Origin of the sequence: Halomonas sp. HMF6819, from assembly GCF_044335525.1 — a bacterium.
Lineage (GTDB): Bacteria > Pseudomonadota > Gammaproteobacteria > Pseudomonadales > Halomonadaceae > Vreelandella.
The window spans coordinates 1-57551 of sequence record NZ_JBIQVY010000001.1; the positions used below are offsets into that span (position 1 = coordinate 1).

The following is a 57551-nucleotide window of genomic DNA, read 5'->3' on the forward strand; positions in this document are numbered from 1 at the left end:
ACAGCCGCCCGGGGTTGGATCTGCCACCGTGCCTGCCATTTAAACCGGCGGAGCGTTGCGCCAAGTCTCTGGCTAATGCCAGCTCCTACAACAACCCATCCCGGCTGTGCTGGCACTCGCCGTTCGCCCAGGTTTCGAAAATGGCGCGGTCGTCTGCCAGCATCATCAGTGCGAAAAGGCGCTCGCCTAACGTACTACAGCGATGAATGCGGCGGCTCAATAGTTCGGTAGCGTTTGGGTCAACCACAACGAAGTCTGCCTCGAGACCGGGCTTTAGCTGGCCAATCGCATGATCAAGCGAAAGCGTTTTGGCGTTTCCGTGGGTCAGGCCATAAAAGCCCTGCCACGCGGTGAGTGGCTGGTTGTTGAGTTGGCCTACCTGATAAGCGCTTTTAAGCGTAGCAAAGCCGGTCAAGTCGGTGCCGGCACCAATATCGCTTGCGTAAGTGAACGCCATACCCGCGCGCTCTGCTGCGTCACGATTAAAAAGGCCGCTGCCTAAAAACAGATTCGAGCTTGGGCAAAACGCAATGCTGGCCCCTTGGGCAGCCAAGCGCTCACGCATACTGTCATCGAGATGAACGCCGTGGGCAAACGTGCTTTTGGGCCCAACCAGCCCGGCTTGCTCGTATACGGCGAGATAATCCTGACTGTCGGGAAAGAGCTCGGCCACCCAGGCAAGCTCACCGCGATTTTCCGCCAGATGCGTTTGAAGCCAAAGGGTCGGGTCGCTGCGTAAAATCGCCCCGGCGGCGTCCAGCTGCGCTTTGGTGGACGTCGGCGCAAAGCGGGGCGTAACGCTATAGCCCAGCCGGTCCTTGCCGTGCCAGTCGGCGATCAGCCGTTCAGTATCCCGAATGCCGGTTTCGCCATCGAGAAGCGCCTCGGCGGCGTTACGATCCATCATCACCTTGCCGCCGAGCATGCGTAAGCCACGCGTCTGACAGGCATTAAAGAAAGCGTTCATGGAGACCGGGTGGCTCGAGCCGAACACCTGGGCAGTCGTTGTACCCGCACGCAGCATTTCGTTTATAAATGCCTGTGAAAGCGCCTCGGCGTGTTCGGCGTTTTGAAATCGGCACTCTTCGGGAAAGGTGTACTCGTTGAGCCAGTCGAGCAGCTGCCGCCCGTAGGAGGCCATGATATCGAGCTGGACGTAGTGAACGTGGCTATCGATAAAGCCTGGCATGATCAGCTTGTCGCTGTAGTCGAGGATATCGGCACCCGTGGGAAGCTCATGGACGAGCGAGCCGTAATGGCCCACCTTGTGTATCAGGCCATCCTTGAGCCATAAAAGGCCGTCTGCGAAATGCTCGACACTGTCCGCAGCGGGGCGGTCCTGGGCGCCCGGGGGCTTGGCGAAACTCAAAAGCTCGGCGCGGATAAACGTATTCTGGGTCACGGTCAGGTCACTTAAAGGGATTGATGATCGTTAAAAAGCGCGCGCAGTGGGGCGCTGTCGAGCCCACGGGTGGCGCTATCGTGGGAAGTGTCGGTAAGCCATAAAAGCTCGGTAACCGCGGCCAGCGCGATGGCGTAGGGTGACTTGTTCTTCAGCTTGGCACCGTTGAACGTACCGATCGGGCTGCGCACGCGCTCGATAGACGCAGGTGGGTACCCCGCTCGCAGGAGCCTCCCCTTGAAGCTTGACCACTTACTTTCGGAGCCGATCAGGCCGATCGAGGCGATGTCATCGCGCTCGATGAGTGCCTCGATCAAAGCGTAGTCCTCATCGTGGCTGTGGGTCATCACCAGCACGTGACAGTCCGACGGTAGCGCGTTAACGCGTTGGCCTACGTTCTCGATGGGCAACAGTGACAGGCGAGGTGACTCAGGCGTCAAAGGTAGCGTCGCGGGGCGGCTATCGCACCAGTAGCGCTGCCAGTCGAGCGGGTGAGTAAGTTCTATAACGTGTCGCCCGATATGGCCTGCGCCAAACACCGCCAAGTGGGTTTGCGCACCCGGAAACACCTCCAGCAGAACGTTGACGAAGCCTCCGCAGCACTGGCCGCTTCGCCCGCCTAGTGAAAACGCCTCGAGATGAAAGCCTGCTTTGTCCTGTTTTAAATAGCGCCGCGCGGCCTGAATGGTCTGCCACTCGAAGGTGCCGCCGCCCAGTGTGTCAAAGACATGATCGGACGTGATCACCATTCGCGCGCCAGGTTCACGAGGGGTAGAACCCTGAGCCGTGACTTGGGTGGCCAGCACGTGGGGTGCGCCATTTTGCTGGCAGTCGTGCAGCGCCGCGTGCCAGGAGCGAATCGCGGCGCCGTTCATAGCGCCTTTGACCTGATGTTCTGAGCGGCCAGCATGACCCGCTCCGGAGTCGCAGGGGTGTCCAGCGCTGGCGAGTGCTGATAGTTCGTCAGACTCGACAGCGCGTCGCGCAGCGCCGACCAGACGCTGATGCCGAGCATGAAGGGCGGCTCGCCCACCGCTTTGGAGCGGTACAGACTCGCCATCGAGTTGGGGTGGCCTTCCATGAGCGAGACGTTGAAAATTGGCGGCAAATCGCCAAAGGTGGGAATCTTGTAGGTTGCCGCGCTGTTGCTTAAAAGCGCGCCCTTGTCGCTCCACTTGAGCTCTTCACTGGTCAGCCAGCCCATGGCCTGAATGAAGCCACCCTCGACCTGTCCGATATCGATAGCCGGGTTGAGCGCGTCCCCAACATCGTGGAGCACGTCGACGCGTTCGACCCGATACTCTCCACTTAGCGTGTCCACACTCACTTCAGACACCGCCGCGCCAAACGCGAAATAGTAAAAGGGGCGGCCCTGACCGGTCGCGCGGTCGTAATGAATCAGCGGCGTGGCGTAAAAGCCTTTTTCTGAAAGCGATACCCGGTTGAGGTAGGCGGTTTGAACTAGCTCGCCCCAAGGGAGTCGGTATTCACTTTCGCCAAACCCGGCGATCAATTCACCGTCTTGCAGGCGCATACCTTCGCGGTCCAGCCCGCCTTCGAAATGGGCGGCGGCGAAATCAAACAGGCGCTCGCGCAGGCGGCTTGCCGCGTTGCGTGCCGCCATGCCGTTTAAATCCGCGCCGCTTGACGCCGCTGTAGGGGAGGTATTGGGGACTTTGTCGGTACGCGTGGCGCTGATGCGCACATCGTCGAGATCGAGCCCCAGCTCGCGGGCGACGACCTGACAGATCTTGGTGTGAAGCCCTTGGCCCATTTCGGTGCCGCCGTGATTGATCATCACGCTGCCGTCGGTGTAAACGTGCAAAAGGGCGCCGGCCTGGTTCAGGTGCTGCGCGGTGAATGAGATACCGAACTTCACCGGGGTTAGTGCCAATCCCTTTTTGACGACCGGGCTTGACGCGTTGAACGCGGTCAAGGCATCACGACGGGCCCAGTAATCGCTATCCTTTTCGAGCTTTTCGACCAGCGTATGCAGCAGGGCGATTTGGTCGACACTTTGCCCGTAGTGGGTCGTCTCAAAGCCCTCGCGGTAGAAGTTGCGTTTGCGAACGGTCAACGGGTCTTCGCCAATTCGGCGGGCGATATCGTCCATCGCCGCCTCGATCGCCATCATTCCCTGGGGCCCGCCAAAGCCGCGAAAAGCGGTATTGGACGCCGTATGGGTTTTCGCCCGGTGCCCGGTCACTCGGGCGTTACCCAGCGAATAGGCGTTATCGGCGTGAAACATGGCCCGATCGACGATGGCATCCGACAGATCCGGCGAGTAGCCGCAGTCGCCGATCACGGTGATATCGCCGCCCTGAATGACGCCGCGTTCGTCGATGGCAAGTTTATAACGGTTGTGAAAAGGGTGGCGCTTGCCGGTTGCCTGCATATCGGCGGTGCGCGGCAGCCGAAGGCGGGTGGCGCGACCCGTGCGCCGCGCGATGATGGCCGCAATGCATGCCCAAGGCGAGGCTTGAGTCTCCTTACCGCCAAAACCGCCCCCCATACGGCGTACCTCGACGGTGACTGCGTGAAAGGGAATGCCCAGCACCTCGGCGACCAGCTTCTGCGTTTCGCTGGGATGCTGGTTGGAGGTGTGGACCAGAACGCCTTCGTCCTCGGTGGGCAGCACTACGCAGGCCTGTCCTTCGAGATAAAGATGCTCCTGGCCGCCGACGAAGAGCGTGCCTTCAACGAGCATTTGCGCGCGCTCGAGTGTTGCCTGCCAATCGCCGCGCTCCTGTACGTGGGTCGGGCGTACCAGTTCACCTTGTTCAACGGCGGCCACCGGATCGAGGTGGGCTGGTCGTTCATCGATGTCGATAGTGGCGAGTGTCACCGCGCGCCGCGCTGCCTGAAAGGAGGTCGCCGCGACGGCAAACAGGCACTGGCCGGCGTAGCTCACCTCGCGGTCGACGAAAATCGGATCCCCCGGAAAGACCGGACCGATATCCGTGTGGCCCGGCACGTCGGCAAAGGTGATCACGTCCACCACGCCTTCGGCTTGGCGCACCGCGTCGAGCTCGAGTGTCGTCAGTGTGCCAAACGCCGCCGGTGAAAGCCCGAGCGCTACGTGCAGCGCATCTGAGGGTGTCTTGAGATCATCGATGTAGCTCGCCTTGCCGGTCACGTGCTTGCGAGCGCTTTCGTGGTGGCTCGACGAGCCGGCCTGGCGTCGCCCGTCGCTGTCCACGGTGTGGCGCGCCAACGGCCCGGAGCCTTTTATGTGATGGTCGAGTTCGCGCCGAGCGTGACGGCTATCGCCATCGAGCTTAGTGAGCGTACGCATGAATCATGACCTCCTGAGTAGGCGCGGTAAGCGTCAGGTAAAGCCGCTCCAGCAGGTTGGATGCCGCCTGTTGGCGGTAGTGGCTGCTACCCCGTACGTCTGACATGGGCGCGAAATCCTCGGTCAGCGCCCGCTGTGCGGCCTGGAAACCCGCCTGAGTCACCGGCTGGCCTTCGAGCGCGGCTTCAGCATGTAACGCACGCTTTGGGACCGCGTCCATGCCGCCAAAGCCAAGGCGTACCTGGCTGAGAAAGCCACCGTCTATGACATAGTGAAAGGCACCAAGAACGGCGGAAATATCGTCTTCACGGCGTTTGGAGAGCTTCCAGACGCGCAGCGCCGCGTGCTCGGTCAGCGAAGGGATGAAAATACGGCTGATCACTTCGTCGCTCTGCAGGTCTGTTTTTTTATAGTCGACAAAAAAGCTTTCGAGCGGCAGCCTGCGCGCGCCGTTCGGCCCCACGATCTCGAGCCACGCCCCCAGGGCCAATAGCACCGGCGGCGTATCGCCGATAGGGGAGGCGTTGGCAACGTTACCGCCCAAAGTGCCGCGGTTTCGAATCTGGCGAGAGCCCAGCCGGGAGAGCAGGTGGGCAAACGCAGGAAAATGGCGCTCAAAAAGCGTTTCAAGCTCGGTATACGTCACCGCCGCGCCGATCCACCAGCCTGGTATGGACTGGTACTCTGCTGCTTCGATGCGGCGTAGCTCGTCGACCCGGGTCACATCGATCAACTGATCCAGCGACCTGAGTTGCTGGGTGCTCTCAAGCCACAGATCAGTGGCGCCGGCTACGAGCCGCGCGCTTTTATGATGCGCGCGCAGGTCCAGCAGCGCCTCGAGCGAAGCGGGGCTTTTAAAAAAGGATGCTTCTTCTTCGCACTCGCTGGGGGGCGTCGAGTGTTCGATAGGATTTATGGCACTGAGCCAGACCGGCGGCTGCCAGCGCATGGTTTGCATCTGAAGTGCCGCGTCGCGAATCGGGCGGTAGCCGGTGCAGCGGCAGAGATTCCCCCCCAATGCTTCTTCCAGTACCTGATGGCTAAACGGCGCTTTGAACGCATTTCCCTGATAGAGGGTAAAAAGCGACATGACGATGCCTGGCGTGCAAAAGCCGCACTGGCTGGCATGGCACTCGATCATGGTCTCCTGAGCGGGATGTAATCCTTCAGGCGTCTCGAGTCCTTCGACGGTCACTAAAAGTTTGTTTTGCAGCTGATGCGCCGGCGTAATGCAGGCGTTCACGCTGGTAAAGGCCGCATCCGGGGCGCTTGCGTCGCGCAGAGCAACAGTACAGGCGCCGCAGTCGCCGGAGGCGCAGCCTTCTTTGGTGCCGGTGTACCCAAGCGTATCGCGCAGCAGGTTGAGAGCGCTGGTATCCGGCGCTACATCACAGCGTTTCAACACCCCGTTGAGTAAAAACTCGACGCTTGCCATGATCATCCCTCTTTTTTGTTCTGACCAATCGGTCAATACGCTAGAGCTTGGGTTAAAATAAATCGATGTGCAAGACTTTGTTGGGCGCCCTCAAACGGTGCTTGAGTGCGCATTTTTAGTGCGCTCGAGCGGTTTTTTAAGGCGGCGCCACTGCTGTTCAACGCTCAAGGAAACCTATGAAAAGCCCCCGGCAACCCCTGAAGGAGAGAAGCGGCCGTGAGGCCCAGGAAAAGACCATTCTGGACGCGGCCGAGTGCGTTTTCGCACTGCACGGTTACCGGGGCGCGAGCCTGCAGGCCATTGCCGACCGCGCCGGCCTTCCCAAGGCCAACGTTCTTTATTACATGGGAAACAAGCAGGCGCTCTATCTCAAGCTATTGAGCAGGATGATGACCCGCTGGAACGCGGTGCTCGACGATATCACCCCGCAATCCGACCCGCGCGAAGTGTTGGGCCGCTTTATTCGCACCAAAATTGAGCTCGGTCAGCGCTACCCGGAGGGCTCGCGCCTGTTCGCGGCGGAAATTTTGGCCGGGGCGCCGTTTCTCCAGCATTACCTGGAAGGTGAGCTCAGAGCCTGGGTCGAAAGCCGCGCCGCCGTGATGAAAGCCTGGTCGGCAATGGGAAAAATGGACAATATCGACCCGCGCTATCTGATATTTCTGATCTGGTCGTCGACTCAGCACTACGCCGAATATGGCGCTCAGGTGAATGCCATTCTTGGATGTGAGTGCTTGAGTAACACTGAGATTGCCGATATCAGCGCTTTTCTGGAGCGGGTCATTTTGAAAGGGTGCGGTGTTGAGTGAGCGTCACTCGTTTTATAAGTGCAGGTCAGGTTTGCAGCGCAACGCGCGTACCAAAAGCCAGACGCTCTTCTGGTGAAACGGTTTGGGTTGGAGCGCCGATCATTTCATCGAAGACATCGGAGTGTGTTAAAACGGCGTCGGTGAAGCCAAGCGGCCTTAGTGCCCGGCTTATCCATTGCGGGCCGGTATAGCGCACCGCACGTTGGTTCTCATCCACTAGCATTAGCACGCCTTCTCGACTGTGAAGGCGAACCATGTACCAGCTGCTATCCAATGCATGAATCTCGATACGATAAGTGGCTGCCGGCGCCGTCTCGTTTGCAAGCGCTTCTAGCGTCATGGTGTCGAGTGACATGAAAGAGTTCCTACTGCGGGGGCTCGGAGGCGACACCCGGGACGCGATAACGTGCTCCTTCGGCTCGCTGTTCCTCGAAGCGCTGATTTTCGTCTTCCGGTACGACACCGATCACGGTTTCCTTTGAGCCGTCAGGCCAAGTGTAGGTCGTACAGCCGGAAAGGCCGGTCAGCACGGCGGCTATTAATGAGGCGGACAAGAGGGTGCAGCGTTGAAACATTAAATAACTCCTCAGGAATTTTTTGATTGGATACAAACCATCTTGCCTACGGCGCGATAGTGCTACCCTGACTCGCCAAACTATAGCGGATAGTGGCGCCCATCGTCGCGCAATTTAGCCAACGGGCGATATCGCCTGTACGTAACGCTCCAGAGGTAAGGTCGGCAGTGGGTAAATGAGCGAGCGTCGCGAAGGTCGCGCCGCCACGCGTAAAGGCAAAAGCGCGTCTTTTACACTGCGATGAGGCAATACCGATAATGAGCTCTTGGCCAACTAGGCAGTTCTATTTCAAACGTTCTATTGCAAGGCGCGCGTATCTTGAAGAGCCGGGCCGACGGTAAGGAAACAGTATGCAGTACGCCATGGAGAAACGGTTGAAATGGCTTGGTTATCTCACGCTAGCAGGGGTGCTTCTAACAGCCTGCGTGATTCTTCTTGGCGCCTGGACTCGGCTGGTCGATGCTGGCCTTGGATGCCCGGACTGGCCCGGCTGCTATGGGCGCCTGCTGGTGCCGGATAGTGAACACGCCGTACTCAAGCATCCCGATTCGCCGCTGGAGCCTGCCAAGGCGTGGATGGAAATGATTCATCGCTATATGGCCACGCTTTTGGGAGCGATGGTCGTGACGATCGTATTGCTGGGCCACGCGCTTCGTCACCTTGAAGACTATCCCTGGTACTTGAGCATCGTGCTGCTGGGTGTCGTTGCGCTTCAAGGCGCCTTCGGCGCGTTCACCGTCACGCTCAAACTATGGCCGCAGGTGGTGACGCTTCACCTTTTAGGCGGTATCAGCGTGCTTATGCTGTTCCTATGGCTTTATCTACGCGTTCGTCGAAGTCAACTGCAAACGCCTTTAGGTCGTCGAGCAGGCAACCCGCTTTGGGCACTCGCCGCGTTGCTTTTGGTGCTGCAACTTGCACTCGGCGGCTGGGTCACCAGCAACTATGCCGGGCTCGCCTGCCAGGGCGTCCCTGCCTGCAATGCTCAGTGGTGGCCGCCGATGGATTTCAGCGAAGCGCTACATTTAACGCAAACGGTGGGGCCGAACTATCTGCACGGTCAGCTACACGCAGACGCGCGCACCGCCATTCAGTTCATCCACCGATTCGGTGCGCTGCTTTTAGGGCTTGCTCTGGTGACACTTTTTTGCCGGTACAGGCAATTCGCTTCGCTTCGCGGCGTGCTTGGACTGACCGTTGGCGCCTACCTTGTTCAGGCGGCGCTGGGCGCTGCGAACGTATTGATGTGGCTGCCACTTTGGCTGGCGCTACTGCATACCGCTGGGGCCGTGCTGCTCTCGGCAAGTTTCTGTATGGCCTGGTGGCACTGGCGTCAGCTAAAAGAGGTAGACGGGGGAAGCCGCTGCGTTGAACTAATTTCTCGATAACATTGGGCAAATCAGCTATATAGAGTGTACAATTTCCGCATAAATATTGATTCGATAAAGGCAAAGGCATGTATAAACTATCGAGCGATGAGCGCATACGGCCTGACAGGACTGGCGCATGAACTCTCTTTGGGCGTTAATACTGCTACTCGTGGGCGTAGGCGTTGTGATTGGCTTGGGTGTTTACGCCATATCACTGCGTAAAGAGGTCAAACGGCGTGAGGCCTTTCGTGTTGAAGAGGATCTGCGCGCCCAACAAAACAGCCTCGAAAATCTCGACTACGTTGCAAGCGCCTTGGTGCAGGAGCAGGTCGATATCACCGAAGGCAGCTGGCGCTGTAAAGTGCTGCTCGAAATAGTCGATCCAAGCCTTACTGAACGTAAAGAATTTCAGGCGTTTGCCGATGTATATAACCGAACGCGCCATCTTAAGACGCATTCGGCCAGAAAGCAGCTCATGCCGCGTGAACGCATGCAAGAAGATAAAGAACGGCTCGAGGTGGAAGCCGAAATGCGCCCGGACGTATTGAAAGCGGCGCAAGCGGTACTTGATTGGCGCGCCAAGGGTCGCTCTGCACTGCACTAATTGAGCAAAACGCCTCTATAGACGCGCCTTGGAAGTTAGCGTACTTTTCTTGGCGTCGGTTACAAGAGTTTTGCTATGCTAGATATGCCGATATTGGCAAGAAGTTGATATCAAGGCATTGATGCCATCCAGCTTGCCTTAAGGGTAGGGGACGATTGGCGAATCGATCGGGTAAGTGAGCCTTGGCTTGTGACACACCGATCAAACGAAAAAACGGATGCTCTCGTTATATAAGAAGCATTGGACCAACGTGGTTAATTGACCTCGTTAGCATTGGATCAAGAAGGAGTCTTGCATGAAAAAATCAACGACAGGCTTGCTCATCGGGTCGGCTTTGGTAGTAGGCCTTTCCGGGTGTGCCAGCTCTGCTTCCCAATCCTCAGGTCAAGCCAGCGCCAGCAGCGATCGTAGCTGGTACCAGCATCCGGCCGTTTGTGGTCTGGCTGGTGGCTTGATCGGTGGCGGTATCGGCTACGGCGTTAGCGGCCGTTCTGACGAAGAAAGCGGCGCTGCTACTGGCGCTGCCGCCGGTGCGGCCATCGGCGCTCTGCTGTGTGCCGACCGTACGCCCGAGCCGGTCGCTCCGCAGTGCCCGACTTACGGCGAAGTGCCGGCTGGCGTTGCCACTGACGCGCAAGGCTGCCCGCTGGATTCCGATAACGACGGTGTTCCGGACTACCGCGACCAGTGCCCGGGTACTCCGGCCGGCGTACAGGTTGACGCTGTAGGCTGCCCGCTGGACTCCGATAACGACGGCGTTCCGGACTACCGTGACCAGTGCCCGAACACTCCGGCCGGTGTAGAAGTCAACGCATTGGGCTGTGAAGAGAGCGTTGTACTGCAAAACGTTAACTTTGAGTTCGATTCCGCACGTCTGACGCCTGGAGCCGAGCAGGTTCTGAACGGCGTTGCCGAGCGTCTGGTTAGCAATCAAGGCGTTCGCGTCAGCATCGCCGGTCACACCGACTCTGTTGGTTCTAATCAGTACAACATGCAGCTGTCTCAGGAGCGTGCCGAGTCCGTCGCTCGTTACCTGAACCAGCGTGGCGTTCCGGCCAGCGACATGCGCGCTGTGGGTTACGGTGAAGAGCGTCCGATCGCGACCAATGACACCGACGCAGGTCGTGCTCAGAACCGTCGTGTAGAACTGGACGAGTGGAACTAAGCCACTCGTAACGTAACGGATATTTCGGTATCCGTTGCCGATCCGAATCGCGTTTGCGGTCAGGGTCCATATAAAGCGTCGGCTTCGGCCGGCGCTTTGCTTTTTTGCTTTTGTGACAAAGCTTTCGCTGTATTCTCGCCTGATACCATTTCTTTACGTTGCCCCGCGCTTGATCGAGTCATTTCAACGCTGTTGAAAGCTTTGCTCCCGATATTGACTTTACAATTTGCCGACGTCTGCAATGCCTTATCGCGGCTGAATGTTAATGATAAATATTGTCATTTATTTTATTAGTGTTACGCTATGCAACCGGTAGATAGACGTAAATCGTTATTATCTTTAACGAACACATGGCGTGGCAGCCTAGGCTGTCGTTTAACCGCAACGGAGATGGATCGTGCTGAAAAGGCTCTTTTTTAGCTCGCTGGGAGGTTGGAGCGCCTGCGTATTGGTAAGTGCTCACGCGATCGCAGGCGATGAAACGCTTGACCAGGCCGCTCAAGGCGTTGAGGCCCAGCAACAGCAGTCGGCTCTTCAGCAACAAATCGACGCCGCTGACGAGCAGACGCGCACTGCCCTGGAAGAGCTTAGAGAGCTGGAGCGTGAAACCCGCTCGCTCGAAGCGTCCAATGCTGCTCTCGCCGCACGCTTGGCAGAAGAAGCCGAGCGTCAACAGACGCTTGGCAGCGCGCTGGATACCGTTAGCGAAACGCGCGCGGCGCTTCCCGTGATCGAGCAGGACATGACCGAGCAGCTCACGGCGTTCATCGAAAACGATCTTCCATTTCTTCTCGACGAACGCCTTGCGCGTTTAGAGAATCTTCAGGGGGCCAGTAGCGCCGAGCGCATCGAACAGCTGCTGGAAACCTGGCGGGTAGAGCTCGAGTACGGCCGCGCGATCGATCACTGGCGCGGACGGCTGTCGCTTGAAGAAGGGAGCGCTCGCGAGGTCGACTATTTGCGGGTCGGGCGTATTGGCTACTACTACCTGACGCCGGATGGGCGTGAGGGGGCGCTTTGGGACGCCGAGAGCGCCCAGTGGCAGCCGCTTGACGAGCACGGCCGTCGCGAAGTGCGCAACGCCTTACGCATTGCCGACGATCAGCGCACCCCGGAGCTTCTCTACCTACCGCTATCGATCACCGCCGAGCAGGAAAACCCGTCATGAACGTATCAACACCAAAACGCCGGCGTGCGTTGGGCGCCTTCGTTCTGGGCTGCCTACTGGTGACACCGGCGCTTGCGCAAACGAGCCTCTCATCGTTAAGCGAAGCACGCGAAGCCGCCGAAGCGCGGGACCAGGCTCGGTTGGAAGGCTTTTTAAACGATCAGGAGGCGCTTGAGCAAGCGCTTGAGGATGCCCGCGTTGCTAACGCCGAAGCACAGGCACGCCAGGATGCGCTGACCGAGCAGCGAGAGGCGCAAACCGAGCGTGGCAACGAGCTCGCCAGCCGCCAGGGAGAGCAGGGCGAAGAACTCTCCTCGCTGCTCTCGACGCTTTCCCGCCAAAGCGATGAAGTACGCAACGAGTTGGGCGCGCAAAGCCTTTTGACGCTGGGCACCGCTGAGCTACCCCCGCGACTGGACAGTGTCGACGTATTGGAGCGCGTCCAGCTCGAGCGCGTGGTCGATAGTCTCGCCGAGCTCAGCGTTGCCTCGGGTCGGGCCGAGCGCGTTCGCCTGCCGGTCGCCGATGCCAATGGCAACATCGAAGAGCGCGATGTCGTGCGGCTCGGGGATTTTGCCGCTTTCACCGACACGGCGCTTTTGCGCGTCAGCGACGAGGACGGTTCGGTGTCGGCACTGCCGCGCACGCCCGACGAAATCGAGCGCGTACTGGGCGAGTATTATCGCGGCGAAAGCCGAGAGTTTGCCATCGACCCATCCCAGGGCAGCGTGCTTACGGCGCTGACGCAGCAGCCAACGCTTTGGGAGCGCTTTCAGCAGGGCGGCTATGTGGGCTACGTGATTGTCGTGCTCGGGGTGATCGGGCTTTTGGTCGCGCTGGCGCAGTATCTCTACCTGTGGGTCGTCAGCGCTCGCGTAAGCCGCCAGCGCCGCTCGCTGGATACCCTCAAGGACAATAACCCCCTGGGTCGCGTGCTGTATCGCTTCAAGAACATGGACAAGCACCAAACGCCGGAAGCGCTGGAAGCGCGTCTGGACGAAGCGGTGCTGGCAGAGCTTCCGCGGATCGAACGCGGCCAGCCAATGGTCAAGCTGCTCGCCGCGATTGCGCCGCTACTCGGGCTTTTGGGTACCGTGTCCGGCATGATCGTTACCTTCCAGGCTATCACCGTATTCGGCACCGGCGACCCGCAGCTGATGGCCGGCGGTATCAGCCAGGCGCTGGTGACCACGGTGCTGGGGCTGGTGACGGCGGTGCCGCTTTTGTTCGCACAAACCGCGCTATCGAGTCGTAGCCGCTACCTGACCCAGGTTATCGAAGGCGAAGCAAGCGCGACGCTTGCCGATCATCTGGAAGCGCAGTCCGCCCGTCACGGCCAAGTGGTGAGCTAAATGCCGACGCTTCCTCTTTGGCTCGAGCCCGTCGAGCGGCTGGTCGAAGCGGGCGGGGTAGTGCTGGTGGTGCTTGCCGTCGTCGCGATTGCGGTGTTCGCCATGGCGATCGAGCGCTGGTGGTACTACCGCGTCACTTGGCGGCGGGCTCGGCGGCAGCTGATCAAGCGCTGGACCGCGCGCGAGGATCACCGTAGTTGGAGCGCGCGCACGCTGCGCCAGGTCTGGTCCGATGCGCTGGTTCGCCGGCTACGCCGGCCCCTGCCCTGGCTCAAGCTGCTCGTCGCCCTCTGCCCGTTGCTTGGGCTTTTGGGCACCGTCACCGGCATGATCTCGGTATTCGATAGCCTGACCTATAGCGACACCCAGCAGGCCCGCGCGATGGCCGACGGCGTGGCGCGGGCAACGCTTCCCACCCTCACGGGGATGGCCATTGCCGTTGTAGGCCTTTTATTCATTAGTCGCTTGGAACACGTGATCCGTCGCGAGGATCAGCGGCTTCACGATCGATTGGCGCGTGCCCTGGAGAATAACGATGCGTAGACGTCATTCAGCCGATAACGCTTCGGATAGCGCCGACGTCAACCTGACGCCGATGCTGGATGTAGTGTTCATCATGCTGATTTTCTTTATCGTCACCACCAGTTTCATCAATGAAAGCGGTATCGAGATCGAGCGCCCCGAGTCGAGCTCGGCGAGCCCGCGTCCGGATGCCCAGGTGCTGGTCGCGGTCACGCCGGAAGGGGCCGTGTGGGTCGACGGACGCCCGGTGGACGTTCACAGCGTCGGCCAAGAAGTGTCGGGGCTTTTGAGCGCCGACGGCTCCGTTGTGATTCAGGCCGATCGTGACGCCACCACCGGGCTTTTGATCGAAGTCATGGATCGGCTGCAGCAGGCGGGAGTGGAGCAGGTGGCCGTCGCCGCGAGTCGGGGCGCGCAATGATTCGTCGCCTGCTATCGCTTTTGGCGGGCACGGCGCTGGCGGTCGGGCTTTTCTGGTGTCTGGCCATTCTGGTCACACCACCGGACCAGCCCCTGGACGAGCCGGAGATAACCATGAGCATGAACATGGTCGAAGCCCCCGAGGTCGCGCCGGAGCCGGAAGCGCCGGCGCCGGCGGATGCACCGCCGCCAACCGCTTTCCAGCCGCCGCCGATGCCCACGCCGGAGCCGCTGGCGAGCGCGGATAGCGCCATTACGCTTCCGGAAGTGGAGCTTCCCGACGAGCCGGTCGAACCCGTCGAGCTCGACAGTGACTTGCCGGAACTGACCGAGGTGACGCCGGAGCCGGTGCCTGAGCCGACCCCCGAGCCGGAGCCAACGCCAGAACCCGCGCCGCAGCCGGCACCGACGCCGTCACCCCAGCCGGCGCCTTCACCTTCTCCGTCACCGGCTCCGGCCCAGGCTGCGCCAGCACCCGCGCCGCAAGCGCCGGTTTCCAATGAGCCGGTGAGCGTAGGGCAAATCGCGGCAACCAGTAAAACGGATCCGGTCTACCCGAACCGTGCACTGCGCCGCAATATGGAAGGGTTTGTTGAAGTGAGTTTCGTCATTCGTCGCGATGGCAGTGTGGATGCCGGCTCCATTCAGGTGATTAACGCGCAGCCGCGGCGCGTGTTCGAAGACTCCGCGCGAGATGCCATTGCCAGCTGGCAATTTCCGCCCAGCCAGCAGCTACGCCGCGCCACCCAGCGCATCGACTTCCAGCTGAGGTAGCCAAGCCATGAAACGTTTAGCGCTTTTACTCTTTAGCGGCTGGGTCGCAGCGGCCCAAGCCGACGCGCCGCTCTCCGGCGATATCATTCGCGACCTCAACGCGCTGCAGGGCTCGCTTGCCGGCGCCGAGAGCGAGCAGGCGCTCGAAAGCGTCGCCGAGCGCGCGCTTCGCCAAGCCGAGCGACTCGAAAGTGGAAACCGCTCGGATCAGTGGGCGAGCGCGCTCTACTATCAGCTGGCAGCCGGCGCGCTATCGCGCCAGGGTGATGCCGGCGCTGCCGCCGACCGGCTGGCCAGCGCCCGGGCGCGCTTGAGCGTTGGCGCCGAGCAGGCCAGCCGTTGGCTTCGCGAAGAGGCGCAGCTGCGCCGCGCCGCCGGGCAGCGCGCTCAAGCCATTGCGCTCTACGAGCAGTGGCTAGCCAATGGCAGTGACGACGACATGAGTTGGCAGCTGGTGCGGCTGCTGGCCGACGACGATCAGTGGGACGCCGCCGCCGAGCACCTGACGCCGCTTCTGGAGCAGAGCGAGCCCGAAACCGAAGCGCGGCAGGCGCTGGCGCTGAACGTGATGCGTCGGGCAGGCCAAGGCGAGCAGGCGCTTGGCTGGCTGCTCGAGGGTCTGAATGAGCAGAGTAGTAGCGACGAATGGCGCCAGGCCGCGGGTCTCGCCCAGCAGGCGGGGCAGGCGGGCGTGGCCGCCGGGCTTTGGGAAACCGCTTGGCAGCTGGGGAAATTCGAAAGCGACGAGGATTTCGAGACGCTGATCCAGCTGCATCTGGCCGGCGGAACGCCTGCGCGAGCCGCCGAGCATCTCCAGGCAGCGCTTGACGGCGAGCGCCTGGCGCGCAGTGAAGCCACGCTTCGCCGCGTGGCTTCGGCCTGGAGTCAGGCGAAGGATCGTGAACGGGCGCTCGATGCGTGGCAAGCGCTTGCCGAGCAAAGCGATAAAAGCGAACACTGGCGCCGCTATGGCCAGCTCGCCTACGCCTGGGACGACGAGGCGCGGGCCGAGCGTGCCTGGCAGCGGGCCCAAGCACTTGGCGACGACGAGGTCGACGCCTGGCTTGCAAGCCTGCACTAAGCGCGCCAGCGCAGCGTCAGGGGGCGAGGGTCAGCGCGAAATCGCTCCAGGTCGGGGCGTGATCGGAAGGCCGCTCCATGGCGCGCAGGTCGTAATCGATACCGGCGCCTCTCGCTTTGTCAGCCAGGGCGTTCGTGGTCAGGATGTAGTCGATACGCAGCCCGCGTTTGGGCTCGCGGTCAAAGCCTTTCGAGCGGTAGTCGAACCAGCTAAAGCGCTCGTCGTCATTTGGATGGCAAACCCGGTAGCTGTCCGCCAATCCCCACGCCTTGATGCCTTCCAGCCACTCGCGCTCCACCGGCTGAAAGCTGGTTTTGCCCTCGCGCAGCCAGCGCTTGCGGGCCGGCTCGCCGATACCGATGTCCTGATCTTCAGGGGAAATATTGAAGTCGCCCATGATGGCCAGGCGCTCGCTCGGCTGGTGGCACGTGTCGAGCAGGCGTGAAAGCTGCTGGTAGAAGCGCTCCTTATGGGGAAACTTCGTCGGGTGAGAGACGTTTTCGCCTTGGGGAAAATAGCCGTTATACACCGTGATCGGCTCACCGTCTTCGCAGGCGAGCGTGACCCCAATCATGCGCCGCTGAGCGTCTTCCTCATCATCGGGAAAGCCATAGACCACGGACTGCGGCTTTTGGCGAGTCAGCAGGGCCACGCCGTAATGGCCTTTTTGACCGTAATAAAAAACGTGATAGCCCATCGCTTCGACATCTTTGATCGGAAACTCGCTGTCCTGCACCTTGGTTTCCTGCAGGCCGATGACGTCGGGCTCTTGAGTGTCGATCAGCGCTTGGAGCTGGTGCAGGCGGGCGCGAATGCCGTTGATGTTGAACGAGACCAGGCGCATCAGGCGTTGTCTCCCGGCGTGGGGTCGTCCTTTCGCTCGGGATGAATCTCGATGGGCTGGCCGCTTTGCTCGCGAGCGAGCTTGCGTACCGCCTGGAGCTTGCGCTGCTGCTGCTTTTTAGCCACGAAACGCCGCGAGGGTGCGACCTGATCCGGGTTCTCCTTGCGCCACTTTTTATAGTCCTTGCGCCGGCCGGTACGAATGGTGACCTTATCCGCCAGCGAGCGGGTTTTTTTCTTACGCGTCATGTCGCGCTCCTTGATCGATTTGGTCGCCATTCTAACAGGCAAGCGTTTCGGGCACACCGTGCACCGCTCTAATTGGCGCGCCCTGTGATACACTACGCGCGTCGTGATGCCAACATCCACCGTAATGGACAGATAGAAAGCCTATGAGCGAGTCGGAACAGACCACAGCATCGGCCCAGAACCGCAAGCCCAAACGTCGTCGCCGCAAGCCGCGCCGCCGTCAATCCGGCTGGGATTTACGCCAGTTTCAGGTGCCCGCCGTGGCCGGCAAGTGGCGCTTTCATGACTTCGATTTGCCGCTGCCGTTGATGCGCGCCATCCACGCCCAGGGATTCGAGTACTGCACCCCCATTCAGGCCGAGGCCCTGCGCCAGACGCTATTGGGTGGCGACATCGTCGGCAAGGCGCAAACCGGTACCGGCAAGACCGCCGCGTTTTTGATGTCGGTGCTCGCCTACTTTCTGGAAGAGCCGGCCCCGAACGGGCAAAAGCCCGGAGCGCCGCGCGCGCTGATCATCGCGCCTACCCGCGAGCTTGCGCTGCAGATCGAAAAAGACGCCAAGGCGCTTTCGCGCTTCACCGACCTTGGCGTTGCCAGCGTCGTGGGCGGCATGGAGTATCAGGCCCAGCGCGAGGCGTTGACCAAAAACGTCGACATTCTCGTGGCCACGCCCGGTCGGCTTTTGGACTTTCATCAAAAGCGTGATGTTGATCTCTCCGAGGTCGAAGTATTGGTGCTCGACGAGGCCGATCGCATGCTCTCGATGGGCTTCATTCCCGACGTCAAACGCATCATCCGCTACACGCCGAAGAAGGAGGAGCGCCAGACGTTTTTGTTCTCGGCCACCTTCACCGACGACATTCTGAACCTTGCCAGCCAGTGGACGCAGACGCCGGCCCACGTCGAGATCGAAGTCACCGTCGAGAACCAGGCGGACATCGATCAGCGGGTCTACCTTGTGTCCGACGATGACAAGCAGCGCCTGCTGGTCAAACTGCTCGAGCAGGAGAGCTTCGAGCGCGTCATGGTGTTCGGCAACCGCCGCGACCTGGTGCGCAAGCTCGATTCCGCGCTGAGAAAAGCGGGTGTGAGCGTGGCGATGCTTTCAGGCGACGTGCCCCAGGGTCAGCGAATCCAGACGCTGGAAGAGTTTCGCGAAGGCTCGATCCAGGTGCTGGTCGCCACTGACGTTGCTGGGCGCGGTATCCACATCGAAGACGTCAGCCACGTGATCAACTACACGCTACCGGAAGACCCGGAGGACTACGTTCACCGGATCGGGCGTACCGGTCGCGCCGGCGCCAAGGGCGTGTCGATCAGCTTCGTCGGTGAAGAGGATGCGTTCTCACTGCCGGAAATCGAGCGCTACATCAACGATAAGCTGCCCTGCGAGCACCCGCCGGAAGGCATGCTGTAAGCGAGATGCTGGATAACGAGCTCAAGGCGAGTATCCAAACGGCCTACCGTCAGGTGGTTGAGGAGCTGTCGCTGACGCCGCGCTACGGCCAGCGGTTGATGATCGCCGAAATCGCCCGTACTCTGGGCGATATCGAGGTCGATGACGAGGGCAAGCGCGTCAGCGACCAGCACGTGTGCGTGCTGGAAGCGGGCACCGGTACTGGCAAGACGCTGGCCTATCTGATTTCGGCGCTGCCGGTTGCCAAGGCGCGCGGCAAGCGCCTGATCGTCTCGACCGCTACGGTCGCCCTTCAGGAGCAGGTGCTCAACCAGGACCTGCCGGCGCTCTCTCGTCACAGCGGGCTGTCGTTCAAGTACGCTTTGGCCAAGGGGCGGGGGCGCTACGTCTGCGTGGCGCGCCTGGACCAGGCGCTGGAAGGCGTCGAACCCAACCCGACCCATTCGTTGTTCGAGCAGTCGCTGGCCGAGCAGGGCAGCGAGTTTACCGTGCTGGCCACCGATATGGCGGAATCCTACGGCAGCGGCACTTGGGAGGGCGACCGCGACAACTGGCCGGCGTCGATCGACGACAGCCACTGGCGGCGCTTGACCGTCGATCATCGCCAGTGCACCGGCCGGCGCTGCGGCCACTTTGGCGCCTGCGCCTTTTTTCGTTCGCGTCGCGAGCTCGAAAACGCTGATATCATCGTCGCCAATCACGACCTGGTACTGGCGGATTTGGCACTCGGCGGCGGGGCGATTCTGCCGGACCCGGCAGAGTGCATCTTCGTGTTCGACGAGGGCCACCACCTGCCGGACAAGGCGCTTTCCCACTTTGCCCACCGCTTTGCGGTCAACGCTTGCCTACGCTGGCTGGGCACGCTGAAGTCGAGCCTTGGCGAGTTGAATACGGGGCTGGGCGGTCAGCCCACCATTGCGCGGCTTCTGGCAGGGCTTCCCGAACTCTTACGCGGGCTCGAACCGGCACTGGGCGACGTGTTCAGCCTGGGCCACCAGCTCGCCGGGCGGGATCGCGGGCTCAAGGACGATGAGTCTCTGCACCAGTTTCGCTTCGAGAAGGGGCAACTGCCCGAGGCGCTCAGAGAGCAGGCGAGTCAGCTGGTCACCCAGTTCGCGACCCTCTCGCGGGCGCTCGAGAGCATCAGCGACATTCTGCGCGAAACCCTGGACCCGGATAAGCAAACGGGCCTCGAGCGTGAGCAGGCGGAAAGCTGGCTGCCGCTGGTGGCGCTGCTACACGGGCGAAGCCTGGACGCCCATGCGCTGTGGCAAAGCATGAGCGAGCAGGACCCGCCCGGAGCCGTGCCAAGCGCGCGCTGGGTCACCCTGAGCCGCGCTGGCAGCGAGCCGGAGATCGAGTTTTCCGCAAGTCCAGTATCCGCGGCGCATACGCTGGCCAAACACCTGTGGGGGCGCTGCCACGGCGCGGTAGTGACCTCGGCCACGCTGACCGCGCTTGGGCGCTTCGAGCGCCTTCAGGAGCGCGCGGGGCTGGCCAATCGCTACCGCTACCAGGCGCTGCCAAGCCCCTTCGACTACGCCAACGCGGTGCTGAGAGTGCCGCCGGAGGCGGTGGATCCGGGCGACCGTGATGCCCACGAGCGCGCCATCGTTACCTTCGTCGAGTCGCTCGGCGAGCGCGAGGCGGCCCTGGTACTGTTCTCCTCGCGCGCCCAGCTCAGAGCGGTCGAAAAGGCGCTGACGGAAAAGACCCGCGAGCGCGTGCTGGCCCAGGACGCGCTGCCCAAGCCCGAGCTGATCGAACGCCACCGCGCAGCGGTGGACCGGCGCGAGGGCAGCATCATCTTTGGCCTGGCAAGCTTTGCCGAGGGCATCGATCTACCCGGCCAGTATTTGACGCACGTGGTCATTACCAGGCTGCCCTTCGCGGTACCGGACGACCCGGTGGGAGCGACACTTGCCGAGTGGATCGAAAGCCAGGGCGGCAATCCGTTCATGCGCATCAGCGTGCCGGACGCCTCGATCAAGCTGGTCCAGGCCTGCGGCCGGCTGATTCGCAAGGAGAGCGACCAGGGCGTGATCACGCTTTTGGACCGGCGAGTGATCACCCGCCGCTACGGCCAGGCGCTGCTGGACGCGCTGCCGCCGTTTCGCCGCGAGATCAGCGCTTGACGCCACGAGGGTTGGCATAAGGTTTGTCGATAAAAGCCGTACAAAAAACGCCCTGCGATTGCTCGCAGGGCGTTTTTTCGTGGCATCACGTTAGCGGCGCGCTATTTGCGCTTGGCAAGCACCGGGACGAGCTTGTCGTTCATCTTTTTGAACGCTTCCACCGTGGTATCCCAGTCGATGCAGGCGTCGGTGATCGACACGCCGTAGGTGAGCTGGCTGGTATCCGCCGTGAGCTTTTGGTTACCCCAGCCCAGGTTGGATTCGACCATCAGGCCCATGATCGAGGTGTTGCCTTCGAGGATCTGGTGGGTGACGTTTTCCAGTACCAGCGGCTGCAGCGCGGCATCCTTGTTGGAGTTGGCGTGAGAGCAGTCGATCATGATATTGGCTGAGAGCTTGGCCTTGGCCAGTTCCTTCTCGGCAAGGGCGACGCTGACGCTATCGTAGTTGGGTTTGCCGTTACCGCCGCGCAGCACCACGTGGCCGTAGGCGTTGCCGCGGGTGCGAATGATCGCGACTTGGCCTGCTTGGTTGATACCGAGGAAGTTGTGCGGGTTGGCCACCGACTCGAGCGCGTTCATGGCGACATCCAGGCTTCCGTCGGTGCCGTTTTTGAAGCCGACCGGGCAGGAGAGGCCGGAGGCCATTTCGCGATGCGTCTGTGACTCGGTGGTGCGCGCGCCGATCGCCGACCAGCTGATGCAGTCCTGCAGATACTGCGGTGAAATCGGATCCAGCGCCTCGGTGGCCAGCGGCAGGCCGAGTTCCGCAAGCTCCACCAGCAGTTTGCGGGCGATGTGAAGCCCTTCGTCGATCTCGAAGGAGTCGTTCAGGTGAGGGTCGTTGATCAAGCCCTTCCAGCCGACCGTGGTACGCGGCTTCTCGAAGTAAACGCGCATGACGATGTAGAGCGAATCGCTGACCTCGTCGGCGAGGGCGCGAAGCTTTTTGGCGTAATCGAGGGCGGCGTCCACGTCGTGAATGGAGCAGGGGCCTACCACCATGAGAAGGCGCGGGTCCTTGCCATCCAGAATGTTCTGGATGACCTGGCGGCCCTCGATGACGGTTTTTTCGGCTTTCTCGGTCAACGGGACGGCGGTTTTCAACGCGTCCGGCGTCGTCAAGACATCCTGAGCCAGAACGTTTAAGTTACTCACTTGCTGATCGGACATGGTGCTTCCTGTACGTATTCGCCTGGGTAAAATTGGGCACTACTATGGCGCGTTGAGAGCGTAAAAATCAATTGTTACGGAACCCGGCGTTAACCGGCGGTGTCTGCTCATGGATTTGTCGCGCGTGGCAATATGCTTGATGCACGGCAGATAACGCGTAACACTACGTGCTTAGTGCACCTGCACAGAGCAGTAACGCCTCGACCTCCAGTAGGATAGGTGGTCAAGAGAAAAAACCGACGATAGGGTCGGTAAGGTCAGGCCGCAATTGATACGGGCAACTCTGTTCGAGTCGTTCGGCGGGCCGTATTATAAACCGCTCGGTACGAGTGACGTCCTTGGCCAGTCAGTTTGTTTACGGTCAAAGATTTATTTAATTTGCCCAAGGGACGCTATGTTGCATGCTGTTAAAGCCCGCCTCGGAGGGCGAAAGGTATCAAGGGTCGACGTTAAGCGTTCGAGCCGGGGGAGAGTGTGAATGGGCACTCGTGAAACGGACCAGCAGCTGGTTGAACGTGCCCAAAAAGGTGATTTACGCGCTTTTGATCTGCTGGTGAAAAAATACCAGCACAAGATTATCGGGCTGATCGGTCGCTACGTTCACGACCACGCCGAGGTACAGGATGTCGCTCAGGAGGCATTCATCAAAGCGTATAGGGCGCTTGGCAAGTTTCGCTCGGAAAGCGCTTTTTATACGTGGATGTATCGTATCGCGATCAACACGGCGAAAAACCATCTCGTTTCCCGCGGCCGCCGTCCGCCTGGCAGCGATCTGGATATCGTCGACGCCGAAATGCTCGATCAGAGCGGCCGGCTGGCGGACAGTGAGTCGCCCGAAGCTTCGATCGCACGGGATCAGCTCGAAGCAGCTGTATTCGAGGCGATCGAGCGTCTGCCGGACGATCTTCGCACCGCCATTACGCTTCGCGAGCTCGATGGGCTTGCCTACGAAGATATTGCCCAGGTCATGCAGTGCCCGGTGGGCACGGTGCGTTCGCGCATTTTTCGCGCGCGTGAGGCGGTGGATGAACATATTCGTCCCCTGGTCAGCACCTCGCGTAATAGCCGCGACGACTAAACGTCAGCTGGCGCAGGCTGAGAGAAAATCCCGTAAGCAATTTCACTTTTTTGTGAACTGTCAGCGGTCAACGGCGTCATAGTGCGTGACCAGATTAGCCAGCAGTAACTAGCAAGTATGGCGCGCCGTCAGGTTGATCGAGCGATCGATAAAGCCTTGGCTGGGCGCACAAAACTCAAATGTTGGCCTGTGAATACGCTCGCGGCCATACCAATAACTGTGGCTCGAGACGTTTTTAAACACAGCGTGAGGGTGTAAGTATGAGTTTGAATACACGGGAATCACTGTCGGCATTGATGGATGGCGAAAGCGAAGAGCTGGAGCTTCGCCGCGTGCTCAAGTCACTGCCCGAAGAAGCGGGCGCTGCCGAATCCTGGCGCCGCTACCATTTGGCCCGCAGTATGATGCAGCGCGAGCGCTCGGTTGACGTGAGCCTTGACCTCTCCGCCGGCATAATGGCACAGCTTGAGCGCGAGCCGGCGCCGCATCTCGACGCGCAGCATGAGAAGTCTAGCGTTGGAACTCTTGCAAAGCCCGCCCGCGTTTCGTTTGCTCGTGGCGCAAGCGTGGCCGCTGCGGTGTCATTGATGGTCGTTACCGGCGTGCAGTTTTTGAATAGCGATGGCGGTGTGTCGACCGGCACTCAGGGAGCCAGCGATTTGGCCGCGGCGTCTTCAAACGCTGCTGCTCAGGTGCAGCCGGCAAGCTTGGGTGGTGCCAACGCGGTGGCGTCTTCTGACGTTCCCATGTTCGAGCCAACCGCGTTTCGTGTGAACGGTCAGTCCGGTCGCAGTGGTTTTATGAACGTGAGCGAATCCGGCTTTGGCGCTTCGACGCCAGCGGTGTCCAACGCGGCTCAAACGTTCTCTGCCCCTACCAGTGCTATTGACGCCGATCAAATCAACCTGCTCCAGTCCTACCTCGAGCAGCACGCCCAAGGCGCCGCCGCGGGTAGCGGTGACAGCTGGATGCCGCTCATGCGCTCATCGTCCATCGTAGAGCCGCTCGGTCAGCGCTGAGCGATTAGCATGACCAGCTGTTTATAAAGCATCAATATCGATAGCGAGTTGAGGGTGGGGAATGATCGTGAGGTGTGATGCAACGCCGTGGTTTAAAAAAGGGGCGCTATGCGCAGTGACGGTAGCAGTGCTTTCGCTTTCATCGACCGCTCAGGCAAGTAGCGACATCGATCGATCGCCCACTCCGCCCCCATCAGAAGAGAATCGCCAGACCTGCTCCACCCCGATTTTAACCCGGACGCCGAATTCCATCGACGAGTGGCTTATCCGCACGATGCTGGCAAGCCACTGCTATGAATATCAGGCCCGCGCGGTTTCCATCAACAGTATCGGTGTACGAACGCTGGCGCTTTCGCATCGCGTTCAGGACGGGGTGCGCCAGCAGGTCGTGCAACATCTGGATGGCCCTTCCATTAGCGTCGAGCGCCGCTCTCAGGCCGGCAAGCTGGCTTGGGCACTTCCCGGCGAAAGCGATTTCGATATCTCGATCACACCCCGTGCTTGGGCCGAACACGTCGAAACTTACTACGATGTATCGCTCGAAAACGAAGAACGGGTTGCGGGACGTGTGGCTTCCAGGCTGCGTTTCGAGCCACACGATGACAATCGCTACGCCCACACCTGGTGGGTCGACGAGGAGACCGGCCTGTTGCTCAAGCACGAGCTGAGCGATACGCAGTCCCGCGTGGTCGAAACCTTTCAGATGACCCAGCTTCAATCGCCGTCGCTTTATGAAGGCCCCCTCATGACCGAGCAAGGCGGCTCACTGACGGACCCGGACTGGGACGTCAACTGGCTTCCCGAAGGCTTTGTGGCGCAACCGGCGCAAATCACCAGCAGCAATCCCATGGCGCAGCGCTTCTACAGCGACGGTCTTTCGTCGGTGAGCGTATTTGCCGCGCCGGCGGGTGACCAGGCCCTCGAAGCGGGCGCGTATACGTTAGGGGTGTCAGGCATCGCGATTGAGTTGGTCGATATCGAAGGCAAGCGCTGGCAGCTCGTAGCGATCGGTGAGCTGCCGGCAGGGCAGGTGCGCCGCATCGTGCAGTCTATCGAGTTCGGCGCATCTACCCCTGCCCACGGCTAAACGTACGCCTGCGCCCGACATTTATGTATCGCCCAGCCTATTTCGAGACGCGGTAAAGCGGTTAGCATGCAAATGGAACGTTTTTTACGGCGGTGAGTCTTTAATCTGCTTGATGGCTCGATGAGCCGAATCCCTTCCCAAGTGTGATTGCTGTTTGAACGAGGAGCTTTATCCCATGAGGCGTTCGGTTGTTTCCTACTCGCTTTGGCTATGCATGACGGCGCTACTGATAATGGGCCAATCGGCCTACGCGCAGAACCTCCCCGATTTTACCGCGCTGGTCGAAGACGCTGCCCCGGGCGTGGTCAACATTTCAACCAGTCGAACGGTCCAGCGAAGCGGCGCCGAGATGCGCGGCTTTGGCGGTCAGGACATTCCCGAGATTTTCCGCCACTTCTTCGGCGACAGCTTCCCGACACCGCCTGGAGAGCAGGGGCGCGGTCGCAGCGAAGAGCGCCAGTCTCTGGGCTCCGGTTTCGTGATTAGCGCCGATGGTTACGTGCTGACCAACGCTCATGTGGTGCAGGATGCGGACGAAATTCTCGTGCGTTTGAACGACCGACGTGAGCTTTCCGCCGAGCTGATCGGCAGCGACCAGCAAACCGATGTGGCGCTTTTGAAAATCGACGCCAACAACCTGCCGGTACTCAATCTGGGCGACTCCGACGAGCTTCAGGTTGGCGAGTGGGTAGCGGCCATCGGATCGCCTTTTGGGTTCGACCACTCGGTGACCGCGGGTATCGTCAGCGCGATCAATCGTACGCTGCCGCGCGATGCCTACGTGCCTTTCATTCAAACCGATGTCGCGATCAACCCGGGCAACTCTGGCGGGCCACTTTTCAATCTCGAAGGCGAGGTCATCGGCATCAACTCCCAAATTTTCACCCGCAGCGGTGGCTTCATGGGCCTCTCCTTCGCTATTCCGATCAACGTGGCGATGGACGTGGCCGACCAGTTGCGTGAGGAAGGCCACGTCAACCGAGGCTGGCTGGGCGTCATGATTCAGCCCGTCTCCCGCGATCTGGCCGAATCCTTTGGCATGGACGATGCTATCGGCGCGCTCGTCGCGGATCTGGACCCGGAAGGCCCGGCGGCGGAAGGCGGCCTTCAGGCCGGAGACGTAATCGTTGGCGTCAACGGTGAAGAGGTGGATCGGTCCAGCGCTTTACCGCGTCTGATCGGCCGCGTTTCTCCGGGAAACGACGTGTCGCTGGCGGTCATCCGCGACGGTGAAGAGATCGAACAGACCGTTCAACTGGGGAGCTGGCCGGAGTCCGAGCAGGCAAGCGCCGCGAATGGCAGCAACGATCAAACCCGTTTGGGCGTGAGCGTGGGCGAAGTAAGCGAAGAGCTGCAGGAGCGTTTGAACATTAGCGGCGGCGTGGAAGTGCGCCAGATCGAGGCGGGCAGCGTTGCCGCTGACGCCGGCATTCAGTCAGGCGATGTCCTTGTCAGTGTCGATCACAAGAGCGTCGGGTCTGCCGAGGAGCTTGCAGACATCGTCGAGTCGCTGCCCAACGACCGCGCCATTCCGGTGCGCCTCTACCGCGATGGCCGCTCGCTGTTCATCGCGCTGCGCTTGCAGGAGTAAGCGGCTTTACTCGGAACACGCCGAGTAGATGCCATTTGCTCGTCAACGCCCCGGCCCGCCGGGGCGTTTTGCCACCTGCGGTTTGACCGCCTGGCGCGTTCAGCGTGTTAGCCGGGCGAGCGCGGCGCAATGAACATGGCACCCGCGTCTTGCTAACGGTACAATGCTGCCAATTATTCATTGCACGTTGCCGTGTAATTTTTTTGTACTGTACAGGGCTTCGTACATACCCCGGATTGCAAAGCGTAATGTCATCAGAAAATACTAGTAAAATTAAGCATATACGAAATTTCTCGATCATTGCTCACATCGATCACGGCAAGTCTACGCTGTCGGATCGTTTGATTCAGACCTGCGGGGGCTTGACCGACCGCGAGCTCAAGGAGCAGGTGCTCGATTCCATGGATATCGAGCGCGAGCGGGGTATCACCATCAAGGCGCAGTCGGTGACGCTTGACTACACCGCCGCCGACGGCAGCGTCTACCAGCTCAACTTCATCGACACCCCCGGTCACGTCGATTTCTCCTACGAAGTCTCCCGCTCGCTCTATGCCTGCGAAGGCGCTCTGCTGGTCGTCGATGCTGCCCAGGGCGTCGAGGCGCAGTCGGTAGCCAACTGCTACACCGCCATCGAGCAGGGCCTCGAGGTGCTGCCGGTGCTCAACAAGATCGACCTGCCCCAAGCAGACCCGGACCGCGTCGGCCACGAAATCGAAGAGATCATTGGGCTCGACGCCACTGATGCCTGCCAGGTCTCGGCGAAAAGTGGCATCGGCATCGACGAGCTTTTGGAGCGGCTGGTGCGTGACATTCCGCCGCCCAAGGGCGATCCGGACGCGCCGCTTCAGGCGCTGATCATTGACTCCTGGTTCGATAACTACCTGGGCGTCGTATCGCTGGTGCGTCTTTTCGACGGCACACTCAAAAAGGGCGACAAGATTCGTATCAAGTCGACCGGGCGCGACTGGAACACCTCGGAAGTCGGTATCTTCACGCCGCTGCGAAAGGAGACCGGCATGCTGCGCGCCGGCGAAGTCGGCTTCATCGTTGCCGGTATCAAGGAAATTCACGGCGCGCCGGTCGGTGATACCATCACCCATACCAAATCGCCGGACGTGGCAAGGCTGCCCGGTTTTCAAAAGGTCAAGCCCCAGGTCTATGCGGGCATGTTTCCGGTCAGCGCCGACGACTACGAGGATTTTCGCGACGCGCTGGAAAAACTCGCGCTCAACGACGCCTCGCTCGATTACGAGCCGGAAAACTCCGACGCGCTGGGCTTTGGTTTTCGCGTCGGCTTTCTGGGCACGCTCCACATGGAGATCGTTCAGGAGCGCCTCGAGCGCGAGTACGACCTCGATTTGCTGACCACCGCGCCCACGGTGGTGTACGAGCTCGCGATGAAAAACGGCGACGTCAACTACGTCTCCAACCCCTCGAAACTGCCCGACATGGCGGATGTCGACGAGATGCGTGAGCCGGTGGTGCGGGCGAGTATTCTCGTGCCCCAGGACTACGTCGGCAACGTGATCACCGAGTGCGAGCAGCGCCGCGGCACGCAGCGCGACATGCAGTTTCTGGGTAGCCAAATCCAGCTCACTTATGAGCTTCCGATGTCGGAAGTGGTGATGGACTTTTTCGACCGGCTCAAGTCGATCTCCAAGGGCTATGCCTCGCTCGAGTACAACTTCGAGCGCTTCGAGGCGGCGAAGCTCGTGCGGCTGGACGTCCTGATCAACGGTGACAAGGTCGACGCGCTGGCGGTGATCATTCACCGCGATCACGCCCACTCCCGCGGGCGCCTGCTGGTCGAGAAGATGCGCGAGTTAATTCCGCGCCAGATGTTTGACGTGGCGATCCAGGCGGCTATCGGCGGCCAGGTCGTGGCGCGCTCCACCGTCAAGGCGCTGCGTAAGAACGTCACCGCCAAGTGCTACGGCGGCGATGTCAGCCGTAAGAAAAAGCTGTTGGAGAAGCAAAAGGCGGGTAAGAAACGGATGAAGCAGGTCGGGCGTGTGGAAATCCCTCAGGATGCCTTCCTTGCTGTGCTCAAGGTCAACGACTAGGAAGACGACACCCTCATGGATTTTTCACTACTACTGGTACTGGCCGTCGCAATCACCGGGGTCATCTACCTGCTCGACGCCCTGTGGTTTCGCCCGCGTCGCCGCCGCCGCCTGAATAATGCCGAACAGGCCGCCCAGGGCGAGCTCGATGCCACCACCCGCGCCAAGCTCGAAAAAGAGTCCTGGCCGGTCGATTACTCGCGCTCGCTGTTTCCGGTGCTGCTGGTCGTGCTGGTAGTCAGAAGCTTCATCGTCGAGCCGTTCCAGATTCCTTCCGGCTCCATGCGGCCAACCCTCGAAGTGGGCGATTTCATTCTGGTCAACAAGTTCGCCTACGGGTTGCGCCTGCCGGTGATCAACGAGCGCTTCGTCGAAGTAGGCGACCCCGAGCGTGGCGATGTCATGGTGTTTCGATTCCCCGACGAGCCGTCAGTAAACTTCATCAAGCGCGTAGTGGGCCTGCCCGGCGATCGCGTTCGCTACGAGGGCAAGCAGCTCTACATCAACGGCGAGCCGGTCGCTAAAACGCTGATCGAGGAGGGGCCCGCCGCCTCGCCGCAGCAGCTATTATTGAATGAGCGGCTGGGGCCGATCAGCCACGCAATTTACAACAATCCTCGCGACCCGGGCCCGCAGATGGGCGAAGTCATCGTGCCCGAGGGCGAGTATTTCATGATGGGTGATAACCGCGACCAGTCCAACGACAGCCGCTACTGGGGGTTCGTGCCGGAGGAGAACATCGTCGGGCGCGCCTTTGCCGTCTGGATGCACTGGGACGGCGGACTGCCCAGTTTTTCGAGCGTAAGGCGAATCGAATGAGTCGCACCGCCCAGGTCAACGTCGAAGACGTAGGAGCATCGTGAGTAATTCCCTGAACGCTTTTTGCCGACGAATCGGCTACACCTTTGGCGACGAGTCGCTTCTGGAACTGGCGATGACCCACCGCAGTTTCGGTGGGCGCAACAACGAGCGCCTGGAGTTTCTGGGTGACTCGATCGTCAATTTCGTCATCGCCGAGGCGCTTTTCGAGCGCTTCCCCCAGGCCCGTGAGGGCCAGCTTTCTCGCCTGCGCGCGCGCCTGGTCAAGGGCCAAACTCTGGCAGAGCTTGCCCGTGAAATGGCCTTTGGCGAGTGTTTACGGCTGGGCTCCGGCGAGATGAAAAGCGGCGGGCATCGGCGCGAGTCGATTCTGGCCGACGCGGTCGAGGCGGTGATTGGCGCAATCTACCTCGACGCCGGTATGGACGCGGTGCGCGAGCGCGTACTTGCCTGGTATCGGGAGCGCCTCGAGAGCACCTCGCTTCAGGATACCCAAAAGGACCCGAAGACCCGTCTGCAGGAGTTTCTACAGTCGCGTCAGGCGGCGCTTCCACGCTATGAAGTCGTCTCCGTGAAAGGCGAGGCCCACGCTCAGACCTTTACCGTCGAGTGCTATATCGATCTTTTGAGCGAGCATACGACCGGTAAGGGCCCCAGCCGTCGTCACGCCGAGCAGCAAGCCGCCGAACAGGCGCTCACCCATCTTGAAAAAACTCCCGGAGATCCCGCGTCATGAGTCAAACCTGCGGCTTTGTGGCCATCGTTGGGCGGCCTAACGTAGGCAAATCGACCCTCATGAATCGTATTCTGGGCCAGAAGGTGTCCATCACCTCCCGGCGCCCGCAAACCACGCGCCATCAGGTCATGGGCATCAAGACGATCGACGAGACCCAGTTCATCTATGTCGATACCCCGGGCATGCACATCATGTCCAAGGATCGTAACAAGGCGATCAACCGCTTCATGAACCAAGCAGCTACCCAGGCGCTGCGCGACGTCGACTGCGTGGTGTTCATCATAGACCGCACGCGCTGGACCGAGGAAGACCAGGCGGTGCTGGCGCGCTTGGAGCACGTAAAGGCGCCGGTGGTGCTTGCGGTCAACAAGGTAGACCGTCTGCAGGACAAGGCCTCGCTACTGCCCTGGCTTGAGGAGGTCGGCGCGCGTCGCGAGTTTGCCGCGGTGATTCCGATTTCCGCCAAGCACGGCACCCAGGTCGAGGCCCTGGAAGAGGAGGTCGCCAAACACCTGCCGGAGAGTATTCACTTCTTCCCGGACGATCAGATCACCGATCGCAGCCTTCGCTTTATGGCCGCCGAGCTTGTGCGCGAAAAAGTCATGCGCCAGCTCGGCGATGAGCTGCCGTATCAGATGACCGTCGAGATCGAAGAGTTCCGCGAGACCGAGCGCGTCACTCACATCAGCGCCCTGATCCTGGTCGAGCGCCAAGGCCAAAAAGTCATTTTGATCGGCGAAAACGGCGAACGCATCAAGAGCATTGGCCGTGAGGCGCGCCTGGACATGGAGCGCACCCTGGGGACCAAGGTGATGCTGAACCTGTGGGTGAAGGTCAAGCGCGGCTGGTCCGACGACGACCGGGCGCTTAAAAGCCTGGGCTACGATCTCGATTGAGCAAGCCCGCCATGGCCGAGCCCGCGTTTTTGCTCCACCGGCGGCCTTACCGCGAAACCAGCGCGCTGGTGGATCTGCTGACGCTGAACCACGGGCGCATTCGGGCGGTGGCCCACGGCGGCCAGCGCCCGGGCTCTAAATCTCGCCAGCGTCTGCAGCCGTTCACGCCGCTGTTCGTGGCCTGGCGTGGTGATCACGAGTTAAAGCGTCTGACCCTGATGGAGTCGCGCGGGCAAACGGCGCTGCTGGTGGGGGAAGGGCTTCTTTGCGGGCTTTACGCCAACGAAATCGCCACGCGTCTGCTGCCTTTGGAGCTCGCCGCCGAGGAGGTATTCGCCTTCTATAGCGCGCTGCTCGACGCGCTGCCCCAGCCGGCCGGGCGGGCACTGGCGCTTCGCCGCTTCGAGTGGGCGTTGCTTGATGCGCTCGGGGCGACGCCGCGCTTCACCACCCCGGAAGGCGACGCTCTCGACCCTCAGGGGCGCTACCGCTTCGAGTCGCAAAGTCGCGCTTTCGTAGCCTTTGACCGGGGCATTGAAGGCCGGGCGCTGCGCCTTCTCGACCAGGGCGACTGGACCCCGGACGGGCTTTCTGGGGCGCTCAAGGCGGTCATGCGCGCCGCACTCGCGCCGCACTTAGGGTCAAAGCCTTTGCGCTCGCGCGAGCTGATGGTAGATCTGGCCCGGCGCCGCGTGAAGCAGGGCGAGTCCTGAACACTCCCCGGTATTTAGCGCTTTAAGTTCTGGTTTTTACAACGTCAATTTTTAACCGACGCATTCACTTTCGGATCACGCACTGGAGAGCGCCATGCACCCCCCGCGGATTTTACTCGGTGTCAATATCGATCACATCGCCACGCTCAGACAGGCCCGCGGTACGCGCTACCCGGACCCGGTGCAGGCCGCACTGCTGGCAGAAGAAGCCGGCGCTGACGGTATCACGGTTCACCTTCGCGAAGATCGCCGCCATATCCAGCCGCGGGACGTACGCCTTTTGGCCGAGGTGCTCAATACGCGCATGAACCTGGAAATGGCGGTGACCGAGGAGATGCTCACGCTTGCCGAAGAGCTCAAACCGGCCCACGTTTGCCTGGTGCCGGAAAAGCGTGAGGAGCTGACGACCGAAGGTGGGCTGGACGTGGTGGGCGGCTTCGATCAAATTCAAATCGCCTGCGAGCGTTTGGCCCGCGCCGGCTGCGACGTATCGCTGTTCATCGACCCGGAGGTTGAGCAGATCGATGCCGCGCACCGCGCCGGGGCGCCGACCATCGAGCTGCACACCGGCGCCTTTGCCGAAGCGGTCATGGGCTCGCAAGCCGCCAACGACGAATATGCCCGGCTCAACGCTGCGGCGATCCACGCGGTGTCGCTGGGGCTGGTGGTCAACGCGGGCCACGGCCTTCACTATCATAACGCCGAAGCGATCGCCGCGCTTCCCGGTGTCAACGAACTGAACATCGGCCACGCCATCATTGCCCGAGCGCTGTTCGTCGGGCTCAAGGAGGCGGTGGCGGAAATGAAGCGTTTGATCATCGCCGGTCAGGAAGCGGGGCTGATGGCCGCGCTCGATGAGCACGATCATGACCATGACCACGCGAACGGCTGCTGCGGGCACTGAGCATGATCGTTGGTATCGGGTCGGACATTGCGCGGATCGCACGCTTTGACACTGCCGTGGCGCGTCACGGTGAACGCTTCGCCGCCCGCATTCTGGGCCCTTTGGAGCACGAGAACTGGGTGAGCCGACACCGCTCGCCGGCGTATCTGGCAAAGCGCTTCGCGGCCAAGGAGGCCTTCGTCAAGGCGCTGGGGCTTGGCCTTCGCGCCGGGATGCAGTGGCGCGAAATCCAGGTACTCAACGACTCGCTCGGCAAACCCGTTCTCGAGCTTGCCGGCGAAGCCAGGCGGCTTTTCGAGCAAAGCGGTGCCCAAAGCGCCCACGTGTCGATCAGCGACGAGGCGGAGTACGCGCTCGCCTTCGTCGTGCTCGAGTGCTGACTGGGCGATCAAACGAGCATGAAGCGCTGGGCGCTCAGCGCCCGGATTTCGTCGAGCAGGGCCATCGCCTGCGCCTCGAGCGCTTTTGAGATATGGGTCGATTCATCGAAATCATGGCGGTGAAGCGCTTGTTCGAGCTCGGAGGCTGCCTCACCGAGTGCCGGGGCGCCGCAGTAACGACAGGCGCCGTTGAGCGCGTGAACCGCTTCGAGCAGCGCTTCATGATCGTTCTCCTCGAGGGCCTGCTCGATCTGCGCCTTGCTTTGCGTGAGACTATCGATCAAAAGCAGTAGCTGGCGCTTGGCGAAAGCCTCGTTTCCACCGGCCCGGGCAGCGCCTAGCGCCAAATCGAGCGCGGGCAGTGCGCTACTCGTTTTGAACTTGCCGGCCTCAATCACCTCATCGACCGGCGGCGCTAGCCTCATGCCCAAAAAGCGTTGGGTCAGTTTCTCCAGCGCGGCTTCGTCCACGGGTTTTAGCAGCACATCGTCGAGGCCTTGGGCGAGCCAGCGCTGGCGCTGGTGATCCGGTACGTGAGCGGTGACCGCAACGATCGGGCAGCGTGCCCAGGTACCATCGATCTGGCGAAGCGCCCGACTGGTCTCAATCCCGTCGAGCCCCGGCATGCGAATATCCATCAACACCAGATCGAAGTAGCGCACCCGCGCGTAGTCGAGCGCGCTATGGCCGCTGTCGGCCAGCGTCACCTCCAAGCGCTCGCTTTCCAGCAGCGCCTTGAGCAGCATGCGATTCGCGGCGTTATCGTCCACGATCAGTACGCTGACCGGCCCTGTCGCTGCGAGCTCGTCCTCGAGTTCGTCAGCCGGTGTGGTGCTGCTGGGAAGCAGTGTTTCAAGTGCCGCGACCATCCGGTGGCGTGTTAACGGTTTGCTGACGATGTCACCGCCAAATGGCAGCGGCCATTCGGGCAGGTCGAGCTGCGCGCCGAGGGCCAGAATCAGAGTGGGGCGCTGGGCCTGCTCGATCACTGACTCCCAGTACTCCCTGCGCGGTGCGACGAAATCTTCCGGGGTGAGCGCCAGCATCAAAAGCGCCGTGTCATCGGTGTCGGTAAACGACACCGGGCGGGCGCCCCAGTGGGTCAGCCAGTTTTCCAGCATCGCGCGCGTGGTCGGGTGAGGCTCGTGCAGGCGCACCACCGCCTGGTTCAAGTCGAGCGGGGCTCGCGAACTTACCGCGCTGTGGGCGCGCAGAGGGAGCGTAAATGAGAACCGCGCGCCTTCACCCAGTGCGCTGTCGATCGTAATGTCGCCGCCCATGCGCGCAATCAGCTGACGGCAGATGCTCAGGCCCAGGCCACTGCCGCCATACTCTCGCGAGTGGCTGGGGGAGGCTTGGGTAAAGGCATCGAACAGCCCGTGCTGCTGCTCGGCGCTAAGGCCGATCCCGGTATCGCTGACGCTTACGTTGAGCACGACATGCTGGCCTTCTTGCTGCGCAAGCTCGGCGCGCACCACCACGTCTCCTGCGCTTGTGAACTTGATGGCGTTGCCGATCAGGTTGTTGAGCACCTGCTGAAGTCGCATCGGATCGCCGCACAGCGGGGTGGGGATATCGTCGAAGGCAAGGCCCAGTAGATGGAGCCCCTTTCGTTGAGCCTCCGGTGCGTTCAGGCCAATGACGTCATCGACTACCGTCGCCATATCGAACTCCACCTCCTCGAGGCTAAGCTGATCAGCCTCGAGCTTCGAGAAATCGAGCACGTCGTTGACCAGTAACAGCAGGTTGTCGCAGCCGCGGTGGACTTGGCGCAGCCATTCGAGCTGTCGCTTGTCGAGCTCGGAGCGCCCGAGTAGGCGGCAAAATCCGATGATGCCATTGAGCGGCGTGCGGATTTCGTGGCTCATGTTAGCCAGAAACTCGGACTTGACCGCGTTGGCCTTGACCGCGCTACGATGCGCAAGATCCAGTTTGATGCTCTGCTCCTCGACGGTTTCCATCGACTCACAAAGCTCCTTGGTAGCCAGTTCGATCTGGCGCTGCATGTCGCGCTGAAAATGCTGGAGATGCTCGCCAACCTGATTGATGCTTTGCCCTAGCGCGTCGAACTCGGCCGCTTCGTGCTTGCCTAAACGGCGCTCGTAATCGCCGTGGGCAAGGCGAAAGAGCGCCTGGTTGGCGCGCTCAATCGGGCGAGTGAGATAGCGGCGCATCGCGCGCCATAAAAGCAGCAAAAGGGCGCCCAGCGCGGCGCCGCCCAGGCTCAGCAGCGCCAACAGCCGGTAGCGCTCCAGGGTCAGCGTGCGGGTGTCGACTTCGGCTTCGAGCCAGCGGCCACTTCCGCCGACGCCCGCCCCGTCGTTGCCGTGATAGACCGATAGCGGAACCTGCAAGCGCCAGATGTTGCGGTCTTCGATGAGGGTGGTGGTGCGCGGCACACTGAGCCGCTGCGCGGCCAGAAGCGGGCGCCCCAGTACCAGTACTCGGTTACCTTTTTCGTCGAACAGCGTCAGCGCCCGCAGATTCTTGTACTCCATGAGCTGGCGCGCCAGGCGCTCCACGCGGGGTTCGTCGCCGTCGCTCAGCGCATCGTTGAGCCCCGGCGCCAGCACTTCACTGGCGCTGACCAGTTGCTCGGTAAACAGGCGCTGCTCGGTACCGGCGTTGTGAAGGAGTAGTAGCGCGGCCATGGCGGCGTAAATCACAAGCGGAATGCCTACTAAAGCCAGCAGCGTACGCGTATTCAGGGACATGAAAGAAACTCATTGATTCCGTGGGTTGCCTGTCCAGTCACAGGCAGCCTCGATATAATGCAACACAACGGTGATGATAAGGAATGGACGATGGACTATCCCACGCTTGAAGATGTGATCGGCAATACGCCGCTGGTGCGGTTAAAGCGCATCAGCGCCGGGCGTAACAACACGCTGTTGGCCAAGCTCGAAGGCAACAACCCGGCAGGCTCGGTGAAGGACCGCCCGGCGCTGTCGATGCTGGCCGAGGCCGAGGCGCGCGGTGAGATCACGCCAGGCGATACCCTCGTGGAAGCCACCTCGGGCAATACCGGCATTGCACTGGCAATGGCCGCCGCGATCAAGGGCTACAACATGGTGCTGGTGATGCCGGAAAACGCCTCCAGCGAGCGCAAGCAGGCCATGGCAGCCTTCGGGGCCACGCTAATTTCTGCAAGCCAGCAGGGCGGCATGGAAGAAGCCCGTGACATCGCCGATGAGATGATTGCTAGCGGCAAGGGCAAGCCTCTGAACCAGTTCGCCAACCCGGATAACCCGCTGGCGCACTATCGCACCACTGGCCCGGAGCTTTGGCGCCAGACCGGCGGCGAGATCACTCACTTCGTCAGCTCCATGGGCACCACCGGCACCATCATGGGTGTGTCGCGCTATTTGAAGGAGCAAAACAGCGCGATCGAGATCGTGGGTCTTCAGCCGGCAGACGGCGCGAGCATTCCCGGTATTCGCCGCTGGCCCGAAGCGTACCTTCCGGCCATCTTCGAGGCCCCGCGGGTGGACACGGTGCTCGATATTGGCCAAAAAGAGGCCGAAAGCCACATGCGAAGGCTGGCCCGGGAAGAGGGCATTCTTGCCGGCGTCTCCTCCGGCGGTAGCCTGGCGGGGGCGCTGCGCATTGCCGAGCAGGTGGAGAACGCGGTGATCGTCTTTATCGTCTGCGACCGTGGCGACCGCTACCTTTCGACCAACCTGTTCGATACGGAGTCCTAAGCCGGCACGTTTAACGATGCGCGTAGGGCTGAAAGCTCGGACAGGCTCCATTTTTTGAAACACGACGATTGGAATACACGATGCTCTGGATAGACCCCACGGTGCTGGATCGCTTTTATGCTGGGTAAAAAGCGGCCGCCGCGCCCTAAATCCGGCCACTCCGGGCTAGCTCGTACGCCCGCCGCTGCGCCTGTGAAAGGTGTCGAAGGCAGTGCCTTGACCATCGACCGGCTCGCCCACGACGGGCGCGGTATCGCCCATAACGCGGTGGGTAAAACCGTGTTCGTCGAAAAAGCGCTGCCCGGCGAAACCGTCGAAGCGGCGGTGCATATTCAGAGAAAGCGCTTCGACGAGGCTCACGTCAAGGCGCTTTTGACCCGCTCGGAGAACCGGGTCACGCCGCCGTGCCCCTATTTCGAGCGCTGCGGCGGCTGCGATTTGCAGCACCTGGCGCTTACGGCTCAGCGCGAGCACAAACGTCAGGTGGTCGAGGAGCTCTTCGCCCGCCAGGCCATGACGCTACCCGACGTTACGCTGCTCGACGGCGACACCGAGCACTACCGCCGCCGGGCCCGATTGGGCGTACGCGTGGATGGTCAGGAGAACGTGCTGCTGGGCTTTCGGGCAGCCGGTAGCCACCGCTTGGTGAACATCGAACACTGCCACGTGCTGGTGCCCGAGCTCTCAGGGCTGATCGCACCGCTCAAGGCGCTGCTCGACACCCTGAGCGCTCCGCGTCAGGTAGGGCATCTCGAGCTGATCAAACCCCTGGGGGCGCCGGTGGTGCTGGTGCGCCAGCTTAAGGCTAACGCCCAGGACGCTGCCGCCTGGCGCGACTTTGCATTGGCGCAGGGCGTGAGCGTCGGCGCCTTCGTCGGGCGTGAGAATGCGACACTCGAGTGGTTCGTCGAGGTGCCAGTCCTCGAGGACGAGCTGGGCCTTGGCGCAAGCGTTGTCGATCAAAAGGCGCCGGTCAACGTAACGCTCGGCTTCGAGCCCGGGGATTTTCTTCAGGTGAATCAACAGGTCAACCAGCGCATGGTGAACCAGGTGCTGGAGTGGCTGACACCGACGCTTGCATCTTCGCCGGCGCCACGCGTACTTGACCTCTTCGCCGGCATCGGTAACTTCAGTGTGCCGCTGGCGCTAAGTGGCGCGAGCGTGCACGCCGTCGAGGGTAGCCAGGACATGGTCGAGCGGATCGAGCAAAACGCCGCGCGCCACGGGCTCGAGTTAGTCGCACGTCAAGCGGACTTGAACCGCGAGGCGAGCGTGGCGGCGCTGTTCGAGGGCGACGAGGCCATTGAAGCGGTCGTGCTCGACCCGCCTCGCGACGGCGCCGAGGCGATTTGCCAAGCGCTTGGCCGCCACCGTGTGCCCAGTGTGGTGTATATCTCCTGCGACCCGGCAACGCTTGCTCGCGATGCGGCGCATCTTTCAAGTCAGGGCTATCGCATGGCGGCGGTGGCCGTGGCGGACATGTTCGTACATACCGCACACGTTGAAACGATGGTGCTGTTCGAATACCGAGGTTAGGCCCTCATTTGGCGCTACACTTACAGCGGGGTAAGCGCCGTTAGTTCAAAGGACGAGTCATTGCCATGGTGAAAGTGCGTGAAGACCAGCCGCTGACCCAGACCGGCCGGGTGGATGTAGAGCAGTGGTTGACGCGCTTGAAAGAGAGCGTTCGTCTACCCGAGCCCGAGCGGCTGATCGAGGCCTGCGAGCTGGCCGAAATGCTCGAGCGTCAGGCGCCCAAGACCCATCGCGTGTGGCTGTCGCCGGGCATGAGCTTTCGCATGGGGCTCGAGATGGCAGACATTCTCGCCGATCTCAAGCTCGATCAGGCAGCGCTCGAGGCGGCGGTGCTCTACCGCTCGGTGCGCGAAGGGCTGATCAGCCTTGAGGGCATCACCAAGCGCTTTGGCGAAGAGGTCTCCAGCCTGATCGACGGCGTGCTGCAGATGGCGGCCATCAGCTACCCGCTGGTCTCGAATCACGCCATGGCCCAGCACAACCAGCAGGAAAACCTGCGCAAGATGCTGGTCAACATGGTCAGCGACGTGCGCGTGGCGCTGATCAAGATCGCCGAGCGCACCTGCGCGCTGCGCCAAGTCAAGGACGCCCCGCGCGAGAAGTGCCTGCAGGTCGCCCGTGAGGTCGCCGATATCTACGCGCCGCTGGCGCACCGCCTCGGGATCGGCCAGATCAAGTGGGAGCTTGAGGATCTCTCGTTTCGCTACCTGCACGAGCAGGATTACAAGACCATCGCCAAGCTCCTGGCTGAAAAGCGCCTCGACCGTGATCGCTACATTCAGGACGTGGTGGGCACGCTCGAGACGCTGATGCGCGCCCAGAACATCAATGATTTCGACGTGAAAGGGCGCGCCAAGCACATATACTCGATCTGGCGCAAAATGAAGCGCAAGCGGATCGACTTCTCCCAGGTGCACGACGTCCGCGCGGTGCGCATTCTGGTGCCGGCGGTGACCGACTGCTACACGGTGCTGGGCATCGTGCATTCGCGCTGGCACCACGTGCCCAACGAATTCGACGACTACATCGCCAACCCGAAAAAAAATGGCTATCAGTCGCTTCACACCGCCGTCATGGGGCCGGAGAACAAGGTTCTCGAAATCCAGATTCGCACCTTCTCCATGCACGACGAAGCCGAGCTTGGCGTCTGTGCCCACTGGCGCTACAAGGGCCACGACACCAATGCCAAAAGCCGCAGCTACGAAGAGAAGATCGCCTGGCTTAGGCAGGTGCTCGAGTGGCAGGACGAGGTCGGTGGCTACGGTGACCTGCGCGAAGGGCTTGCAAGCGATGTCGCCCCGGATCGAATCTACGTGTTCACCCCGGACGGCCACGTGATCGATCTGCCGCGCATCGCCACGCCCATCGACTTCGCCTACCGGGTGCATACCGAAATCGGCCATCGCTGCCGCGGCGCCAAAATCAACGGGCGCATCGTGCCGCTCAACTACAAGCTGAAAACCGGTCAGCAGGTCGAAATCCTGACCGCGACCAAGGGCGGCCCCAGCCGCGACTGGCTCAACCCGAGCCTGGGTTACGTGCGCACCTCCCGCGCTCGGGCCAAAATCCAGGCCTGGTTCAAGTATCAGGCGCGGGATCAGAACCTGGAAGAAGGGAGGGCGCTGTTCGAGCGCGAGATGAAGCGCCTGGACGTCGACGGCCTCGATATGCAAAAGCTCGCCGAGGCGGTCAACTACCAAAGTGCCGATGATATGTACGCCGCTCTCGGGGCGGGGGACCTACGCATTGGCCAGGTGCTTCATCAGGCCCAGCAGCTCTTTGGCGAAAGCGACGATCAGGAAAAGCTCGAGCGGCTGTTGGCCAAGCCGCGCCGCCAGCAGAGCAAGGCCCCTCAGGGCGATATCACTGTACTGGGCGTAGGCAACCTGAAAACCAACATGGCGAACTGCTGCAACCCGGTACCCGGCGAGCCGATCATCGGCTTCATCACCCAAGGGCGCGGCGTGACGATTCACCGTCAGGAGTGCTCGAACGTGCTGCAGCACCGCCTCGACGAGCCGCAGCGCATCATCGAAGTGGAGTGGGGCGAGCGCGCCCACACCCGCTACCCGGTGGCCATCGAAATTCAGGCATGGGACCGCTCTGGCCTTCTGCGCGACGTGACCGGTCTTTTGGGCAATGAAAAGGTCAACGTGCTGGCGGTGAACACCCTTACCGACACCGACGAAAGCATCGCAAGGCTTCGTATCACGCTGGAAGTCGACGGTCTCGAAACCCTGGGGCGGCTTTTCTCACGCATTCAGCAACTGCCCAACGTCACCGAAGTGCGCCGGCTGCGCGACGCTGACCCGGACAAGAACGCGCGCAAGGGGAGCCACTGATGCGTTACGAACTGGCTGACCTGCTCGAATTGATGCGCGTGTTGCGCGACCCGACCCAAGGCTGCCCCTGGGATGTCGAGCAGCGCTGGGACACCATCGTGCCCCATACCATCGAAGAGGCGTATGAAGTCGCCGATGCCATCGAGCGGCGCGCCTTCGATGAGCTGCCCGGCGAACTCGGTGATTTGCTTTTTCAAATCGTTTACTACGCGCAGTTCGGCCATGAAGAGCAGCGCTTTGATTTTTTTGACGTGGTCGATACGCTCACGCGCAAGATGATTCGTCGCCACCCCCACGTGTTTCCCGAGGGTACGCTCGAATCGCGCCGTGCGCCGGAAGAAAGCGCTGACGATGTCGAACAGCGCCAGGTCAAACACCGCTGGGAAGCACTGAAGGCCGACGAGCGCGAGGGTCGCGCAGAGGAACGTTCCTCGGCACTCGACGACGTGCCGAGGGCGCTGCCGGCGCTGAGCCGTGCTCACAAGCTTTCCAAACGCGCCGCGCGGGTCGGGTTCGACTGGCCGGATACCCGCGGCGTGCTCGACAAGATTCGCGAAGAGCTTGGCGAAGTCGAAGAGGCGCTGGCCGCCAATGATACGGCCCACGCGCGCGAGGAAGTCGGGGATCTGCTGTTCGCCGTGGCCAATCTCGCGCGTACCCTCGATGCCGACCCCGAGACGTGCCTGCGCGCGACCAACGCCAAGTTCGAGCGCCGCTTTCGCTACGTCGAGCGCGGCCTTGAGGAGTCGCAGCGCTCGATGTCAAACGCCACTCTCGACGAAATGGAGCGCCACTGGCAGGCCGCCAAGCGCCAGGAGCGCAGTTAAAAACAACACCACCCCACATGGACTTTCCGGGAGGCCAGGTTAATGAGTCATGATCTACACGAATCGCTTCGTGAGAACGTACGTATTTTAGGCGACAGTCTTGGGCGTACTATCGCCGACGACCTGGGTCAGAGCTTCGTCGATAAAATCGAGACGATTCGCGCCCACGCCAAGCAGGGCCGCCAGGGCGATACGCTTCAGCAGCGCGCGCTGATCGAGTACCTGCGCGAGCTGCCCGAGCGTGATTTGCTACCGGTCACCCGCGCGTTCAACCAGTTTCTCAACTTGGCCAATATCGCCGAGCAGCACTACCGCGCGCGCTTTCGCCGCGTCGAGGATTACAAGCCCGGCACGCAGCCGGTGCTGGGCGAGCTTTTGGAGCGCGCCCGTCAGGCCGGCAACTCGCCGCGCTCGCTGGTCGAGACGCTGGCCAACATGCGCGTCGAGCTCGTGCTGACCGCTCACCCGACCGAAGTCATTCGCCGCACCCTGATTCAAAAATACGACGCCATCGACGAGTGCTTGAGCGTTATCGAAAGCGCTGACGAGTACCCCGAGCGCGGCGAACGCGCCCGCGGCCGGCTCAACGAGCTGATCAGCCAGGCCTGGCATACCGACGAAATTCGCCACGAGCGGCCGACCCCGGTGGACGAGGCCAAGTGGGGCTTCGCGGTGATCGAGAACTCGCTTTGGCAGGCGGTGCCGGATTTTCACCGCGATTTGGACAACCTGCTGCTGGAAACCGCCGGCGAGCGCCTGCCGCTGGACGCCGCGCCGATCCGCTACGCCTCCTGGATGGGCGGGGATCGTGATGGCAACCCGAACGTGACCGCGCGCGTGACCAAAGAGGTGCTGCTGCTCGGTCGCTGGATGGCGGCGGATCTCTACCTTCGCGATCTCGAGCAACTCAAGACCGAGCTTTCCATGTGGAAGGCGAACAGCGCCATGAAAGCCGAGGTGGGCGACGTGACCGAGCCCTACCGCGAGCTCTTGAAGCGCCTGCTGCAGAAGGTCGAGGCGACGCGCGACTGGGCGAAAGCCGGCCTCGATGGTCAAAACTTCGACGGCGGACCGATCATCGAAACCCGTGATCAGCTCTACGCGCCGCTTCTGGCCTGTTACCGCTCGCTTTGCGATGTCGGCTTGGACACCGTCGCCAACGGGGCGCTGCTCGATACGCTGCGCCGCGTGGCGGTGTTTGGCGTAACGCTCACCAAGCTCGACCTGCGCCAGGAGGCGAGCCGCCATACCCAACTGATGGAAGAGCTGACCAGCGAACTTGGCCTTGGCCACTACCAGCAGTGGGATGAGGCCGAGCGCCAGGCGTTTTTGCTCGAGGAGTTGGCCTCCAGCCGCCCGCTCATTCCAAGACGCTGGGAGTGCTCGGCGGAATCTCGTGAGGTGATCGATACCTTCAAGGTGATTGCGGGTGAGCACGCCGAGGCGCTGGGCACCTATATCATCTCCATGGCCGCCGAGCCCTCGGACGTACTCACCGTCGCACTTTTGATGAAAGAGACCGGTGGGCGCGTGTCGCTACCCATTGCCCCGCTGTTCGAGACGCTCAACGACCTGGACAACGCCGCTGGCGCCATCGATAAACTCCTGGCGCTGCCGGGCTATCGGTCGCTGGTCAAGGACCGCCAGGAAGTGATGATCGGCTACTCCGACTCCGCCAAGGACGCCGGTCAGCTGGCCGCGGCCTGGGCGCAGTACCGCGCTCAGGAGTCGCTGGTCGAGGTGTGCAAGCGCCACGGGGTCGACTTGACGCTGTTTCACGGGCGCGGCGGCACCGTCGGGCGAGGAGGCGGCCCGGCCCACGCGGCGATTTTGTCCCAGCCGCCGGGCTCGGTGAACGGAAGTTTGAGGGTGACCGAGCAGGGCGAGATGATTCGCTTCAAGTTTGGCCAACCGGATATCGCGCTGCGCTCGATGGAGATTTACGCCTGCGCGGTGCTGGAGGCCACACTGCTGCCACCGCCGGCCCCGCAGCCCGAGTGGCGCAAGGAGATGGACGAGCTCGCCCGCGTGGCGCACGCGGGCTACGTCGGCGTGGTTCGCGAGGACCCGGATTTCGTGCCCTATTTCCGCGCGGTGACGCCGGAAGGCGCCCTGGGGCGGCTGCCGCTGGGCTCGCGACCGACTAAACGGCGCCAGGACGGCGGCGTGGAAACCCTGCGTGCCATCCCCTGGATCTTCGCCTGGACCCAGATACGCCTGATGCTGCCGGCCTGGCTTGGCAGCGGCGAGGCTTTCGCCAATCGCCTCGAGCAACCCGGCGGGCGAGAAGTCCTTCAGGAGATGCGCCGCGAGTGGCCGTTTTTCGGCACCTATCTCGACATGCTCGAGATGCTGTTGGCCAAGGCGGACGTGGCGATCGCCGCCTACTACGAGCACCGGCTGGTAGACGAGCCCTCACTCAAGGCGCTGGGTAAACAGCTGCGTGAGCGCTTTGCGCGCCTTGAAATCGCGGTACTGGATATCGCCGATCAAAAGGCGCTGTTGGAGAACACGCCGCTGATTCGTCAGGCGATCGACGTACGCAATCCCTACATCGACCCGCTTCACGGCCTGCAGGCGGAGCTTTTGCAGCGTAACCGCGACGCCGACGGCGCGATCAGCGCCGATCTTTCGCGGGCGTTAATGGTGACCATGGCCGGCATCGCCGCCGGGCTCAGAAACACCGGATAACGCGCGAGGCGTGTCCTCTGGCCGCCGCCCCTGGGCGGCGGCGTTTCTTTTTAAACGCAAGTCAGGCGTGTTATGTCGCTTAAAACATCGACCCGGATCAACAAGTACATCAGCGAAAGCGGGCTCTGCTCGCGCCGCGAGGCCGACCGCTTCGTCGAGCAGGGCAACGTCTACATCAACGGGCGCCGCGCGACGACCGGCGATCAGGTCGTGGCCGGCGACCGGGTCAAGGTCAACGGTCAGGAGATCGAACCTCAGGAAGCCGAGGATCTGGTGCTGATCGCGCTGAATAAGCCGGTGGGGATCGTCAGCACCACCGAGTCCAGCGAAAAGGCCAATATCGTCGATTTCGTGGGCCACGGCGTGCGTATCTTCCCCATCGGTCGCCTCGATAAGGACTCTCAGGGGCTGATCCTGCTGACCAACAACGGCGACTTGGTCAACAAGATTCTCAGAGCCAACAACAATCACGAAAAGGAGTACGTGGTCACGGTCAACAAGCCCGTGACCGACGAGTTTATTGAAGGTATGCAGGCCGGCGTGCCGATCCTTGGCCAAGTCACCAAAAAGTGCAAGGTGGAGAAGGTGTCGACGTTTGCCTTCAACATCACCCTGGTGCAGGGTCTAAATCGCCAGATTCGCCGCATGTGCGAATACTTCGGTTTCGAGGTGGTGGAACTCGTGCGTACGCGCATCATGAACGTTGCGCTCAAGGGCCTGGCACTGGGTGATTGGCGCGATCTAACGCCCAAGGAGATCGACACGATCGTCCGTCTCACCGAGGGCTCCGAGGACGCGCCGCCGCCCGCGACGCAAAAGCCGAAACCGCGCGCGAAAAAGGGCGCCCCCCGCCAGGCGGGTGCCCCGAAGGCGCGAAGCGGTACCGCTCACAAGACCAAACCCGCAGGGCGAGGTAAACCTGGTAGCGGCAAACCCGCGCCCAAAGGGGCCGGCAAGCCGCCGGTAAAGGGCAAGCCAAAGGCGGCAGGTAATGCCGCTCAGGCAAAGCGATCAGGAAAGCCCGCCGGCAAGTCGGCCACTAAAACCGCCGGTAAGCCTTTGGCCAAAAACGGCGGCAAGCCGGCAGGAAAGGGGCGGGCCACATCGGCCAAACCCGCTCGGGGTAAAGGCAAGCGCTAGCGCTGCCAAACGGCCTCCCGTAATCAAAAAACCGAGCGCTTGTAAAAGCGCTCGGTTTTTTATGGATATTCGAAGCATCACGCCAGCAGGAAGTTACCGATCAGCTCCTTGCCGCCTTCGGTGGCGAACGACTCCGGGTGGAACTGGATGCCGTGAATCGGATAGTCGCGGTGCTTGACGCCCATCAGCTCGAACTCGCCGGCGGCCTGCCAGCGCTCGCGCTCGGCAAAGTTCGACGCCTGGAGCCCGCCGACGGTCGCGGTCACTTCCAAACACTCGGGAAGCGAGGCCGCATCGGCAATCAGCGAGTGGTAGCGCATTACCTCGAGCTGGTCGGGCACGGCCTTGAAGACCGAGCGGCCGTCGTGGTTGATCGGGCTGATTTTGCCGTGCATCGGCAGCGGCGCCTTGATCACCTGCCCACCAAAGACGTGAACGATGCCCTGCATCCCTAGACACACGCCCAAAAGCGGTGTGGTCGGGCCCAGCTTCTCGATCACCTCACCGCAGACGCCGAAATAGCGCGGGTCATCCGGCGAACCCGGCCCGGGCGAGATGATGATGCGATCCGGCGCCATGGCCGCCACGGCGTCGAAGTCGATCTCGTCGTTGCGCTTGACCGTGATGCTAAAGCGCTCGAGCGCGCCGCGGTTTTTCTCAGCGGTCAGTATCTCGCCGATGAACTGGTAGAGGTTGTAGGTGAAGGAGTCGTAGTTGTCGATGATCAGGACGTTCATGCCGGGCTCTCCGTGGCGGTTTCAGATCCTTTGACGTCATCCGGCTCGTCCATGAACGGTGCCAGGGCCTTGCGGGTGCCGGCGAACTTGCGGCGGATCTCCTCGTACTCGTCCTCGGCGTTGCTGTCATAAACGTTGCCGCCGCAGGTCTGCACGTAGGCGTTTTCGCCGTTGACGAACACCGTGCGGATGGGAATAGCGAAGGTGCAGTCGCCGTTGAAGGAAAACTGGCCCACCGCACCGCCGTAGGGGCCGCGGCCATCGGTTTCCAGATCATCGATGATCTTCATCGCCTCGATTTTTGGCGCGCCGGTCAGCGTCCCCGCGGGGAAGTTGCTGGCAAGCGCGGTGAACATATCCTCGTTTTGATCGATGATACCGACGATCTCGCTGGAGATATGCTGCACGTGGCTAAAGCGTTTGATGTCCATCAGGCTTCGCACCTTCACCGTGCCGAACTGGGCGACCCGACCGATATCGTTGCGGTGCAGGTCTACGATCATGTTGTGCTCGGCGATCTCCTTGGGGTCGTTCAACAGCGCGCGGGCAAGCTGGGTGTCTTCCTGGGCGTTCTTGCCGCGGGTCGTTGTGCCGGCCAGTGGAAAGGTCTCCATTTCTCCCTGGCGCAGGCGAAACAGAAGCTCGGGGCTTGCGCCGATCAGCCGCTGTTCGCCGAACTTCACAAAATACATTTGCGGTGACGGGTTGATGCGCCTGAGTTCGCCGTAAAGCGCTAACGTGTCGCCTTCGATGCGAAAGCGCTTTTTGAAGCCTACCTCGCACTGGAACACCTTGCCGTCGACGATATCCTGCTTCACCTTTGCCACCGCCGCCGCGTGCTCGTCGCGGGTCATGGTGTCGCCAAGTGCGGTAATCTTGAGCGCGCCGGGGCTAACGTCGTCGGATTCGATCAGCCCCTGCAAATACTCGAAGCGGCTGTCGTCATAGTAAAAGTAGGTGACCTCACCGGTCATCTTGTCGAGAATCAGCCCGTCCTTGTAAAGGCCGAAGCGGAAAGTGTCGAAATCGTCGCTCGCCTTGAGGTTAAGCGTCGGCTCGAAATACTGCATGGCGTCGTAACCCAGATAACCCGACAGGCCGCCGGCGTACTTGCGCGAGATGATGTTCTGCGGCATCAGCGAGCGTAGAAGCTCATAAGGGTTGTCGCTTTCGTGGTGATTGATGTCACCGTCGCGGTGCTCGATCGTAAGCGTTTGTCCGTTAGCGTAGATCAAGTACTCCGGGTCGAAGCCGATGATAGAGTGGCGCGCCATGTGGCTATCTTCGCCCAGGGATTCGAGCATGTAGCAGTTCTCGAAGGCACGTTCGATCTTTTGAAACAGCGCGAAGAAATCGCAGTCGGCGGCAAGCGTGACGTAGTGCGGCTTGCGCGGCAGAGTAAAAGGCGTGGGGCCGGCGCTCATGGCGTGTCCTTGAATACGTGCGTGTTGGAAGAAAATGCGCGGGCGCCTCGGGAAACCGTGGCGATACCGACGCCCAGGGTTTCGGCGATTTTTCGGTGTGCCACGCCTTCATCGAGCAGCTTGAAAATTTGTAGCCGTTTAGCGATTTCCTGATATTCTGACGGCGTTAGCAGGCTATCGAGCGCGTCATCCATCGCGTGCGCGGTGTCGATGTCGAGCAGATAGCGGACGAGCTCGGACTTGAAACCATCCTCTGCCGCCCCATCCGGTACGTTGTTAGCCACGTCAAAAAAGCCTTTTTCGATTGTACTAGCGTACTAGTACATAACGTTTTAGTGCGGTCTGTCAAGCCGGCCGCGTTTCAGCGCCGCTGTTGCGTATAACATCTTTATCAAGCGCGCCGCGCACCCCGAGAGAGTCGATGACCCACATTTTCATTCAAGCCTTTATCTATCTACTCGCGGCGGTGATCGCCGTGCCGCTGGCCAAGCGTTTCGGCCTTGGCTCGGTGTTGGGATATCTGGTCGCGGGTGTGGTGATCGGCCCGGCGCTCGGGCTGGTCGGTCAGGAGACCGACACCATCCAGCACTTCGCCGAGTTTGGCGTGGTGATGATGCTGTTTCTGGTCGGCATGGAGCTCGACCCGAAAAGTCTCTGGGCGATGCGCGTCAGGCTTTTGGGCCTGGGCGGGCTCCAGGTGGTACTGACCGCCGCCGCCGGCACCGCGATCGGCGTATGGCTCGGCGTGGTGTGGCAAACGGCGCTGGCCGTCGGGCTGGTGCTGGCGCTTTCCTCTACCGCCATCGTGCTCCAAACGCTGAACGAAAAGGGGCTCGCCGCCACCGAAGGCGGGCGCAGCGCGTTCTCCATTTTGCTGTTTCAGGACATGGCGGTCATTCCCATTTTGGCACTGATTCCGCTGCTGGCGGTGGCCGGCGTGGACACAAGCTCGACTCAGGCCGGTCACGACAATGCCGACCTGGTGGCGAGTCTACCGGGCTGGGCCCACGCGCTGGTGGTAGTGGGGGCCGTAGGGTTTGTCATCGGCGCCGGTTATTACCTGATGCCGCTGCTGTTTCGCTACGTAGTGAAATCCAATCTTCGTGAAATCTTTACCGCCAGTGCCCTGATGCTGGTGATCGGCATCGCCGCGCTGATGGGGCTGGTGAATCTTTCGCCAGCGCTGGGCGCTTTTCTGGCCGGCGTGGTGCTGGCGAACAGTGAGTTCAAGCACGAGCTCGAGGCCAATATCGAGCCGTTCAAGGGGCTATTGCTGGGGCTTTTCTTCATTACCGTTGGGGCGGGCATCAATTTCAGCGTGCTCATCGAGCAGTGGCATGCCGTGGTGCTGCTGGGCGTTGGCGTCATGGCGGTCAAGGGGGCGCTGCTGATTGGGCTTGCCTACGCGTTCGGCATTCGCGGCAGCAACGGCTGGCTGATGACGCTAAGCCTGGCCCAGGCCGGCGAGTTCGGCTTCGTGCTTTTGACCTACACGCGTCAGAACGGCGTCATCGGTGAGGGGCTTGCCGAGCTGCTGGCGCTGGTGGTGGCGTTTTCGATGTTTTTGACGCCGCTTCTGTTCATCGCCTTTGACAAGCTCGTGGTGCCGCGCTATCTCGCCGGTAAAACCGAGCCTCAAGAGGCGGATGACTTCGACGAGCAGTCGCCGGTGATCGTGGCCGGCGCCGGGCGCTTTGGTCAGATCGTCTGCCGGCTTTTGAGAGCGAGCGATGTGCCTTTGGTCGCGCTGGATTTAGAGCTCAAGCAGATAGAGAACGCACGCAGTATCAACATCACAAGCTATTTTGGTGATGCCAGCCGCGCGGATCTGCTCGACCGCGCCGGCATCGCCAACGCCCGCTTGCTGGTGGTGGCGATCGACGACCTGGACCGCGCCGTGAGCACCGTCGAGCACGTCAAACGCTTTTATCCGAACGTGTGGGTGCTGGCCCGCGCCTATGACCGCGGCCACGGCTATCGCCTGCGCGAGGCAGGCGCCGACGACGTCGTTAGCGAAACCTACCACTCGGCTTTGGAGCTTGGCAGCCACGCGCTCACCGCGCTCGGCGTACACCCGATGCGCGCCAAAAAGATGGCCTGGTCTTTCGTGCAAAGCGAAGACGCGCACGATGCGGAGCTATTCGAGGCCTGGAAAGAGATCGAAGGCGGCCAGCGCTTCAGCCGCCGTTATGGCGAGCTCTTCAGGCGTTTGGAAGAAGCGCTTAGCAGCGCCATGGATGAACAGGAGAACGAGCCACAAAAAGAGGACGTGCCGATCTGGACCGCGCCGGTAGACGTGCCGGATAAAAAAGAGTGATCGAGTTTCAGACGAAAGGGCGTACAGCGCATAGGTGACGGCGAACACGTTTAAAGGCGAGTCAGCCCAGCGTTTGGGTCAACGCGCTGGCGATCACCTCGACGAGTCTTTTGGACCGGTGGTTGATGGCGCGGTTGGGGTAAATAGCCACGATTTCCAGAGGAGCCGGCGTGTGATCGAGATTGATCTCGATCAGGCGACCGGTGTCGAGATGCTGCTCGCAAAAAACTCTGGGTATGATGGCGTAACCGATACCCTTTAGTGCGCCGGCAATCAGCAGTTGGCTACTATCCACCTTATAGTGCGAGCTGACGTTGAGGTGAAATAACGCGTTATCCTGGCCAATGAAGTGCCAGGGGTTCTCTTTAAGAGCGAGAAGTGTCGATAGGCAGGGCAAACTTTCAAGCTCTGCGATAGCCTTTGGCGTTCCATACGTTTTTATCAACTCAGGGGAGGCAACAACGACACTGGAAAGTTTAACGAGTTGTCGCATGATTAAACTACTGTCTTCTAAGTTACCGCGATGATAGGCAATGGAAATGTCGATATCCCTCCTTACGGGATCCAGCGGTGCCATGCTTGTAATGCACTCGATAGAGACGTTGGGATGGGTAAGTGCAAACTCGGCAATTATCTCATTAAGCCATTTAACGCCAAACTCGGAAGGTATCGCCAAGGTGATCTTTCCGGATAAGTAGCCTTGCTCGGACTTTATCTCGTTTTCAACCTCGTCGAGCTCGGTGATAAGTGACGCTGCTTTTTGATAAATACGCTTGCCTTCTTCGGTCATGCGAAGGTGCCGGGTACTTCGCAGTATCAACTGTTTGCCCAGCTGATTCTCGAGCTGTGTGAGCTGCCTGGCGACCGTCGAGTTGGGAATTCCCAGCGCCTTTGAGGCCGCCGTTATCGACCCCTGATCGGCAATGATCACGAATATTTTCAAGTAATTTAAATTCATTTCACCAGATCTGGGAAAGTGTTTTTCATAAAGTAATGTTGTGTGCTACTAAAGTCAATATTAAGGTTTTGACATCATGTTATATGGCTTTTAAGTGACGCCAGCCCGTGTTTTACGTTATTCGAGGTTGATATGAAAGATACTGTTGAAATAGATAAAAGTGAAACACAAGAATGGCTGGATGCATTAGCGTCGGTCGTCGATAGAGAAGGCGAAAATAGAGCGCGATTTCTATTTGATTCATTACACTCTTATTCAGACAAACAGGGTTTAAATATCGCGCGCACGTTCAATACCGCGCACTGTAATACGATTGCCGTCAGTGATGAGCCGGACTACCCGGGTAATCTCGATATTGAGCGTAAACTTCGTGCGGCCATTCGCTGGAACAGTATAGCCATGGTCGTGCGCGCCAATGCAAAAGACAAAAGTATCGGCGGTCACCTTGCAAGCTATATGTCCAGCAGTACGCTTTACGAGGTGGGATTCAACCATTTTTTCAAAGGATCATCCTCGCGCTGTGAAGGAGATCTGGTCTATTTTCAGGGCCATATCTCGCCGGGCATCTACGCTAGAAGCTATCTCGAAGGGCGTTTGAGCGAGGAACAGCTGGACCGCTTTCGCCGCGAAGTCGGTGGTGGCGGGCTGCCTTCCTACCCGCACCCTTACCTCATGCCGGACTATTGGCAGTTCTCAACGGTGTCGATGGGGCTCGGGCCGATTCAGGCGATCTATCAGGCGCGCCTGATGAAGTACCTTCATAACCGGGACTTAAAGCCTCTTGGTGAGCGTAAGGTATGGGCCTTTCTCGGTGATGGTGAGTGCGATGAGGTCGAGACGCTCGGCGCTTTGAACCTGGCAAGCCGTGAGAAACTCGACAATCTGATATTTGTGATCAACTGCAATCTTCAGCGCCTTGACGGGCCGGTACGCGGCAACGACCGCGTCATGGAGGAGCTCGAAAGCTCATTTTTGGGTAGCCACTGGAACGTCATCAAGGTCGTTTGGGGGAGCGGCTGGGATGCGCTGCTCGAAAGCGATCACGATGGCCGCCTGCAGCGGCTGATGAACGAAACCGTCGACGGCGAGTATCAAAACTTCAAGGCCCAGGGCGGCGCTTATACGCGCACGCATTTTTTCGGTAAGGATCCCGAGCTGCTTGCACGCGTCGAGCACTTATCGGACCAGGACATCGAAGAGCTGACACGCGGCGGCCACGACTCGTCGAAGATTTACGCCGCCTATCAAAAAGCCGTCAAAAGTACCAACGGCAAACCCACCGTGATTCTCGCGCATACCGTAAAGGGGTACGGCATGGGAAGCGAGCATGGTGAGGCCGACATGGAAGCGCACAACATCAAAACCATGGAGCTTGAAGGGCTCAAGCGTTTGCGTGATCGTTTTGCTATTCCCGTCAGCGATGAGCAGCTCAAAAGCGGCCCGATGCCCTATTACCGGCCAGGTAATGACGCCCCGGAAACCGACTACCTTCATGCGCGGCGCACGCTGCTCGGCGGGTACCTGCCCGCGCGCAATACCGACCACGAGACGCTATCCATCCCGGCGCTTGACGACAAGGTATTCACCGCGCAGTTAAAGGGAACGGGCGAGCGCAAAATATCGTCCACGATGGCGTTCGTTAGAGTGTTGACCGGGTTTACCAAGCACAAGCAGCTGGGCGAGCGGATCGTACCCATCATTCCCGATGAAGCGCGCACCTTCGGCATGGAAGGCATGTTTCGTCAGTTGGGCATCTATGCGGCGGGCGGGCAGAAATACGCGCCTGTCGATGCCGGCCAGATCATGTACTACCGCGAAGACATCAAGGGCCAGATTCTCGAGGAAGGTATCACCGAAGCCGGTGCGATGGCCTCCTGGATCGCGGCGGCCACCTCCCATGCCAATCATGGCAAGATGCTGATCCCGTTTTATATCTACTATGCAATGTTTGGTTTTCAGCGCATCGGGGATCTTGCCTGGGCCGCCGGCGATATGCTGACGCGTGGTTTCATGGTCGGCGGCACCGCCGGGCGTACCACCATCAATGGTGAAGGCCTGCAGCACCAGGACGGTCACAGCCACCTAATGGCCTCCGCCATCCCTAACTGCCGTACCTATGACCCTACCTACGGTTATGAAATCGCCGTCATCGTTCAGCACGGTTTAAAAGAAATGTACGAACGGCACAAGGAGTGCTTTTACTACCTGACGATCATGAACGAAAACTACGCTCATCCCGCCATGCCTGACGGCGCCCAGGAGGGCATCATTCGTGGTATGTACTTGCTGCAGGCAGGCGAGGACGACCAAAAAACCCGCGTTCAACTACTAGGCTCGGGCACCATACTGCGCGAGGCCGAAGCCGCGCGGGAACTGCTGCTCGATTTTGGCGTAGCCGCCGATGTGTGGAGTGTGACTAGTTTCAACGAGCTGCGTCGCGAAGCGCTCGAGTACGACCGGCAACGATTTATGAAACCCCAAGAGGTGCATGAAAAACCCTGGCTCACTCAAGCACTCGAAAACCGCTCAGGCCCGGTCATTGCGGCCACGGATTACATGAAACTTTACGCCGACCAGGTGCGCGCCTGGGTGCCGAATGACTACTACGTTCTGGGCACCGATGGCTTTGGCCGCTCCGACAGTCGCGAACAGCTGCGCGCCTTTTTCGAGGTCGACCGCTATTACATTGCCTGGATGGCGCTCGTAGCCCTTTGCGAGAAAGGTGAGGTCAGCGCCGACATGGTCGAGCAAGCCATGAATCGCTTCAATATCGAGCCTGACCGGCTTTCTCCGCTTGTTAGTTAAACGTTGGTGAGTGCTTGAGACTAAAACGACAATCGGCAACAGAGGGAGAGAAAATCTTGAAAAATAAAGCGATCATTGCCACCCAAAACCGGGTCCACGCAGCTCCCTGTGTGCGCAAGCTGGCGCGTACGCTAGGCGTCAATCTTGCCGAGGTCGAACCCAGCGGTTTGAAAGAGCGCGTCGTCAAGGAGGATGTCAAGAGCTTCGTTCGCCACGTTATGGATGAGCGCAGGGCAAAGAGCGAGTAAGCTTTTGTACTCAGTTCAAAATACGCTGGTAGCTTCGATATATACGAGTAGTTTATACAACCCGGTTAGGTGAGCAATTAAAACGGTAGATGAATCGAGGCGTTGAGCTGAGTCAGGTGGCTGAGCGTCGGCGCGTCGATACGCTCGTACTCCAAACGGCTGACCAGCCGTTTGACGGTCATGGTCGCACCGAAGCCTTGCAACATGGCGGTACCGCTTTCGCTGCCTTCGAGCTCGTTTTCGCCGCGCCACTCGGTCAGCCCGGACTTGGCGTAGACGCTGAACGCGCCCATTCGAAGCCCCGCAACCAGTGCCCCACCCAACGCCAGGGTGTCCTGAACCAGAGGGGCTACGCTCGAGGTGGTGAACACCTCTTCGCTTTCACGGTAGGCAATTTCGGCACCGATATCGACCTGGGGAAAATTGTCCGGGCTAAAGCCCGCGGTCAGGCGAAAGCCGGAGGTGTAGTTGTCGATACTGTTGAGGTTGCTCCCCTCGAGCACTACGCCGTTGGCCAGCGCCACCATCTCGCTGTCCGGCGAGGTGTAGGATTTGGGAAGCAGCTCGGTATTCAGGTAGCTGCTTTCGCTTGCCAGACACAGCAAGGGAAAAGAGCTGCCGAGAACGCCGCATAAAAGGGTGCTTGCCAAGCGGTTTGCTGGCATTGTCTTGTCCTTTTTTTAAAAACCAAGCCCAATCCAATCCTAGCAACGACCGCTGATTTCGACCACTTCAATTGCTCGATTGGTCAAATTCGTCAGCAGATTTTTTCCCATCGCCGCAAAACGCTCGCCAAACACCCACTGCGGTGACAGTACCGGCGCCTCAGTGTCGCGTTCCTTGTCGCGCTGGCGAGACCGCCAAGCGCGTGCTTCGTCGCTCACGTTTTCTATCTCGAGATCCATGAACCCGCAGGCGTTCAAGCTCGCCGAAAGCGCCTCTAGTGTCAGTAGATGGGTGTGCTCGGCGCTGGCCGCCCAAGGGACGGGATAGTGAAGCGCGATATGGCTGTCACCTTGGGTCAGCTCGTGAAGGACTAATCTTCCGCTGGGTCGCAGCACGCGGTTCGCCTCTTCGAGCACCGGCGTCAGTTCTGGCATGTTCATCAGGCTGTGCTGAAAGATGACCGCATCGAAGCTCTCACACGAAAAGGGAAGCCGGCGGGCGTCGCCAGTGACCACTGCGTAATCGAAGTCAGGCGCGGCAAGCTTACCGATCTTTCGGTTCAAGGCGTTAAAGCGGTGGGTGATGTCGAGGCCGGTCATCGAAAAGCCAAGCGAGGCGCCCAAGCGCACGAGCCCGCCAAGCCCCGCGCCGATATCCAGCACGCGCGGCTGACTAACCGGGTTGAGTCGCTCGAACAGCCGCTTTGAGGCCTTGAGCCCGCCGATATGGAGCTGATCCAGCGGGGCGAGTTGAAAAGGTGTGGCGCCGTCCGGGTAGTGGCGCCTGATCTGCTCGAGCACCTCATCGTCGCGTAGCGCCTGGTGGTAGTGCGCGGCAAGCGAGCGGGACCCGCTCACGACAGCGTCTCCTTATCGAGCCCCAGCTCGTGCGTCGATATCTCGCGCATCTTGAACTTCTGGATCTTGCCGGTCACCGTCATGGGGAATTCGTCGACGAACTTGAAGTAGCGCGGGATTTTGAAGTGGGTGATCTTGTCTTTACAGAATGCGCGTAGATCCTCGCCGGTGATCTCCTCGGCATCGGCGTTGAGCCGAACCCAGGCGATCAGCTCTTCGCCGTACTTCTCATCCGGCACGCCAGTCACCTGTACGTCCGCAACGCTTGGGTGAGTGTAGAGAAACTCTTCTACCTCCTTGGGATAGACGTTTTCGCCGCCGCGAATCACCATATCCTTGATGCGGCCCACGATCTGCAGGTAGCCCTCGTCGTCCATGGTCGCAAGGTCGCCGGTGTGCATCCAGCCGGCGCTGTCGATGGCATCTGTCGTGGCCTGTTCGTTGTTCCAGTACTTGAGCATGACGCTATAGCCGCGAGTGCAGAGCTCGCCGATCTCGCCGCGAGGGAGGATGGCGCCGCTTAGCGGGTCGATGACCTTGCTTTCCAGGTGCGGCTGGGTACGGCCCACGGTGGAAACGCGCTTGTCGATCGTGTCGTCGGCGCCGGTCTGGGCGGACACCGGGCTGGTTTCGGTCATGCCGTAGGCGATCTGTACGCCCTTCATGTTCATCTTCTCGATCACCTGCTTCATCACCGCCGCCGGGCAGATCGATCCCGCCATGATGCCGGTGCGCAGATTCGAGAAATCGGTGGCGGCGAAGTCCTCGTGTTCGAGCTCGGCCAGAAACATGGTCGGTACGCCAAAAAGGGCGGTCGCGCGCTGCTCGTGGACCGCCTTTAGCACCTGAGCGGCATCGAAGCTTTCGCCCGGGTAGATCATCGCAGCACCATGGGTCATGCAGCCAAGATTGCCCATCACCATGCCGAAACAGTGATAGAGCGGCACCGGAATCACCAGCCGGTCCTGGCTTGTAAACCCCATGCTTTCAGCGACGAAAAAGCCGTTATTGAGAATATTGTGATGCGAGAGCGTCGCGCCCTTGGGAAAACCGGTGGTGCCGGAGGTGTACTGAATGTTGATCGGGTCATCGAACTGGAGTGTGGCCTGCAAGGTATCGAGGGTAGCCTGGTCGGTGCGGCTCGCCTCATCCAGCATATCGCGCCAGCGCCACATGCCCGGGTGGTGCTCATCGCTTAAATTCACCACGCACTCGAGCTGGGAAAGGCGCTTCGAGCGAAGCTCGCCCGGCGCGCAGGTTTCAAGCTCCGGGGCGAGCTCGTACAGCATGGCGCGGTAGTCCGCGGTCTTGAAGCGGTCTGCGCAGATCAGATAGCGCGCGCCGGACTGGTTCAGCGCGTAGTCGAGCTCCTGAGTACGGTAGGCCGGGTTGATGTTGACCAGAATCGCGCCGATCTTTGCAGTCGCAAACTGGGTCAACGTCCACTCCGAGCAGTTGGGCGCCCAGATGCCCACACGGTCGCCGCGCTGAACGCCAATGGAAAGCAGCGCCCGGGCGCAGCGGTTCACTTGCGCATTGAACTCGCGATAACTCCAGTGAATGTTCTGGTGCAGCACGATCAACGCGTCGTTATCCGGGTACTGCGCGGCGATCAGGTCGAGCTTGTCGCCGATAGTCATGCCCAGAAGTGGCTTATCGGCGACGCTGCTGGTATAGCTTGGTAGAGAGGGAGTATTCGGCGCCATGATGTCGCTCCTGATTGTTGTTGTGCTAGTTGTTATGATTGCTGTGGGCAAGATCGAGAAAACGGTTGGGCTCAGCGCACCCCCAGGGCGAGGGCGACTTTCGATGCGGGCGCGCGGCCAAGCTGTCCGTTGATCCACTCGCCGGTCTCGATGATCGACTCAAGGTTCACGCCGGTTTCGATACCTAACCCCTGGAGCAGATAGAGCACGTCTTCTGTTGCCACGTTACCGGAAGCGCCCTTGGCGTAGGGGCAGCCGCCCAGCCCCCCGGTCGAGGCATCGATGACGGCCACACCCTGTTCGAGCACTGCAAAAAGGTTGGCGATCGCCATGCCGTAGGTGTCATGAAAATGCGCGGCCAAGCGCTCCACGGGCACGACGTTCGCCACCTCATCGATCATTTGTCGGGCTTTCAGCGGCGTGCCGACGCCGATGGTGTCGCCCAGCGACACCTCGAAACAGCCCATTTCGAAAAGCGACTGGGCCACCCGAGCAACCTTTCGCGGAGTGATCTCACCTTC

The 57551-nt window shown here is 60.8% G+C and carries 50 protein-coding genes (1 of these 50 running past the window's edge); 32 read left to right on the plus strand and 18 right to left on the minus strand.

Going from position 1 to position 57551, the window contains the following annotated elements:
* Window positions 1-85 precede the first annotated feature (85 nt).
* The 4 genes from guaD to xdhA are packed head-to-tail and all read right to left on the minus strand — an operon-like array spanning window position 86 to window position 6132.
* Complete coding sequence (guaD, locus tag ACGLWX_RS00005; RefSeq protein ID WP_396238134.1) at window positions 86-1408, minus strand: guanine deaminase; 1323 nt, start codon at window positions 1406-1408, stop codon at window positions 86-88.
* A gap of 5 nt (window positions 1409-1413) precedes the next feature.
* Window positions 1414-2277 (minus strand): xanthine dehydrogenase accessory protein XdhC, encoded by an 864-nt coding sequence (gene xdhC, locus ACGLWX_RS00010; protein ID WP_396236307.1) that lies wholly within the window; start codon window positions 2275-2277, stop codon window positions 1414-1416.
* Window positions 2274-4697: a xanthine dehydrogenase molybdopterin binding subunit gene (gene xdhB, locus ACGLWX_RS00015; RefSeq protein ID WP_396236309.1), complete on the minus strand. Its 2424-nt coding sequence runs from the start codon at window positions 4695-4697 to the stop codon at window positions 2274-2276. The genes xdhC and xdhB overlap by 4 nt, the downstream gene beginning before the upstream one ends.
* The gene (gene xdhA / locus ACGLWX_RS00020) at window positions 4681-6132 is read right to left on the minus strand and encodes a xanthine dehydrogenase small subunit (protein ID WP_396236311.1); all 1452 of its coding nucleotides are present in this window, start codon (window positions 6130-6132) and stop codon (window positions 4681-4683) included. Before xdhA ends, xdhB begins: the two co-directional genes overlap by 17 nt.
* Before the next feature lie 176 nt (window positions 6133-6308).
* On the opposite strand from xdhA, the gene ACGLWX_RS00025 reads away from it, so the two are divergent.
* Complete coding sequence (locus ACGLWX_RS00025) at window positions 6309-6941, plus strand: TetR family transcriptional regulator C-terminal domain-containing protein (RefSeq protein WP_396236313.1); 633 nt, start codon at window positions 6309-6311, stop codon at window positions 6939-6941.
* Between the two features lie 25 nt (window positions 6942-6966).
* Here ACGLWX_RS00025 and ACGLWX_RS00030 read toward each other — a convergent pair whose 3' ends face one another.
* Window positions 6967-7296 (minus strand): DUF6482 family protein, encoded by a 330-nt coding sequence (locus ACGLWX_RS00030; RefSeq protein ID WP_396236315.1) that lies wholly within the window; start codon window positions 7294-7296, stop codon window positions 6967-6969.
* Window positions 7297-7306: 10 nt separating this feature from the next.
* Complete coding sequence (locus ACGLWX_RS00035) at window positions 7307-7516, minus strand: hypothetical protein (RefSeq protein ID WP_396236317.1); 210 nt, start codon at window positions 7514-7516, stop codon at window positions 7307-7309.
* Between the two features lie 350 nt (window positions 7517-7866).
* On the opposite strand from ACGLWX_RS00035, the gene ACGLWX_RS00040 reads away from it, so the two are divergent.
* The 9 genes from ACGLWX_RS00040 to ACGLWX_RS00080 all read left to right on the plus strand — a co-directional run bounded on the left by ACGLWX_RS00040 (window position 7867) and on the right by ACGLWX_RS00080 (window position 15972).
* Entirely contained in the window at window positions 7867-8904 is a 1038-nt protein-coding gene (locus ACGLWX_RS00040) for a heme A synthase (RefSeq protein ID WP_396236319.1), read from the plus strand.
* A 118-nt stretch (window positions 8905-9022) separates the two neighbouring features.
* On the plus strand, window positions 9023-9490 hold the full coding sequence (locus ACGLWX_RS00045) for a DUF2489 domain-containing protein (RefSeq protein ID WP_396236321.1): 468 nt from the start codon (window positions 9023-9025) through the stop codon (window positions 9488-9490).
* A gap of 295 nt (window positions 9491-9785) precedes the next feature.
* Window positions 9786-10655: an OmpA family protein gene (locus tag ACGLWX_RS00050; RefSeq protein WP_396236322.1), complete on the plus strand. Its 870-nt coding sequence runs from the start codon at window positions 9786-9788 to the stop codon at window positions 10653-10655.
* Window positions 10656-11052: 397 nt separating this feature from the next.
* Window positions 11053-11823: a DUF3450 domain-containing protein gene (locus ACGLWX_RS00055; protein ID WP_396236324.1), complete on the plus strand. Its 771-nt coding sequence runs from the start codon at window positions 11053-11055 to the stop codon at window positions 11821-11823.
* Window positions 11820-13175 (plus strand): MotA/TolQ/ExbB proton channel family protein, encoded by a 1356-nt coding sequence (locus ACGLWX_RS00060; protein WP_396236326.1) that lies wholly within the window; start codon window positions 11820-11822, stop codon window positions 13173-13175. The genes ACGLWX_RS00055 and ACGLWX_RS00060 overlap by 4 nt, the downstream gene beginning before the upstream one ends.
* Window positions 13176-13718: a MotA/TolQ/ExbB proton channel family protein gene (locus tag ACGLWX_RS00065; RefSeq protein WP_396236328.1), complete on the plus strand. Its 543-nt coding sequence runs from the start codon at window positions 13176-13178 to the stop codon at window positions 13716-13718. It begins immediately after the preceding gene.
* A complete protein-coding gene (locus tag ACGLWX_RS00070; protein ID WP_252108530.1) occupies window positions 13711-14118 on the plus strand; it encodes a biopolymer transporter ExbD in 408 nt (135 codons plus the stop codon). The genes ACGLWX_RS00065 and ACGLWX_RS00070 overlap by 8 nt, the downstream gene beginning before the upstream one ends.
* Complete coding sequence (locus ACGLWX_RS00075) at window positions 14115-14891, plus strand: energy transducer TonB (protein ID WP_396236330.1); 777 nt, start codon at window positions 14115-14117, stop codon at window positions 14889-14891. The genes ACGLWX_RS00070 and ACGLWX_RS00075 overlap by 4 nt, the downstream gene beginning before the upstream one ends.
* 7 nt (window positions 14892-14898) lie before the next feature.
* Complete coding sequence (locus ACGLWX_RS00080; RefSeq protein ID WP_396236332.1) at window positions 14899-15972, plus strand: hypothetical protein; 1074 nt, start codon at window positions 14899-14901, stop codon at window positions 15970-15972.
* A gap of 16 nt (window positions 15973-15988) precedes the next feature.
* On the opposite strand, the gene xthA is transcribed toward ACGLWX_RS00080, so the two are convergent.
* Window positions 15989-16816, minus strand: a complete 828-nt coding sequence (gene xthA / locus ACGLWX_RS00085) for an exodeoxyribonuclease III (protein WP_396236334.1) — start codon at window positions 16814-16816, stop codon at window positions 15989-15991.
* Complete coding sequence (locus ACGLWX_RS00090) at window positions 16816-17064, minus strand: hypothetical protein (protein ID WP_396236336.1); 249 nt, start codon at window positions 17062-17064, stop codon at window positions 16816-16818. Before ACGLWX_RS00090 ends, xthA begins: the two co-directional genes overlap by 1 nt.
* 143 nt (window positions 17065-17207) lie before the next feature.
* On the opposite strand from ACGLWX_RS00090, the gene rhlB reads away from it, so the two are divergent.
* Together rhlB and dinG are read left to right on the plus strand one after the other, a co-directional pair.
* Window positions 17208-18482: an ATP-dependent RNA helicase RhlB gene (rhlB, locus tag ACGLWX_RS00095; RefSeq protein WP_396236338.1), complete on the plus strand. Its 1275-nt coding sequence runs from the start codon at window positions 17208-17210 to the stop codon at window positions 18480-18482.
* Window positions 18483-18487: 5 nt separating this feature from the next.
* Entirely contained in the window at window positions 18488-20617 is a 2130-nt protein-coding gene (gene dinG, locus ACGLWX_RS00100; RefSeq protein WP_396236340.1) for an ATP-dependent DNA helicase DinG, read from the plus strand.
* A gap of 101 nt (window positions 20618-20718) precedes the next feature.
* Here the strand turns inward: dinG and ACGLWX_RS00105 are convergent, their stop codons facing one another.
* The gene (locus tag ACGLWX_RS00105) at window positions 20719-21789 is read right to left on the minus strand and encodes a 3-deoxy-7-phosphoheptulonate synthase (protein ID WP_396236342.1); all 1071 of its coding nucleotides are present in this window, start codon (window positions 21787-21789) and stop codon (window positions 20719-20721) included.
* Window positions 21790-22267: 478 nt separating this feature from the next.
* Here ACGLWX_RS00105 and rpoE point away from each other — a divergent pair, with 478 nt between their 5' ends.
* From rpoE to acpS, 11 genes are all read left to right on the plus strand, one after another.
* Complete coding sequence (rpoE, locus tag ACGLWX_RS00110) at window positions 22268-22867, plus strand: RNA polymerase sigma factor RpoE (RefSeq protein WP_252108544.1); 600 nt, start codon at window positions 22268-22270, stop codon at window positions 22865-22867.
* A 260-nt stretch (window positions 22868-23127) separates the two neighbouring features.
* Window positions 23128-23886, plus strand: coding sequence for a sigma-E factor negative regulatory protein (locus ACGLWX_RS00115; RefSeq protein WP_396236344.1), 759 nt, complete (start codon window positions 23128-23130; stop codon window positions 23884-23886).
* Window positions 23887-24001: 115 nt separating this feature from the next.
* The gene (locus tag ACGLWX_RS00120) at window positions 24002-24973 is read left to right on the plus strand and encodes a MucB/RseB C-terminal domain-containing protein (protein ID WP_396236346.1); all 972 of its coding nucleotides are present in this window, start codon (window positions 24002-24004) and stop codon (window positions 24971-24973) included.
* Between the two features lie 175 nt (window positions 24974-25148).
* Entirely contained in the window at window positions 25149-26564 is a 1416-nt protein-coding gene (locus tag ACGLWX_RS00125; protein WP_396236348.1) for a DegQ family serine endoprotease, read from the plus strand.
* Between the two features lie 248 nt (window positions 26565-26812).
* Entirely contained in the window at window positions 26813-28627 is a 1815-nt protein-coding gene (gene lepA / locus ACGLWX_RS00130) for a translation elongation factor 4 (protein WP_396236350.1), read from the plus strand.
* 15 nt (window positions 28628-28642) lie between these two features.
* Complete coding sequence (gene lepB, locus ACGLWX_RS00135; protein WP_252108554.1) at window positions 28643-29446, plus strand: signal peptidase I; 804 nt, start codon at window positions 28643-28645, stop codon at window positions 29444-29446.
* A 40-nt stretch (window positions 29447-29486) separates the two neighbouring features.
* The gene (gene rnc, locus ACGLWX_RS00140) at window positions 29487-30182 is read left to right on the plus strand and encodes a ribonuclease III (protein WP_396236352.1); all 696 of its coding nucleotides are present in this window, start codon (window positions 29487-29489) and stop codon (window positions 30180-30182) included.
* Window positions 30179-31078 carry a GTPase Era gene (gene era / locus ACGLWX_RS00145; protein WP_396236354.1) on the plus strand — a complete coding sequence of 300 codons (900 nt, stop codon included), beginning with the start codon at window positions 30179-30181 and terminating at the stop codon, window positions 31076-31078. Before rnc ends, era begins: the two co-directional genes overlap by 4 nt.
* A gap of 11 nt (window positions 31079-31089) precedes the next feature.
* Complete coding sequence (gene recO / locus ACGLWX_RS00150) at window positions 31090-31791, plus strand: DNA repair protein RecO (protein WP_396238136.1); 702 nt, start codon at window positions 31090-31092, stop codon at window positions 31789-31791.
* A gap of 94 nt (window positions 31792-31885) precedes the next feature.
* The gene (gene pdxJ, locus ACGLWX_RS00155; protein WP_396236356.1) at window positions 31886-32695 is read left to right on the plus strand and encodes a pyridoxine 5'-phosphate synthase; all 810 of its coding nucleotides are present in this window, start codon (window positions 31886-31888) and stop codon (window positions 32693-32695) included.
* Window positions 32696-32697: 2 nt separating this feature from the next.
* A complete protein-coding gene (acpS, locus tag ACGLWX_RS00160; RefSeq protein WP_396236358.1) occupies window positions 32698-33075 on the plus strand; it encodes a holo-ACP synthase in 378 nt (125 codons plus the stop codon).
* Between the two features lie 8 nt (window positions 33076-33083).
* Here acpS and ACGLWX_RS00165 read toward each other — a convergent pair whose 3' ends face one another.
* The gene (locus ACGLWX_RS00165) at window positions 33084-35789 is read right to left on the minus strand and encodes an ATP-binding protein (protein WP_396236360.1); all 2706 of its coding nucleotides are present in this window, start codon (window positions 35787-35789) and stop codon (window positions 33084-33086) included.
* A 90-nt stretch (window positions 35790-35879) separates the two neighbouring features.
* Here ACGLWX_RS00165 and cysM point away from each other — a divergent pair, with 90 nt between their 5' ends.
* The 6 genes from cysM to rluF all read left to right on the plus strand — a co-directional run bounded on the left by cysM (window position 35880) and on the right by rluF (window position 45312).
* Window positions 35880-36776, plus strand: a complete 897-nt coding sequence (gene cysM, locus ACGLWX_RS00170; RefSeq protein ID WP_396236362.1) for a cysteine synthase CysM — start codon at window positions 35880-35882, stop codon at window positions 36774-36776.
* Between the two features lie 117 nt (window positions 36777-36893).
* Window positions 36894-38312, plus strand: a complete 1419-nt coding sequence (locus ACGLWX_RS00175; protein ID WP_396236364.1) for a TRAM domain-containing protein — start codon at window positions 36894-36896, stop codon at window positions 38310-38312.
* A 65-nt stretch (window positions 38313-38377) separates the two neighbouring features.
* On the plus strand, window positions 38378-40654 hold the full coding sequence (relA, locus tag ACGLWX_RS00180; RefSeq protein ID WP_396236366.1) for a GTP diphosphokinase: 2277 nt from the start codon (window positions 38378-38380) through the stop codon (window positions 40652-40654).
* Complete coding sequence (gene mazG, locus ACGLWX_RS00185; protein ID WP_396236368.1) at window positions 40654-41481, plus strand: nucleoside triphosphate pyrophosphohydrolase; 828 nt, start codon at window positions 40654-40656, stop codon at window positions 41479-41481. Before relA ends, mazG begins: the two co-directional genes overlap by 1 nt.
* A gap of 42 nt (window positions 41482-41523) precedes the next feature.
* Window positions 41524-44172 (plus strand): phosphoenolpyruvate carboxylase, encoded by a 2649-nt coding sequence (gene ppc, locus ACGLWX_RS00190; protein WP_396236370.1) that lies wholly within the window; start codon window positions 41524-41526, stop codon window positions 44170-44172.
* A gap of 72 nt (window positions 44173-44244) precedes the next feature.
* Window positions 44245-45312, plus strand: coding sequence for a 23S rRNA pseudouridine(2604) synthase RluF (gene rluF, locus ACGLWX_RS00195; RefSeq protein WP_396236372.1), 1068 nt, complete (start codon window positions 44245-44247; stop codon window positions 45310-45312).
* Window positions 45313-45389: 77 nt separating this feature from the next.
* Here rluF and ACGLWX_RS00200 read toward each other — a convergent pair whose 3' ends face one another.
* The 3 genes from ACGLWX_RS00200 to ACGLWX_RS00210 are packed head-to-tail and all read right to left on the minus strand — an operon-like array spanning window position 45390 to window position 47757.
* Window positions 45390-46049 (minus strand): anthranilate synthase component II, encoded by a 660-nt coding sequence (locus ACGLWX_RS00200; RefSeq protein WP_396236374.1) that lies wholly within the window; start codon window positions 46047-46049, stop codon window positions 45390-45392.
* Window positions 46046-47473, minus strand: coding sequence for an anthranilate synthase component I family protein (locus ACGLWX_RS00205; RefSeq protein ID WP_396236376.1), 1428 nt, complete (start codon window positions 47471-47473; stop codon window positions 46046-46048). The genes ACGLWX_RS00200 and ACGLWX_RS00205 overlap by 4 nt, the downstream gene beginning before the upstream one ends.
* Window positions 47470-47757 (minus strand): trp operon repressor, encoded by a 288-nt coding sequence (locus tag ACGLWX_RS00210; protein WP_264297492.1) that lies wholly within the window; start codon window positions 47755-47757, stop codon window positions 47470-47472. Before ACGLWX_RS00210 ends, ACGLWX_RS00205 begins: the two co-directional genes overlap by 4 nt.
* A gap of 137 nt (window positions 47758-47894) precedes the next feature.
* Here ACGLWX_RS00210 and ACGLWX_RS00215 point away from each other — a divergent pair, with 137 nt between their 5' ends.
* Window positions 47895-49790 carry a monovalent cation:proton antiporter-2 (CPA2) family protein gene (locus ACGLWX_RS00215; RefSeq protein WP_396236378.1) on the plus strand — a complete coding sequence of 632 codons (1896 nt, stop codon included), beginning with the start codon at window positions 47895-47897 and terminating at the stop codon, window positions 49788-49790.
* 61 nt (window positions 49791-49851) lie between these two features.
* On the opposite strand, the gene ACGLWX_RS00220 is transcribed toward ACGLWX_RS00215, so the two are convergent.
* Window positions 49852-50748, minus strand: a complete 897-nt coding sequence (locus ACGLWX_RS00220; protein WP_396236380.1) for a LysR family transcriptional regulator — start codon at window positions 50746-50748, stop codon at window positions 49852-49854.
* Window positions 50749-50880: 132 nt separating this feature from the next.
* Between ACGLWX_RS00220 and aceE the strand changes: the two genes are divergently transcribed.
* Window positions 50881-53553, plus strand: coding sequence for a pyruvate dehydrogenase (acetyl-transferring), homodimeric type (aceE, locus tag ACGLWX_RS00225; RefSeq protein ID WP_396236382.1), 2673 nt, complete (start codon window positions 50881-50883; stop codon window positions 53551-53553).
* Window positions 53554-53609: 56 nt separating this feature from the next.
* Window positions 53610-53801, plus strand: a complete 192-nt coding sequence (locus ACGLWX_RS00230) for an E3 binding domain-containing protein (RefSeq protein ID WP_396236384.1) — start codon at window positions 53610-53612, stop codon at window positions 53799-53801.
* Window positions 53802-53878: 77 nt separating this feature from the next.
* Here ACGLWX_RS00230 and ACGLWX_RS00235 read toward each other — a convergent pair whose 3' ends face one another.
* From ACGLWX_RS00235 to ACGLWX_RS00250, 4 genes are all read right to left on the minus strand, one after another.
* Window positions 53879-54466 carry a hypothetical protein gene (locus tag ACGLWX_RS00235; protein WP_396236386.1) on the minus strand — a complete coding sequence of 196 codons (588 nt, stop codon included), beginning with the start codon at window positions 54464-54466 and terminating at the stop codon, window positions 53879-53881.
* A gap of 39 nt (window positions 54467-54505) precedes the next feature.
* Window positions 54506-55324 carry a class I SAM-dependent methyltransferase gene (locus ACGLWX_RS00240; protein WP_396236387.1) on the minus strand — a complete coding sequence of 273 codons (819 nt, stop codon included), beginning with the start codon at window positions 55322-55324 and terminating at the stop codon, window positions 54506-54508.
* The gene (locus tag ACGLWX_RS00245; RefSeq protein ID WP_396236389.1) at window positions 55321-57030 is read right to left on the minus strand and encodes an AMP-binding protein; all 1710 of its coding nucleotides are present in this window, start codon (window positions 57028-57030) and stop codon (window positions 55321-55323) included. Before ACGLWX_RS00245 ends, ACGLWX_RS00240 begins: the two co-directional genes overlap by 4 nt.
* Before the next feature lie 71 nt (window positions 57031-57101).
* Window positions 57102-57551: the end of a hydroxymethylglutaryl-CoA lyase gene (locus ACGLWX_RS00250; protein ID WP_396236391.1), read on the minus strand. Its footprint extends 453 nt past the window's final position; the window shows 450 of its 903 coding nt (coding positions 454-903); its start codon lies off the right edge, out of view; the stop codon is at window positions 57102-57104.

Excerpts from the sequence above, each read along its gene's own strand:
- xdhC (WP_396236307.1), bottom strand. The coding sequence starts at position 2,277 with ATGAACGGCGCCGCGATTCGCTCCTGGCACGCGGCGCTGCACGACTGC.
- xdhB (WP_396236309.1), bottom strand. The coding sequence starts at position 4,697 with ATGCGTACGCTCACTAAGCTCGATGGCGATAGCCGTCACGCTCGGCGC.
- xdhA (WP_396236311.1), bottom strand. The coding sequence starts at position 6,132 with ATGGCAAGCGTCGAGTTTTTACTCAACGGGGTGTTGAAACGCTGTGAT.
- ACGLWX_RS00025 (WP_396236313.1), top strand. The coding sequence starts at position 6,309 with ATGAAAAGCCCCCGGCAACCCCTGAAGGAGAGAAGCGGCCGTGAGGCC.
- ACGLWX_RS00030 (WP_396236315.1), bottom strand. The coding sequence starts at position 7,296 with ATGTCACTCGACACCATGACGCTAGAAGCGCTTGCAAACGAGACGGCG.
- ACGLWX_RS00035 (WP_396236317.1), bottom strand. The coding sequence starts at position 7,516 with ATGTTTCAACGCTGCACCCTCTTGTCCGCCTCATTAATAGCCGCCGTG.
- ACGLWX_RS00040 (WP_396236319.1), top strand. The coding sequence starts at position 7,867 with ATGCAGTACGCCATGGAGAAACGGTTGAAATGGCTTGGTTATCTCACG.
- ACGLWX_RS00045 (WP_396236321.1), top strand. The coding sequence starts at position 9,023 with ATGAACTCTCTTTGGGCGTTAATACTGCTACTCGTGGGCGTAGGCGTT.
- ACGLWX_RS00050 (WP_396236322.1), top strand. The coding sequence starts at position 9,786 with ATGAAAAAATCAACGACAGGCTTGCTCATCGGGTCGGCTTTGGTAGTA.
- ACGLWX_RS00060 (WP_396236326.1), top strand. The coding sequence starts at position 11,820 with ATGAACGTATCAACACCAAAACGCCGGCGTGCGTTGGGCGCCTTCGTT.
- ACGLWX_RS00065 (WP_396236328.1), top strand. The coding sequence starts at position 13,176 with ATGCCGACGCTTCCTCTTTGGCTCGAGCCCGTCGAGCGGCTGGTCGAA.
- ACGLWX_RS00070 (WP_252108530.1), top strand. The coding sequence starts at position 13,711 with ATGCGTAGACGTCATTCAGCCGATAACGCTTCGGATAGCGCCGACGTC.
- ACGLWX_RS00075 (WP_396236330.1), top strand. The coding sequence starts at position 14,115 with ATGATTCGTCGCCTGCTATCGCTTTTGGCGGGCACGGCGCTGGCGGTC.
- ACGLWX_RS00080 (WP_396236332.1), top strand. The coding sequence starts at position 14,899 with ATGAAACGTTTAGCGCTTTTACTCTTTAGCGGCTGGGTCGCAGCGGCC.
- xthA (WP_396236334.1), bottom strand. The coding sequence starts at position 16,816 with ATGCGCCTGGTCTCGTTCAACATCAACGGCATTCGCGCCCGCCTGCAC.
- ACGLWX_RS00090 (WP_396236336.1), bottom strand. The coding sequence starts at position 17,064 with ATGACGCGTAAGAAAAAAACCCGCTCGCTGGCGGATAAGGTCACCATT.
- rhlB (WP_396236338.1), top strand. The coding sequence starts at position 17,208 with ATGAGCGAGTCGGAACAGACCACAGCATCGGCCCAGAACCGCAAGCCC.
- dinG (WP_396236340.1), top strand. The coding sequence starts at position 18,488 with ATGCTGGATAACGAGCTCAAGGCGAGTATCCAAACGGCCTACCGTCAG.
- ACGLWX_RS00105 (WP_396236342.1), bottom strand. The coding sequence starts at position 21,789 with ATGTCCGATCAGCAAGTGAGTAACTTAAACGTTCTGGCTCAGGATGTC.
- rpoE (WP_252108544.1), top strand. The coding sequence starts at position 22,268 with ATGGGCACTCGTGAAACGGACCAGCAGCTGGTTGAACGTGCCCAAAAA.
- ACGLWX_RS00115 (WP_396236344.1), top strand. The coding sequence starts at position 23,128 with ATGAGTTTGAATACACGGGAATCACTGTCGGCATTGATGGATGGCGAA.
- ACGLWX_RS00125 (WP_396236348.1), top strand. The coding sequence starts at position 25,149 with ATGAGGCGTTCGGTTGTTTCCTACTCGCTTTGGCTATGCATGACGGCG.
- lepA (WP_396236350.1), top strand. The coding sequence starts at position 26,813 with ATGTCATCAGAAAATACTAGTAAAATTAAGCATATACGAAATTTCTCG.
- lepB (WP_252108554.1), top strand. The coding sequence starts at position 28,643 with ATGGATTTTTCACTACTACTGGTACTGGCCGTCGCAATCACCGGGGTC.
- era (WP_396236354.1), top strand. The coding sequence starts at position 30,179 with ATGAGTCAAACCTGCGGCTTTGTGGCCATCGTTGGGCGGCCTAACGTA.
- recO (WP_396238136.1), top strand. The coding sequence starts at position 31,090 with ATGGCCGAGCCCGCGTTTTTGCTCCACCGGCGGCCTTACCGCGAAACC.
- pdxJ (WP_396236356.1), top strand. The coding sequence starts at position 31,886 with ATGCACCCCCCGCGGATTTTACTCGGTGTCAATATCGATCACATCGCC.
- acpS (WP_396236358.1), top strand. The coding sequence starts at position 32,698 with ATGATCGTTGGTATCGGGTCGGACATTGCGCGGATCGCACGCTTTGAC.
- ACGLWX_RS00165 (WP_396236360.1), bottom strand. The coding sequence starts at position 35,789 with ATGTCCCTGAATACGCGTACGCTGCTGGCTTTAGTAGGCATTCCGCTT.
- cysM (WP_396236362.1), top strand. The coding sequence starts at position 35,880 with ATGGACTATCCCACGCTTGAAGATGTGATCGGCAATACGCCGCTGGTG.
- ACGLWX_RS00175 (WP_396236364.1), top strand. The coding sequence starts at position 36,894 with ATGCTGGGTAAAAAGCGGCCGCCGCGCCCTAAATCCGGCCACTCCGGG.
- relA (WP_396236366.1), top strand. The coding sequence starts at position 38,378 with ATGGTGAAAGTGCGTGAAGACCAGCCGCTGACCCAGACCGGCCGGGTG.
- mazG (WP_396236368.1), top strand. The coding sequence starts at position 40,654 with ATGCGTTACGAACTGGCTGACCTGCTCGAATTGATGCGCGTGTTGCGC.
- ppc (WP_396236370.1), top strand. The coding sequence starts at position 41,524 with ATGAGTCATGATCTACACGAATCGCTTCGTGAGAACGTACGTATTTTA.
- rluF (WP_396236372.1), top strand. The coding sequence starts at position 44,245 with ATGTCGCTTAAAACATCGACCCGGATCAACAAGTACATCAGCGAAAGC.
- ACGLWX_RS00200 (WP_396236374.1), bottom strand. The coding sequence starts at position 46,049 with ATGAACGTCCTGATCATCGACAACTACGACTCCTTCACCTACAACCTC.
- ACGLWX_RS00205 (WP_396236376.1), bottom strand. The coding sequence starts at position 47,473 with ATGAGCGCCGGCCCCACGCCTTTTACTCTGCCGCGCAAGCCGCACTAC.
- ACGLWX_RS00215 (WP_396236378.1), top strand. The coding sequence starts at position 47,895 with ATGACCCACATTTTCATTCAAGCCTTTATCTATCTACTCGCGGCGGTG.
- ACGLWX_RS00220 (WP_396236380.1), bottom strand. The coding sequence starts at position 50,748 with ATGAATTTAAATTACTTGAAAATATTCGTGATCATTGCCGATCAGGGG.
- aceE (WP_396236382.1), top strand. The coding sequence starts at position 50,881 with ATGAAAGATACTGTTGAAATAGATAAAAGTGAAACACAAGAATGGCTG.
- ACGLWX_RS00235 (WP_396236386.1), bottom strand. The coding sequence starts at position 54,466 with ATGCCAGCAAACCGCTTGGCAAGCACCCTTTTATGCGGCGTTCTCGGC.
- ACGLWX_RS00245 (WP_396236389.1), bottom strand. The coding sequence starts at position 57,030 with ATGGCGCCGAATACTCCCTCTCTACCAAGCTATACCAGCAGCGTCGCC.